Origin of the sequence: Streptomyces montanus (assembly GCF_005786655.1) — a bacterium.
Classification (GTDB): domain Bacteria; phylum Actinomycetota; class Actinomycetes; order Streptomycetales; family Streptomycetaceae; genus Streptomyces; species Streptomyces sporangiiformans.
Genome location: NZ_VBZC01000033.1, coordinates 54,919 through 109,477, shown reverse-complemented (window position 1 = coordinate 109,477; position 54,559 = coordinate 54,919). Strand labels below are relative to the sequence as shown.

The window sequence follows — 54,559 nt, the reverse complement described above, 5'->3', positions numbered from 1 at the left end:
GTTCGGCGCCAACGGCAACCGGTCCAACACCACAAACGCCGACGGCACCATGAACTCCGGCAACCGCCCCGCCACAAACTTCCGCAACTCCGGAACCGACACACCCGCCGTCAGATCGACGTGCAGATCGCCGATGCTCTCGGCGGCGCCGGGGTCCGTGCCGATGACGCCCACCGGGACGACGTAGCCGACGAGTTGTTTGGCGCCGGCCCGCTCGTGGACGGTCACCACCGCCTGGGCCACACCCGGGTGGGCGCTCAGGGCCGCCTCCACCTCGCCCGGCTCGATCCGCAGACCACGGATCTTCACCTGACCATCGCCACGACCGACGTACTCCAGACGCCCCTCACGATTCCAGCGCGCCAGGTCACCCGTGCGATACATCCGCGACCCCGCCGGACCGAACGGATCCGGCACGAACCGCTCCGCCGTCAGCCCGGGCCGACCGTAGTAGCCGCGTCCGACCGCACCGGCGACGTACAACTCGCCGACGACGCCCGGCGGCACGGGGACGAGACCCGGACCCAGCACATAGGCGCGCATGTTGCCCAGCGGCTCGCCGATCGGGACGCCGTGCGAGGCGTCCCAGTCCTCGCCCGCGTCCACCGTGAACGTACCGGCGTAGAAACTCTCGGTCTGGCCATAGCTGTTGACCACGCGCACGCCCGGGAAGGCCTTGCGGGCCCGTTCCACCAGTGACGGCGGCAGCGCCTCGCCCGCGAACACCAGCGTGTCCACACTCGTCTTGCCGACGATCTGGTCGAGCACCTCGGAGAAGACCGAGGGGACGGAGCTGATCACGCTGCCGAGCCAGCCCTCACGCTCCCCCAACTCCAGGACGTCGCGTACGACTTCGACGCTGCCGCCGGTGGTGAGTGCCGTCATGATCTCGAACACCGACACGTCGAAGTTGATGGACGTGCCCGCCAGCATCCGGGAGCCCGGGCCCACTCCGACGACCGTGGCGAGGCGCAGCACACCGTTGACCACGCCGTGGTGGGTGATCGCCACGCCCTTCGGGGTGCCCGTGGAGCCCGAGGTGTACATCACGTACGCCAGGTTGTCCGGACGCAGGTCCACCCCGAGGGCGTCCTCAGCGGGGCCCGCGTCGGCGCCGTCCAGGTCCAGATCGTCCAGGAAGACGGAGGGTATGTCGTGCTCCGGCAGCACCGGCGCAGTCTCGGCGTCGGTCAGCAGCAGCGCCGGACGGGCCTGCTCCAGCACCACGCTCAGCCGCCGGCTGGGGAACCGCGGGTCGATCGGCAGGTACGCGGCCCCGGACTTCATGATGCCGAGCATCGCCACGACCAGATCGGCCGACCGCGGCAGCGCGAGCCCGACCAGGAACTCCGTGTCCACGCCCCGTTCCAGCAGGGCCCGCGCCAGGCGGTCGGCCCGCTGGTCGAGCTGCCGGTACGTCAGCGACACCTCGCCGCACTGCACGGCGAGCGCGTCCGGTTCCACGGCGAGCTGCTGCTCGAACAGCTCGGGGACCGTCAGCTCCGGCGTCGGCGCCGCCGAGCCGGCGAACCGCGCGAGCCGCTCGCGCTCGCCCGGCAGCAGGACGTCCACCGACCCGACCGACCGGCCCGGATCGGTCCCGAAGGCCCGCAGTATCCGGAGGAAACGTGCCCCGATGTCCTCCACCGTGCCGCGGTCGAAGAGATCGGTCGCGTACTCCAGGACGCATCGCATGCTGTCGTCGGCGGGGTCGACGGCGAAGTTGAACTCCAGGTCGAACTTTGCCGTGCGGGTGGGCACGGCCTCCAGCGCCCCCGTCACGCCCGGCAGGTCCAGGTCGATGCGGTCGCTGCTCTGCCAGGTGAACATCACCTGGAACAGCGGGTGGTACGCGGTGGAGCGCTCGGGGTTGAGCAGTTCCACCAGCCGCTCGAACGGCGCCTCCTGGTTGTCGTACGCGGACAGGGCCTTGTCCCGCACCCGCCCGAGCACCTCCTCGAACGACGGGTTGCCGGACAGATCGGCGCGCAGCACCCAGGTGTTGACGAAGAAGCCCACCAGGTCGAGGAGCGCCTCGTCGGTGCGTCCGGCGACGGTGTTGCCGAGGGGAATGTCATCGCCCGCGCCGAGGTGGTGCAGCAGTACGACCAGCGCCGCCTGCATCACCATGGGCGTCGTCGCGCCGTGCGCCCGCGCCAGTTCTTCCGCCGCGGCCACCAGCTCCGGTTCGACGGCGAAGTCCACCATGTCGCCGCGGTGGCTGATCACCGAGGGGCGGGGCCGGTCGGTGGGCAGCTGCAACTGCTGGACCGCGCCGGCGAGTTCGTCCTGCCAGTAGCGCAGCTGGGCGGACAGGACGCTCTCGGGGTCGCTCTCGTCGCCGAGCACCTCGCGCTGCCACAGCGTGTACTCCCGGTACTGCACCGGCAGTTCGGGCCAGTCAGGCGCCTGTGACCCGAGGCGTGCCCGGTACGCGTCCGCAAGGTCCTGGGTGAGCGGCACCATCGACTCGCCGTCGGCCGCGATGTGGTGGATGTTGAGGACCAGCACGTACTCCTCCGGCCCGGAGCGCACCACCGTGGCGCGGACCGGGATCTCGGAGGAGAGATCGAAGGTGTGGGCGACCGCCTGCGACACCGCGGCGTCCACCTCGTCGGGTCCGGCCTCGACGAGGGGGACGTCGACGCGCAGCTCCTCGGCCGGGACGACCCGCTGCGCCGGCACTCCGTCGTCGTCGACGACGAACACCGTGCGCAGGCTCTCGTGCCGGACCACCACGTCGCGCAGCGCCGCCGCCAGCGCGTCCCGGTCGAGCTTTCCGTGCAGGCGCGCCAGGAACGGGATGTTGTACGTCGCCGACGGCCCCTCGAAGCGGTCGATGAACCACAGGCGCCGCTGTGCGAAGGACAAGGGGATCACTTGGTGTCTACTCCTCGATCAGTCGTCCTGCCCAGACGGCTGCTCGGCCGCAGGACACCACTGGTGACGGGCTGTCGGTCGGCCGGTCAGCCGGCCTTGTGCTGTTCGATCACCGCGGCCATGCCCTCCACGGTCGGTCGCTCGTAGAGCTCCTGCGTCGTGATGCGCACGCCGAGCTTCTGGTCCGTCAGGGCGAGCAGCCGGGTGGCCCTCAGCGAATTGCCGCCGAGCTCGAAGAAGGACTCGTCCCTGCCGATCTCGGGGCGGGCCAGGGCATCGGACCAGATGAGGGCGAGGGCGCTCTCCAGCTCGGTCTGCGGCGGCGTGAACCGCCTGGTCGGCCGGTCCGCTGCGGAGTCGAGCAGAAGCTGGGCTGCGTCCACGGCGCCGTAGGCGTCTCGCGGGATGCGGGGGACGTCGGCGACGCGCACCGGCACCGGGCAGTCGGCGGCGCTCGCGGCGACGGCCGCCCGCAACGCCTCCTGGTCGGCGCCGTCAGCGACATACGCGAGGAGGACCTCGCTCACCCGGAGTTGCTGCGGCACCAGCTCCTCGACCATCGCCGGATTCCTCAGGTCCAGGCCGATGACCGTGTAGGGGCCGGGCAGCGCGGTCGCGTCGAGGAAGAGCCGCAGGCCGGTGTCCGGGTCGATGGTCCGGAAGCCGCGGTGCTCGGCTGCGGTGGACGACTGGCCCCGGTTCATGCCGACGCCGGTCCACATGCTCCAGGCGAGCGTGTGCACCTGACGCCGGCGTTCGTGGTGCCAGTGATCGGCGAAGCCGGTGAGGAAGCTGTTGGCCGCGGAGTAGGCGCCGAAGGAGTGCCCGCCGAACTCGCCGTTGACGGAGCCGAAGAGCACCAGCGACGCCTTCGGCCGCGTTTCCAGGACCTGGGCGATGGCCAGCGTGCCGGAGACCTTGGCGTGGTACTGCTCGGCGTAGGTCTCCGCGGTCTCGTTCACGAGGGTGTGCTGTTCGAGGTCGGCCCACTGCCCCGTGGGGTCGGCGGCGGCCAGGTGCAGTACACCGTCGAGCGGGCGGCCCCAGCGGTCCTCCGCCGAGGAGACCGCGGTGTGCAGCGCGGCCGCGTCGGCGACGTCCAGCTGCTCGTAGACGACCTGTCCGAGGTGGGACAGCTCGGTGAGCCGGGCAGCTTTCTCGCCTTCGGCGGGCGAGCGGCCCACCAGCAGCAGGCGGATGCCGAAGCCGGCGACGAGATAGGCGGCGATGTCGTGGGCGATACCGCCGAGTCCGCCGGTGACCAGGTACAGACCGCCCGGGATCACGGGCTGCCCGGCCGGGCTCGCCGCGGCCTGCGCGGTGTCCTCGGTGAGCGGGGCCAGCTTCGGCTCCAGACGGCGTCCCTGGCGTGCGGCGACCAGCCCGGTGCGCTCGCGGTCGGCGAGTTCGGCGTGGACGGCCCGCGTCCAGGTGCCCGGATCGGCGGGCAGGTCGAGGTGCCGGACCGGCAGCGGGGCGGCCTCGCTGACCGCCGTGCGGACGAGACCGGGCAAGGCGCAGACGCCCAGGTCGACGCGATCGCCCGGGCGTGCGTACAGCGCGCCCGAGGTGAGGACGAGAACCTGCGGGTGCCCGAACTCCCCGTCGGCGAGCGCCGCGATCAGCGCGGTCAGCTCGGCGGTGGCGGCCGTCAGGCGTTCGGCGGGCTCCCCGTCGAGGGACAGCGGCAGCGCGTGGACGACGGAGGAGATCTCTCCGTGCTGTGCGGTGACGGCCGCCAGCAGCCGGCGCAGCGCCGCGCGGTCGGCGGCCGGCACGCGGTAGCGCACGGGTGACTGGGCCGCGAACACGTCGCCCCTGCGGACCGCGACGACCGCCCCGTCGAGGTCCAGACGCTCCAGGTCGTCGTCCTCGGCGAGAACCAGCCGGACACCGGAGGCGCCGTTCTTACCGACGGTCGTGCCGACGGTCATGCCGGCGGTCATGCCGGCGGTCGTGGGCGCGTCCGTTCCCGCACCCGGACCCGCGGTCGTGCCCGCAGTCGTGCCCGCATTCCCGGCGAGCTCCACCCACTGGCGCCCGAAGAACCAGGTGTCGTCCCCTTGTTCCTCGGCCGCGGACCCGGTCACCCGGTCGGCGAACCGGCCGGCCCGGAAGTCGGCCACCAGCGCCGCCCGCTGGATCTTCCCGCTCGCGGTTTTCGGGAACTCCGCCTCGGTGACCGGAACGATCAGGTCGGGGGCGATCCCGGACTCGCGGACCAGGACGGCCCGTACCTCCTCGGTGGTCCGCGTCAGGGCGCCGGTGTCCCAGTTCACGGGTACGAAGAAGACGACCAGCTGGTCGGTGGCGGCACCGGGCTCACGGACACCCGCGGCGGCGGAGAAGGTGACGCGCACCCCGTCCACCCGCTCGACGACGCTCTCCAGCTCGTGCGCCATGTAGTTGATGCCGCGGACGATGATCTGGTCCTTCCTGCGGCCCGCGATCACGACCTCGCCGTCGCGCACGAACGCCATGTCGCCGGTGCGGAACCAGCCGTTGTCGTCGTACGCCTCCCGGTTGGCCTCCTCGTTGCCGAAGTAACCGGCCATGACGGTGCGTCCGGTGATGCGCAGCTCGCCCATCCGGCCCTCGGGCAGCACCGTTCCGGAGTCGTCCACGACCCGGAGGCGCACCCCGGGGATCGGCCGGCCGACGCGGGACAGGACGACGGCGTCCGGGTCGCCCGGGTCGAGGTGGCGGATGGTGTCGGTGAGCGAGGCCGGGTCGATGGCGACGGTGCCGGCCGTACGGTCGTCGAGTGTCTGCCGGCTGTAGGTGACGCCGGAGCAGGTCTCGGACATGCCCCAGCACGGGGACATCGCGTCGGCGGGCAGCCCGTGCGGGCCCAGGAGTTCCAGGAACCGGTGGCTGGTCGAGGCGATCACCGGCTCACCGGCGTTGCTGATCTCGCGCAGACAGGACAGGTCCCAGGAGCGTTCCCGGATCTCGTCCGCCCGCTCGTTGACCAGTGCGAAGGCGAAGTTGGGGGCCCAGGTGTTCGTCGCGCGGTAGTGGTCGGCCCAGTCGAGCCAGAGCAGCGGATCGGCGAGGAAGTGGTCGATCTTGGCGTTGACGTGCAGACAGCGCAGGAACACGTCGCGGACGTTGTAGTAGGCGACCGTGACGTGGTCGAACGGCATCCAGATGAGGCTGATGTCCTCGCCGGTGAGCCCGCAGTGCTGCGCGACCGCCATCGACCGGGCCACCACGCTCGCGTTGGTGTGCTGCACGCATTTGGGCACACCGGTGCTTCCGGAGGTGAGCAGGTTGAGCACCGGGGAGTCCGCCGTCGCCGGGAACCAGTCCTGGTCCGCGGGGTGCCCGGCGAGCTCCTCGACCGTCAGGATGCGTACGTCCGGCTCGTCCCAGAGCTCCCGCACACCGGACAGGGCGCCGGCGGTGGCGGCGTCGGTGACCAGGACCGGGTGGCCGAGCAGATGCCAGGCGCCCCGCAGCTTGCGGTTCGTCTCGTTGGCGGAGGTGTACGTGGTCGCGACGGCGACCGGGGTCGGCACGAAACCGCCGAGGACACAGGCCCAGAACGCGGTGAGGTAGCCGCGGTTGTCGTCGAACACGAACAGCGCGGCGTCGCCGGGCCGCAGGCCCGCGGCGCGGAAGCCGCCGAGGACGTGCTGGGCCTCGTCGAGCAGCTCCGGGTAGGTCTGCAGGACGTCGTCGTGGCCCGCGGTGATGTAGACCGTGCCCTTGTCCGGAGCCAGCTCGGCCGCCAGCCGCAGGCCTTCCTGGAGCGTGGTGGGCGCGCCGTCCGGGATGTCGATGTCTCCGCCGTACAGATCGGCCGCGGGGAGGGCGGCTTCGTCCGCGTCGGCCGTATCGTCCGCGGCGGCCACCGGTGCCTCGGCCGACTCCGGCTCCGGCTCCGGCTGCCGCACGGCCCGCACCGGCTCGGTCGCCCGCACGCCCTTACGGGCGACGGCGGCCGCGTCGTCGACGCCGGGTACGGCCCTGGCGGCGTCGGCGAGAGCCTGCAGGACATCCTGTCCGAGCACATCGGGGGAGGTCATACGCTTCTCCGGTTCGTCGCGGGCGTCAGCACCTTGCGTCCGATGAGGGAGACCACCTCGGTGGACAAGTCGAGGAAGTAGAAGTGGCCACCCGGGTAGAACTCCGTGCCGAACTCCCCGGTGGTGTGGTCGCGCCACCGCTTGACCTCGTGCAGCGGGGCCCGTGGGTCCGACTCGCCGGAGAGCACGGTGATCGGGCAGTCGAGCGGGGCGCCCGGCTCCAGGCGGTGCCGCTCCCAGAGCGTGAAGTCCGCCCGCAGGGTGTAGAGCATGGACTCCATGACGTCGTCGTCCTCGGCGATCTCGGGCTCGATGCCGCCGAGTTTCAGGATCTCGGCGCGGAAATCGTCGTCGGACAGCTCGTGCAGCCGGCGGACCTCGGATGCCCCGGGGGCCGGCTGCGCGGAGAGGAACAGGTGCTCGGGGCCACGGCTGCCGCGCGCCCGCAGCGCCCTGGCCAGCTCATAGGCGAGGGTGGCGCCCGCGGAGTGCCCGAAGAAGGCGTACGAGCCCTCGAGCACCGGGCGCAGGGCGTGCGTGAGCACGCCGATCAGGGGGCCCACTTCGGTGAACGGGTCCTCACCGATGCGGTTCTGACGGCCCGGCAGCTGTACGGCGACCAACTCGATCTCCGGCGGCAGCAGTTCGGCCCAGTCGGCATAGGCGGGGGCGCCGGCACCGGCATGCGGGAAGCAGATCAGTCGGTGGGTGGCTCCCGGTCGTCTCGCTCGCCAGATGTAGGGGCTCTCGGGGGCCAGTTCCTGACTTTCCAACGGCATCATCTGCGGGCTACTCCTCGCTCGACTCACGCAGCCTGGGGCCGGCCACTCGCCATGGCGAGGCGGCCCAGCACGCCGCTCAGTACGGCGACGGTCTTGTGGCGGCGGTGATTCGGCAGCGTGATTCTGACAGCGTGATCTGACAGCGGTGATTTTGATCGAAAACCTGTGGAACGCGCGGCTCGTGAAAAGGGGCGGAAGAGGGTCACGCCACCGTCGGCGACATCATTTCCCAGGCAGAAAGATTCAGCAAAGACGCCATCGCCATCAACGTATACGCTCCCCCCGTCGCGAAAATCTGTCAGTGCCGGGCCGGAAATCAAGCCCGCATGACGTCCCATACCTTCAGCCCTGCGAGCGGCCGGAGTCAAGCATCTTCAGCGCACCCGGGGAACGCCCGCCACGGCGCCCGTGCGCGCATGGAACCAGCTCCACAACCAATTCGACACAAGCACCGATACGGACCGGAGAACGGTGTCCTGCCGACAGGACACCGGCCGAGTCCCCGGCATCCGAGGGATCATGAACTCGGCCTCATGGACACCGAAGCGACCCCCGGGCTAATTGATGGTGCGCAACACGGCGCTCTTCCCTGCGGATCTACGAGGTATTTCAATGGAGTTCGGCATTCTGGGACCTGTGTCCGTGCGGGCCCGCGGAGCGGAAATGCGACTGGACGGGGAGAAGCAGCGAACGGTCCTGGCGGCGCTGCTCATCGCCGAGGGCTCCTTCTTCCCCGACGCGGAGCTGAGCTGGCTCCTGTGGGGCGACCGTCCGCCCGCCACGCACACCGCGCAGATCTACAACTACGTCTCGCGGCTGCGCCGAACGCTCGGGCCCGACGTGGGCATCTTCCGCCGCCCGCACGGCTATCTGATGCGGATCGGCACCGCCTCCTTCGACCTCCTGCGGTTCCGTGACCTGGCCGGGCAGGGGCAGTCGGCGATTCTCGCCGGGAAGTACGAGGAGGCCGGGGACCTGCTGCGCGACGCCCTCACGCTGTGGCGCGGGCCGGTACTCGCCAACGTCTCGGAACACCTCGCGGGTTCGGAGGGACCGCCGCTCGAAGAGGCCCGGATCTCCGTACTGGCCGGCCGCGTCGAGGCGGACCTCGCGGTCGGCAGACATCCGCAGGTGCTGCCGGAACTGACCCGGCTCGTCGACCGGCACCCTCTGCATGAACGTTTCCGCGCCCAGCTGATGACGGCGCTGTACCGGTGCGACCGCCAGGCCGAGGCGCTGGCCCTCTACGACCACGGCAGGCGACTGCTGGGCGACGAACTCGGCGTCGAACCGGGGCCGTTGCTGCGCGAGGTCCACCGCGCCATCCTCGCCTCTGACCCCTGTCTGCACCGCCCCTTGGACCAGTGGCACTAAGTCGCTCAGCCACTCGGCCGCTCAGCGGCTCGGCCACTCAGCCACTCACCGGCTCAGCCACTCGGCCACTCGGCCACTCGGCCGCTCAGCGGCTCAGCGGCTCACCCACTCATCAAGCTCATCTGGGTGATGTACTCATACGGCGTGGGCAGCGTGCCGACCAGCCCCTGCGCCTCGTCCCGTACGGCCGCGAACTCCCTGCGTGCGGCCGTGTCGTCGACCAGTGTGATCGCCGTCGACGGGCGCAGCGGGATCGCCCCCGTGCCCAGCAGAAGGCAGGCGTAGGCGTGCGGCGGCAGCCCCTGGTGGTACGGCGGGACGAGCTCCGCGCCCGGCGGACGCACCCGCCAGCGGGCGATGCGCTCCGCGAGCGCGTCGGGCACCGGCCGGGTCTTGGCGTCCCGCCAGTACTGCGTGTGATCGCGCGCGGCACCGTGGTAGTGCAGCGTCAGGAACTCCCGCGCCCCGTCCATCACCCGGCTGACGGAGGCGTTGTAGCTGTCCCTCAGCTTCGGGTGCCAGTCGGCGGCCGGGAAGTGCCTGACCAGCTGTTCCAGCGCGTGATGGACGAAGGAGGCCCCGGTCGCCTCCAGCGGCTCGACGCGGCCGCCCGGCGCCCCGACCGCCACGCAGTTGTGCTGCCACGCGCGCAGGCTGCGCCCGACGAGCAGCGGGGCGTGGACGGCCTCGACGCCGGCCGCCTCCGGCCCCACGGACTCGCGCAGCGTGCGCTCGGCCTCCTCGGGCGTGCAGTACTCCCGCGCGTACACGTATCCCGTACCGATCCGGCTGAACAGCGGGATCGTCCAGATCCACCCCGACCCGCGCGCGGCCACCGTCGTGTACGGCGGGATGCCGCGCGCCTTCATACGGGTGGGCACCCGCAACGTGACCACGCTGTCGTTGGGCAGTGTGTCCTGGTAGGACAGGTAGGGCACCTTGAGCGCCTTGTGCAGAAGCAGTCCCCGGTCGCCCGTGCAGTCGACGAACAGGTCCCCGTGGATCTCCCCGTGCTCCTTCGTGACCACGTGCTCGATCCAGCCCCGCGCGTCCAGGCGCACCTCCAGGACTTCATCGGCGAGGTACCGCACGCCCCGCCCCACCGCGTACCCGGTGAGGTACCGGGCGAGCGCCCCGGCCTCGAAGTGATAGCCGTAGGGGCCCGCAGCACCACCCCAACCGGCCGGCGCACCGTCCGGCCCTGCCGACGCACCGCCCAGCCCGCCGGCCGCCGATCCGTCCAACTGCCGTGGGCTGCGTCCGGCGTCGCACAGCCACGCCGCGACGAAGCAGTCCCGGTCGAACCGCCCGCTGGGCCCGTTGTGCAGCCACCACTCGGTCAGGGGGAAGCCGGCCACCTCCCGCGTGTCCTCGAACGGAAGGTAGAAATGCTGCTCGGGGCGGTTCCAGTCCTGAAAGCGGACGGCGAGCTTGTACGTGGCGTCGCAGGCCGGCATCCAGTCCTCTTCCTCGAGGCCGAGGAAATCGAAGAAGCTCCGGATGTCACCGAGGGTCGTCTCGTCGTTCTCCGCGGCGGCGCTGCCGGGCTCGTCCTCGACCAGCGTGACCGAAATCCGCTCGCGGAATGCTGCCTTCAGATACGCGGCGGTCATCGAGCCCGCGATGCCTCCGCCCACGATCACGACGTTTTCCGGGTTCTGCGTACTCACGACAGCACCTCAGTTCCTGTGTTCACTTGTGACGCAGTCCAGTTTCCCGCTCAGGCCGTAACTGTGGCATTCACTTCTATGCGGCCTCTACATCAGCGGCGCCTCGCGTAATTCTTCGGCGAGGACAGGAGACTGACGCTTTCCTTGCGTCCGCCCGATGTCCTGTCGACAGGACATCGGGCGGACGCCGGGCAGCTGACTGGTCAAGGGCGGGGTGCGGTGGCGATGATGACGAAGCCGGTGATTCCCGGACCGCCCCGCCAAGGAAACACCGAGGAATTTCGCCGTTTCTCCCACGGCATCCCGGATTCAATATCCCCGAAGGAAGGGCATACCCATGCACAGGAATCCACTCGATGTGCAGGCCTATCGGACGGCGGAGCGGCTGCTGCGACACCACCGCAAGGAACTCGTCCTCGGTGACAAGGTGACGCCGCGGTGGATCGAGGACGGCGCCCGCTTCTGGTACACCGCGAACACGGCCGCCGGGAAGCGATACGTCCTCGTCGACCCGAAGGCGGGCACCCGGCAGGACGCGTTCGACCACGAACGTCTCGCGGTGGCGCTGGCGGCCGCGTCGGGACAGGACGTCGACGCGGCGGCACTGCCGCTCCCGGCGATCCAACCGACCGCCGACGCCGTCGAGTTCGATGCCTTCGGCGAGCACTGGCGGTGCCGTCTGACGGACTACGTGTGCGAGAAGGCCGAGGGCGACGCTCCCGGCAACCCGCTCGAGGCGGCCGCCCCGGACCGCAAGCACGCGGTCTACCGCGCCGGCCACGACCTGCGCGCCCGCTCCCTGGACGGGACCCGGGACTGGGCCCTGACGTCCGACGGCACCGAGGACCTGGACTACGGCGCCAACCCGGATTACCTCATGTACTCCACCCTGCTGACGAAGCTCGGGCTGCCGCACCTGCCGCCCGCCGTGGCCTGGTCCCCCGACTCGACACGGGTCCTGACCCACCGCACCGACCAGCGCGGCGTCCGGCGTACGCACCTGGTGCGGGCCGCGCCCGCCGACGGCGGCGACCCCACCCTGCTGTCCCCGCGCTTCCCCGTGCCCGGCGACGAGCGGATACCCCTCGCCGAGTTCGTCGTGCTCGACGTCACGACCGGCTCGGTCACCACCGCGCGGGCGGAGCCGGTGGCCATGTCGATGATGTCGCCGATCTTCCAGAAGTGGGCCTGGTGGGCCGAGGACGGCTCCGCCGTGTACTACCTGAGCCGGACCCGGGACGCGCACACCCTGAGCCTGCACCGGCTCGACCCGGCCTCCGGCGCCGTGCGGACCGTCCTGACCGAGACCGGCCCCACCCGGGTGGAGCCCGCCCAGCAGCAACTGCAGCCGCCCATGGTCAAGGTCCTGGCCGGCGGGAGCGAGGTGCTGTGGTACTCCCAGCGCGACGGCTGGGGCCACCTCTACCTGTTCGGTGCGGAGACCGGCGAACTGCTCGCCCAGGTGACCTCGGGCCCCTGGGGTGTGCAGGAGATCCTGCACGTCGACGAGCGGGAGCGCGTGGTCTACTTCCTCGCCTCCGGGCTCGTCGAGGAGGACCCCTACCGCCGGTCGGTGTGCCGGGCAGGCCTGGACGGCTCGGGATTCACCCGGCTCACCGACGACGACCTCGACCACGCCGTCACGGTCGCGCAGAACGGCGCGTACTTCATCGACTCGGCGTCCACGACCGGCACCGCACCGGTGATCACCGTGCGGGACTGGACCGGCCGCGTGCTCGTCGAGCTGGAGCGCGCCGACATCACACGCCTGGAGGAGGCCGGCTGGAGCCGGCCCGAACGGTTCCGGGTGACCTCCGCCGACGGCAAGACCGACATCTACGGACTTCTGTATCTCCCCCACGGTTTCGACCCCTCCCGGCGCTACCCCGTGCTCGACACTCCGTACGGCCTGCCGACAGCGAGCCGGGTGAGCCCGTCCTTCGACCCCGGCTACTACGGGTACGAGGCCGAGGCCCTGGCCGCGCTGGGCTTCGTCGTGATCGCCGTGGACGGCCAGGGCTCACCCGGTCGCGACAAGGCGTTCCACGACGCCTCGTACGGCAACCTGGGCGACGCCTGCGGCCTCACCGACCACGTCGCGGCGCTGCGCGAACTGGCCGCCACGCGGCCGTGGATGGACCTGGACCGCGTGGGCGTCACCGGCATGTCGTCGGGCGGGTACGCCGCCGCGCGGGCACTGCTGCGCCACCCGGACGTCTTCAGCGTCGGTGTCGCCGAGTCCGGCATGCACGACTTCCGGCATCTGGAGCCCGGCCTCGCCGAGGCGTACCACGGCCCGTTCGACGCGGAGGCGTACGCCGCCCTCTCCAACGCGGAGTCGGCGGACCGGCTCTCCGGGAAGCTCCTGCTGATCCACGGCGGCCTCGACGACCGGGTCCCTCCCCAGGTGACCCTGCGGCTCGCCGAGCGGCTGATCGCCCACGGCAAGGACTTCGAGCTGGTCGTGGTCCCGGACGCCGACCACATCTACTTCGGCTACGAGCACTACGTGACCCAGCGCAAGTGGGACTTCCTGGTCCGCCACCTGCTGAACGCCGAACCGCCCGCGGACTACCGGCTCCCGCCGGTTCCGATCGACATGGAGGCGCTGGCGGAACTCTTCGGGTAAGCCTCCCGCGGTAAGAAAAGTGCCCGTGCCCCGGATGCCCTCCAGGTCACGGGCACTCTGCGCGTCCACGCGCCAACGGTCAGCCCACCAGGGCGCCCAGCGCCTGCTCCGCCCGCTGCTCCAAAGCCGACGCCCCGACCACGGCGAACTTCTCCTGGGCGGCGCGCAGATGGCGGCGAGCCGCCTCCACCCGCCCCAGCCGGCTGCTCACATCGCCCAGCACCAGGCTGATCTGACCGGCCACCAGCGGGATCCTGCAGTCCTCCGCTATGTCCAGTGCGTCCGCCAGCGTCGTCTCGGCCGCCTCCGCGTCGCCCTTGCCGAGGCGGGTCTCACCGAGCCCGAGCAGCGCGTGCGCGAGGCCGATCATGTCGGACTTCTCCTTGACGATCCGCACCGCGCGCAGGAACGCCTCCTCGGCCGCCGGCAGCTGTCCCAGGGCGAGGTGGACCCGGCCGAGCCGGTGCACCGCCTGGGCCAGGACGCGTGTGCTGTCCGTGTCCCGCTCCGCGATCCGCACCGCGTCCACGGCGAACTGCATCGCCGACTCCGGCCGCCCCCGGTCGAGTTCGGTCTCCGCCATGTTGTGCAGGGTGTGCGCCTCGCAGTAGCGGTCGCCGACGTCGCGGAATATGGGCAGGGCCTCCGAGAAGCGCTCCATGGCGCTGTCCAGCTCGCCCCGCATGCGTTCGCTCGTACCGATGGACCGCATGGCCATCGCCTTGCCGTGGTCCTCCTGAGCCTCCTCGTAGAGGCGCAGCGCCTCCTCGAAGTGCTCGATGCCGGTTTCCAGCCTGCTGTGGCCCAGTTCGAGGGAGCCCAGGAGGTAGCGCATCGCCCCTTGGCCGCGCAGGTCGCCCGCCGCACGGGCCGCCTCCAGTGCGTCCTCGCAGCACCTGCGGCAGTCCTCGCTGTAGTTGCGGGTGCCGAAGAAGATCGACGCGCAGACCGTCAGATCCCAGGCGAGTTCGGCCTGCCCCATCCGGGCTGCCTGCCGCACCGAGGCCACCAGGGCGAGCCGCTCGGCCTCGTACCACTCCAGCGGCACGGCGAGCAGCTCGTCCAGAAGTCCCGAGTCGATCCTCCGCCGCTGGACACCGCTGTGCACCCCGGTGCCACTGCCGGCGTTCTCGCGCCGGTCGGCCTCCTCCGCGATGGTCAGGAAGGTACGCAGGAAACGGGTGGAGGCGGCCAGCCGGTCGGGCTCCGACTCCTCCTGCCGGGCCCGCTCGCGCGCGTACAGCCGCACCAGGCCGTGGAAGCGGTAGCGCAGCTGCCCGGTGGGGTCGATGCTGACCACCTCCAGGAACTGGGCGTCGACCAGGTCCTCGATGAGCCGCTCCGCGTCCAGCGCTTCCTTGTTGAGCAGCGCGGCACCGACCCAGGCCGTGAAGTCCGGTACGTCCAGCAGCCCGAGCCTGCGGAAGAGCCGGGCCGCCTCCTCGGGCAGATACCGGTAGCTCAGCGCGAGGCTGGCGCGGACCTGCGACTCGCCCTGGCTGAGCTCGTCCAGCCTGCGGCGTTCGTCGCTCAGTCGCGTCACCAGATAGCGCACCGTCCAGTGCGGCTTGGAGGCGAGCCGGGCGGCGGCGATCCGCAGGGCCAGCGGAAGCCGGTCGCACAGTTCGACCAGCCGGGCGGCATCGGCGCGGACGGTCGCGATCCGGCGCTCGCCCACGATCGCCGTGAGCAGCTCGACGGCCTCCGGCTCGGACAGCAGGCCCAGATGCACCCGGGCCTGCGACGGCCAGGTGACGAGCTCCTCCATCTGGTCCCGGCTGGTGACGAGCACACAGGACTGTCCGCCGCCGGGCAGCAGCGGGCGGACCTGCGCGTAGGTGCGCGCGTTGTCGAGGACGATCAGGACCCGGCGGTCGGTGAGCAGGCTCCGGTACAGCGAGACCCGCTCCTCCAGGTCGGTGGGCACCTGCTCACCGGGCACACCGAGGGAGCGCAGGAAACGGCTGAGGACGTCGTGGGCGGAGACGGGCTCGTGATGTTCGTCGTACCCGCGCAGGTCGGCGAAGAGCTGACCGTCCGGGAAGTGCTCCACCGCGCGGAAGGCCCAGCGCATGGCCAGACCGCTCTTGCCGATCCCGGCGGCGCCGGTGATCAGGCCGATCGTGGAGCCGCGGTCCTCGGCCTCCGAGGACACCAGGCTCTCCAGGGCGGCGAGTTCCTCCGTACGACCGGTGAAGGCCGGTACGTCGGGCGGCAGTTCGGACGGCACGGCGAGCGCCGGGGCCGGCGCCTGGGCCTGGGCCTGCTGGGCCGGACGGCGCTCCACGGTGGGCGCCACGGGAGCGAGCGAGGGGTCGTCGCGCAGGATCGCGTCGTGGAGTTCATTGAGGTCCGGGCCCGGCTCGATGCCGAGTTCGTCGATGAACTGGGTGCGGGCGTCCCGGTAGGTCTCCATCGCGTCGGCGCGTCGGCCCGAGCGGTACTGCGCGAGCATCAGATGGTGCCGGATGCGTTCGCGCAGCGGGTGCTCGCGCACCATGGCGGCCAGCTCCGGGATGAGTTCCTGGTGCTGGCCGAGTTCCAGGTGTACGAGGGTGGAGTCGTCGTAGGCGTTGAGCCGGTGTTCCTCCAGCCGGGCCGCCTCGTCCTCGATCAACTGCCCGCTCACTCCGGAGAAGGCGGGCCCCCGCCACAGGTCGAGCGCCTGGGCGTAGTTCTGCGCGGCCTCCGGAAGCCGGCCCTCCTTGGCGCACTGTTCGGCGGTTTGGACCAGGTCGGTGAAGTCCAGCGAATCGAAGCGGTGGCTCTCGGTGTTGAGCACATATCCCGGGTGGGAGGTGACGATGACGTCGTCGGTGGCGCCCGCGCTTTTGAAGATCTTCCGGAGTGCCGCGACGCATATCGCGACCTGAGTGCGTGAGGTGGGTGGCGGATTGCTGTTCCAGACCGTGTCCACCATCGTGTCGACCGGAACGACGCGACCGGGGGTGACCAACAGCAGGGCGAGGATGGCCCGTTGGCGCGCGCCGCCGAGCGGCACGCTCGCCTCGCCCGCGGTCACCGCGAGCGGTCCCAAGACCTTGAACCTGAGTTGTTCGCCCACCCCGGCTCCCCCCTGTCGAAGTCCCGACCTCCGGACGACAACCAATGTAGGTCACCAGGGGACCTGTTCCGGTCCGGAGCACTGGCCGTATGCGCAGGCAACAGCCGGTGAAAAGCGGGGAGTTGACGCGGAGGGTTATACGGGGAGTTGGCCGGGCCGTGTACCGCCGGGAAGAAGGGGCGGGTTTCTCGGACACTCCGGCGGAGAGCGGTCAGATCGGCGGGGGTTTGTGGATCACCCCTCGCGGCTCCGCTTCTCGGATGGAAATCGCCGGGTGGAGTCAGGACCGGTGCGCAGAAGAAGGTGCGCGGAAGAACGTACGAAGAAGAATCAGCGAGCTGGTGGGAGCGGTGCTCCCGGGGAGCGGCAGCGGACTGCGGCTCAGCCCCAGCCGCCCGGGTCCTGCATGGTGCTGAAGCCGGCGGTGGACGCGGACTTCGACGAACCCCAACCACCCGGGTCCTCCTGCACCGTGGCGGCCGACGAGCCCCAACCACCCGGGTCCTGCTGGGCGGTGGCGACCGCCGAACCCCAACCACCCGGGTCCTGCTGGGCGGCGGCGGTGACCTTGGACGAACCCCACCCGCCCGGGTCCTCGACGCCGGCGCCGAGCGTGCTCACGGCGGTACCGCCGACGGTGTAGAGGGCCGTTCCGGCGACGAGCGCGACGATGGCGGACTTGGCTGCGACAACCCACTTGGTGTTCATCTTGATTCAGTCCCTCTCGGCAGAAGCCCAGTTGCCTGAGCTGCGGTTTTTCCGTCTGCCAAGAAAGTTAGGGAGGCGCGCTTTCGGGCTGTTATCGCCTCAGCTTCGCCTGCCGGGCAGGCCTTTAACTGGCGGGCCGGGAAGCGATAACGGGCCCCTGGGGGAGGGTTTTCCACCCCCCGACAGCGGAGGATTTCCTGCTATCCCGGCACCTCGGCGGAGCGAAGACTCGGTAGGGCGGCAGAGGCTCTGCCGCGGTACGGAGGTGAAACCGCAATGACGCCATTCCCCGCAGCCGGCTCCGCGCCGGTTCTCGCCGGAGGCGCCGACGCACCGCAGATCGCCGCCGAGTGCCACATCTGGTCGCTGCCACCGCTGCCCCACCCGTCGTCCTGGTTCGGTCTGCTGGACAGCTCGGAGCTCCTGCGCTGCTCGTCCTTCGCCCATGAACTCGACCTGGCGCGCTTCGTCACGGGACGGATGCTCGCCAAGACCGCCCTGGCCTCGCTGGTGGGCACCAGCCCCGAGGCGATCCGCTTCCGCACACGGTGCACGGAGTGCGGCGGCCCCCACGGCAAGCCGCACGCGGTGGGCGCGGGTGCGGGATGGGAACTGTCCATCTCGCACTCGGGCGACATCGTGGCGGTGGCGATCGCCCTGGGCAGCCCGTTGGGCCTCGACGTCGAACAGGCCGAGCCCTGGAGCGGCCCCGAACTGCCGCCGGAGTACGAACTGGTCCTCACTCCCGTCGAGCGGGCGGCGGTCGAGGCGCTCCCCGAGGAGCGGCGCGCCCGTGCCTGCCTGACCTACTGGACGCGCAAGGAAGCGGTCCTGAAGGCCACGGGAGAGGGACTCAACACACCCATGACCGACTTCACGCTCTCCGGCCCGGAGGAACCACCCACCCTGCTGACCTGGCATCCACCGGACGCGACCCGCCCGGTCCCCGCGCTCGCCGACGTCAGGCTGGGCGAGGACTGCCACGGTGCGGTGGCCGCGCTGGGCGTCCGCTCCGTCCTGCCGACCGTCCACAGCAGCGCCGAACTGCTGCCCGCGGGACAGGCGGTGAAGAGGAGGCCGCACGCGCATCCCGTGCGGATCATCTCGACGGAGCGACCGCCACCAGGCAGCACCGGCCGGGCGAGGTCTCCAGCCGGCGCACCGCACTGACCGGACCGGCCCCGCGGAACGCCGTCCGGGCCCGGCGAACCCCGCCTGCCCCGGACACACCGCACCCCCGCGGGGCATCCCCCGACCCGCACCCACCCATCCACCGTCTTCGCCGCCCCATCAACCGTCTTCGCAGACCCTCCCCGAGGAGTCCCCCATGCCCAAGATCACCTACGTCGCCGCCGACCGGGCCGAGCAGACGCTCGACCTCCCTCTGGGCACCACCGTCATGCGCGGCGCCCTCACCAACGACGTCGACGGCATCGTCGGCCAGTGCGGCGGCTACGCCCAGTGCGGCACCTGCCATGTCTTCGTCGACCCCGACAGCCTCGACAAGCCAGGGGCGATGGAGCCGGACGAGGACGACATGCTGGACTTCACGGCCTGCCCGCGCGAACCCAACAGCCGGCTGAGCTGCCAGCTCGAAGTCACCGAAGCCCTCGACGGCCTGATCGTCCACCTCCCCGAACGGCAGACGTGATGAGTACGCGAGAAGAGGCCGGGCACGTCGTCGTCATCGGCGCCGGGCAGGCCGGCCAACAGACCGCGGTGTCCCTGCGCGAGGGCGGCCACTCGGGCCGTATCACCCTCATCGGCGACGAGGGCGTCCTCCCGTACGAACGCCCGCCGCTGTCCAAGGCGTACCTCAAGGGGGACGCGGACGAGAGCCGGCTGTGGCTGAGGCCCGAGACGTTCTACGAGCGCCATGCGATCGAGCGGGTCACGGGCACCGCGGTCGCCGTCGACCGGGCGGCGCGGACCGTGCGCCTCGACGACGGCACCGTCCACGACTACGGCCACCTGGTCCTGGCGACCGGGGCCCTGCCACGGGCCCTGCCGGTACCCGGCTCCGGCCTGCGCGGCGTACGGACCCTGCGCACGCTCGCGGACGCCGAGAGCCTCAAAAAGGACCTCGCCGGCGCCGCGCACGTGGTCGTCGTCGGCGCCGGGTTCATCGGCCTCGAATTCGCCGCCGCGGCCCACGACCTGGGACACGAGGCGACAGTCGTGGAGGCACTCGGGCGACCCCTGGCCCGAGTCGCCTCGGCACCGACGGCCGAGCACTTCACCCGCCTGCACGAGCAGCACGGCAACGAACTGCACTTCGGGCAGGGCATCGCCCGCTTCCACGGCGACAGCGACAGCGGCGGCGGCGAAGGGCGGGTGGCCGCGGTGGAACTGACCGACGGCCGCCGGCTGCCGGCGGACCTCGTGCTGGTCGGTGTCGGAGTGACCCCGTGCACGGAACTGGCCGAGGCTGCCGGGCTGCGAGTCGCCGGAGGGATCGTCACCGATTCCCGGCTGCTGACGAGCGATCCTCATATTTCAGCGGTCGGCGACTGCGCGGCGTTCCCCCATGCGCGCTCGGGCAGGCGCCTGCGGCTCGAGTCGGTACAGAACGCCGTCGACCACGGCCGTCTGGTCGCCGACCGGCTCACCGGCACCACCAGGACGTACGACGAACTGCCCTGGTTCTGGAGCACCCAGTTCACGACGACCCTGCAGATCGCGGGGCTCGGTCACGACCACGACACCCAGGTGGTCCTGAACGGGGATTCCGGAGGTTCCGGAAACTCCGGAGCCTTCTCCGTCCTGCTCTTCCGCGGGGACGATCTTCTCGCGGTCGAGTCCGTCAACCGCTCCGCCGACCACATGGCGGCGCGCAGGATCCTCGGCAGCGGCATCCCGCTGACCCGCCGGGAGGCGTCCGCCGCCGGCTTCACCCTCAAGGGACATCTCAAGGAGCACCTCGGGGCACGGTCGGGCAGGCCTGTGCCAGTGGCGGTGTGAGGGGCGGAACATGCCCCGCGCGTGAGGAGCGTCCGCGATCCATCCTCCGCGGACCCCCGAAAGCCCCCGAGCCGAGGGAACCGGCCCCGACCGGGCCGACCCGACCGGCACGCGGATGCGCGACGGCGCCCGACCGGCGCCGACGCATCCGCGGCACAACGTTCGTTCCTGCTGGTGGGACCCTTGAATACCCCTGTTCGCTGCTCCACTCCACGATCGTCCAGCGGTTCTTGCGCGGCAGGTCCGACAGCAGCCCCAGCACCAACCGCCCGGCCCGCAGTCTCGGTTCGACCCGGGCGAACCGGCCCGCGATACGGCCGTGCGGCAGCCGACGGTACGTGACTGCGGGTGACCCCCCGTTCAGCGGACAGCGTCGAGCGCCGCCGCGTGGGGCGTGTCACCGTGATTGCGTAAACCGCGCCCGCCCAGGTTTCCACGCCGGGGATATCTCGCGGAACGGAGCCGAGATGAGGAACACGACGCACGCCCGCGTAGATGCGCGAAACAGGCACCCGCGCCGGTCGGAGCGCGATTGGAGAAGAGCCCTTGCCGCGGCAGGGACCGCCTTGGCGCTCGGCGCGGCCGGGACCTTGACGACAGCATGCGGTCCGACGGCGACAGGGGCATCGAGGCAAGAAGACGCACCCGAAGAACTCCGCGATCGCCTCGCCGCCACGGAACAGCCACTGCGGGGCAACGAGGCACAGCGCGCCTTCCAGGACGTCGCCGATGCCATGGCCGACGCCCGGGACGCGGGAATGGAGCCGCAGGAAATGCTCGGGGAGGTGCTCGCCTCACACGCCCGCCAGTGGAAAAGGCGTGACGGCATGGAAGCATTCCTCGAGAACAATGCCGAGTTGAACGGTCACTCGGTGACGGTGCAGGCTCCCTCGAGGAAGGGAAACCAGGGTGCCGGCGGGCGACAGGCAGTCGGAGGAGATCCGGGGGCCGCCCCGAATGCCCCGGCCCAGGCCCAGGCCCAGCCCACGGTGACGACCTTCTTCACCAACGGCGTCCTTAACAACAGCGTCCTGGATCTGCCCCAGGCCGGGACCGCGCTGGGCGACGCCCTGGTGCAGCAGATCACCACCGTGTACAACCGCAGCGCCGTGGACCCCGTAGGAAGCGTGCGCGCCGGTATGGCCGCGGCCCAGACTCCGGACGTCAAGAAGGACAAGCCTCAAGAGGTGGTCGACCTGATCGACTCCCTGACCCATCCACTCGCAGTGCCTGACCTGATGGTCACGGTGACGGCCGCCGGAGATGCTCTGAAGAATTCCATGCCAGGGCTGGTGAACAGGTGGGCCTCGCCGGAAGCCGCCAGGAAGAGCCCCGCGTACGGCGAGCTGAAGAAGCAGGTGCGCACCGAACTGAACGCCGGCAACCGAGTCGTTCTGGTCGCCCACAGCGACGGTTGTTTCATCATTCGGCAGGTCAAGCGAGATCTGGATGCGGATGTATCGGCCAAACGCCCCGGCCCCTCTCCCATCGGAGCGATCTACATCGCACCGCCCTTCAAGGATGAGGATCCCACCACTCTGAACACCGACGACAGCCGCTACATCCTGCTCCCCAACGACATCATCAACAGCATCAACAACGACTCACTTGACCCCACCGCCAAAGCGACGCCACCGCAGCCCGAGCTGAACCCCCTGGCCATCCACTTCATCAACAATTACCTGCAGAAGGGCTCGAAAACCCGCCAGCAGATCATCGACGGCCACAACGGCGTCACCAGCTACATCTGCAAGTCGCCTGCCGTGGGCGGCCTGAAGCGCCGGCCCGGCCAGGAGCCGGAGTGCGAAGAGCCGCCGCGCGGTGAAACGACTCCCGGCACCCAGCGGCCTACCGAAACCGCACCCGAGGAGACACCCGGCGAGACATCGGAGCGGCCCGAACTGACTCCCGAGGAGACACCCGAGGAGACACCCGGGGAGCAAACGCCCGGCACGCAGACGCCCGAAGAGCCCCCGGCGGATACCCCCGGCGAGCAGACACCCCACGAACCCCCCGTCTCCCCGCCGGAACACACCCCCGCACCGCAGCACGTGCCGGGCCTTCCCGGAGCAGCCAGGCGAACCGTCCGGTAGTTCGTGCGAAAGCGGCACTGCCGTCAGGTTCTGCCGTCAGGTTCTGCCGTCAACGCCCTCACGATCCAAGATCGTGAGGGCGTTTTCCCAGGTAGAGCACAGAGCCCCCTGTCGGATTCGAACCGACGACCTTCGCTTTACAAGAGCGGCGCTCTGACCAGCTGAGCTAAGGAGGCGGGTGGGCATGCGTGCCAGCAGCCCGTGCACGCGTGCGTGCCCGTGCAGTGTACCCACGTCACCGGTGGGCCCCGTCGAAAATTTCCGCGAAGTTCACAGCCTCCCACCTACTGACAGAACGAGTGAACCCCGGGTACCGTCCTGACCCAGTTCACCTATGTGGACTACACCACCACGGAACCGCCCGTGGTGGCACACCACCTTTACAACGGATCGTCCGGCACGTTCCTGCCGGTGAAGGGGGCCCATTCACCATGGCCACTGTCTCGTTCGACAAGGCGACCCGGATCTACCCGGGCACCGAGAAGCCCGCCGTCGATGGTCTCGAAATCGAGATCGAGGACGGCGAATTCCTTGTTCTGGTCGGTCCGTCCGGCTGCGGCAAGTCCACCTCGCTCCGCATGCTGGCGGGGCTCGAGGACGTGAACTCCGGCTCCATCCGCATCGGTGACCGCGATGTCACGCACCTGCCGCCGAAGGACCGGGACATCGCCATGGTGTTCCAGAACTACGCGCTGTACCCGCACATGACGGTCGCCGACAACATGGGCTTCGCGCTCAAGATCGCGGGCGTCAACAAGGCGGAGATCCGGCAGAAGGTCGAGGACGCGGCGAAGATCCTCGACCTGACCGACTACCTGGCCCGCAAGCCCAAGGCTCTCTCCGGTGGCCAGCGGCAGCGTGTCGCGATGGGTCGCGCCATCGTGCGTGAGCCGCAGGTCTTCCTCATGGACGAGCCGCTGTCGAACCTCGACGCCAAGCTCCGTGTCTCCACGCGTACGCAGATCGCGTCGCTGCAGCGCCGCCTCGGCATCACCACCGTGTACGTGACCCACGACCAGGTCGAGGCCATGACCATGGGCGACCGGGTGGCCGTACTCAAGGACGGTCTGCTGCAGCAGGTCGACACGCCGCGCAACATGTACGACCGGCCGGCGAACCTGTTCGTCGCCGGGTTCATCGGCTCCCCGGCCATGAACCTCGTCGAGGTCCCGATCACGGACGGCGGCGTGAAGTTCGGCAACAGCGTGGTGCCGGTCAACCGGGACGCGCTCAAGGCCGCCTCCGACAAGGGTGACCGGACCGTCACCGTCGGTGTCCGCCCCGAGCACTTCGACATCGTCGAGCAGAACGGCGGCGCCGCGCAGGCCCTCTCCAAGGAGACCGAGGACGCCCCGGCGGGCCTCGCCGTGTCGGTCAACGTCGTCGAGGAGCTGGGCGCCGACGGCTACGTCTACGGCAGCGCCAAGGTCGGCGACGACCTCAAGGACCTGGTCGTCCGCGTCAGCGGCCGCGCGGTCCCGGAGAAGGGCGCCACGCTCCACGTGGTGCCGCGTCCGGGCGAGACCCACGTCTTCTCGACGTCCACCGGTGAGCGCCTCTCCGACTGAGATTTCGACTGAGACGATGACACCCCATAGCGGGTGAAATCATCCAGGTTGACGAAAAGGGCCCCGCAGTCCACTGCGGGGCCCTTTGCCTTGTCGACAAATACCCCGGCATACCGGCCATTTCGATCCACGTACGTCAACCTCGTGCCATGAATCGGGGGTCAGTCGTCCCCCGAATTGATTACCAAATGTAGCCAAATCACCACCCCGCGCTACCCTCACTCGCGTGAAGCACTCCACTAACCCATCGACACGACACAGTCGTGGCACCGCCGGCCGACCGGCGCGGCGCGGCCGCGGCCCGGCCCGCCGGATCGGCCGCACCCTCGCCCTTGTTCTGCCCGTCGTCCTGGTGCTCTCCGGGACTCTCGCGGTCGCCCGGGTCAACTGGTCGGGGAACGAGCCCTCGGCCTCGGTACTCGCCGCCTCCGCCCAGGACGCCTCCCTGCCCGCCACGTCCCGCGCCCCGCAGGAGGTGCTGCGCGACAAGCTCCTGATGGAGCTCCAGGAGGAGGACCCCGCGGTGGCGCTCACACACCTCCAGGAGGCGGTGAACGGCCGTCCGTCCCTCGCCAGGCACTGCGCCTCCATCGCCCGCACGCTGGGCCGCGCCGCCGTCCGCGTGTACGGCCCGTCCCGCGCGCAGTCGTACGCACGCCCCGTCTGCGACACATCCTTCGCCACGGGCGTCGCCGCCCAGACGCCCTGAACACCGGGCCGCACAGCCGGGCGGCCACACAGCCGAGCAGCCGCACCGCGGGGTCGTACGGACGCAGCGATGATCCCCGCGATGCGCGAGCGGGGCGCCGCGTACAGTTTCGTCATGACAGATCCGAACGTCGCGTCGCGCCCCGTTCAAGCCGTTGTCCTGGCCGGCGGCCAGGGCTCCCGGCTGCGCCCCTACACCGACGACCGGCCCAAGCCGATGGTCGAGATTCCCGGCACCGGGACCCCGATCATCGGCCATCAGCTGGCCTGGCTCGCCGGGGAGGGCGTGACGGACGTCGTCGTCTCGTGCGGCCATCTCGCCGAGGTCCTCCAACGGTGGCTGGAGTCGACCGAGTTCCCCATCCGCGTCACCACCGTGGTCGAGACGGAGCCTCTGGGCCGCGGCGGGGGCCTCAAGTTCGCCGCCAAGCATCTCCCGCACCCCGACCGCCCTTGGTACGCGACGAACGGCGACATCTGGACCCGTTTCCCGCTGCGCGACATGTCGGACTTCCACACCGAGCGTGACGCGGTGGCGACCCTGGCACTGGCTCGCCCGCGGATCCCCTGGGGTGCCGTCGAGACCGACGACTTCGGTCACATCACGGACTTCATCGAGGCACCGCCGACGTCGTACCAGGTCAACGCGGGCGTCTACGTCTTCACTCCCGAGTTCACCGAGCTGCTCCCCGAACGCGGCGACCACGAGCGCACCACGTTCCCACGGCTGGCCCGCGAACGCCGCCTGGCCGGCTATCCGCTCCCGCAGGGCTCGTACTGGCGCGCCATCGACACGGCGAAGGACCTCACGGAGGCGGCGAAGGAGCTGGCGGCGCTGGGTCGTTGACCCTCGGCCTCCTCACGGCACGTCGATGGGGCCCCGCACTTCACGAGTGCGGGGCCCCATCGACGTGCCGAACCAAGTACGGAACCAAGTACGGGACCAAGGGTGTTACCCGAGCAGGCCACCCACCAGCCGGTCCGAGTTGCCGCCGCCCGAGCCGCCGCTCGAACCGGTGCCACCGGAGCCGCTGCCGCCACCCGAGCCACCGGAGGAACCCGTGCCGCCCGTACTGGCTCCGCCCGAGGAGGACGGGCCCGCACTGGTGCTCGGCGCCTGCGGTGCGGCCGACTGCCGAGGCGGGACCTGCCCGGTGCCCTGGGTCTCGCTGGGCCGGCCCGCGTCGGTACCGGCGGTGGCGGACTCACGGGCCGCACCCGGGCTGCTCGCGGCACCGCCCGAGGGACTTGCCGAAGTCCCGCCTTGCGTGGGCGAGTCGGCCGCCGAAGGGCTCTGGCCGTCACGGCGCTTGCGGGGCTCGTCGGGGAGCGGGGAGCCGGGGAGTTCGTTGCGCGGGGCCTCGCCCGGTCCGGGGACGACCACGCGGTCGGCGTCGCGGACGGCGCCGCCGAGCAACGAGCCGGTGAGCAGCGTGAGTCCGACGACCACGGTCGCGACGAAGCCGCCCCGGCGCAGTACGCGACGGCGCAACTCCCAGATCCCGGCGCGTGGCCCGAGGGAGCGCCAGGCCTCCCCGCTGAGCCGGCTGTCGACGGAGTAGACGGGGGCACCCGCGATGATCAGCGGCGACCAGGCGGCGAGGTAGATGATGTCGGGCGCGTCGTAGACGGGGACGGTCTTCCAGCTGACGGTGAGGATGAGCGCGGCCGACAGCATCGCGCCGACGACGGCGGCGACCCGCTGCCACAGGCCCAGGACGGTGAGGACGCCGACGATCACCTGGAAGAAGGCGATGAGGAGTCCGGAGCCGACGGGGTGCTCCAGCGCGAACTGGCGCATTGGCTCGGCCAGTTCCCACGGGTGCAGCGAGTTCAGCCACTTGACCATGGAGCCGCGCTCCCCGCCGTCGAAGTAGACGGGGTCGCAGAGCTTGCCCATGCCGGCGTAGATGGAGATGCAGCCAAGGAAGACGCGCAGGGGGAGCAGGACGACGCCGAGGTTCAGACGGCGGTCGGGGTAGTACGCGTGCCGCACGGAACCGGCGCGGTGCGCCCTGAGCCGGGTGTCGCGGCCGGACCCGGCCTGGTCGCCGCTGTCCTCCCCGTCCTTGGCCCCATCCCCGTCCCCGTACCCGTACCCGTACTCCTGCCCGTCCCTCTCCCCGTCCTCGTACGAGTCACCCGCGAACTCGCCCTGCGCGTACGGAGTTTCCTCCATCTCCTCGTACGCGCTGCCCGCCCTGCGCATCTGGGGCAGCAGGGGGGTCATGGGGTCGCGAGGGCCGCCGACCCTGGGGGTCGGGAGGGTGGCGTCGGCGTCGTATCCGCCGTCGGCCCCGTATGTGTCGTCGGCCCCGTATGTTCCGCCTGAGCCGTATGCGCCGCCGCCGGCGTCGTACCTGTTGTCGTCGCCGTATCCGCGCGAACTGTAGCCGCCCGAGCCGTAACTGCCGTATCCGCCGGAGCCGTCGACGCCGATGCGCGGGATGACCTGGGTCGCGCCCGCGTCGCCCATCGGGTCCTCGGCGCCGTAGGGCACGCTGGTGCTCCGTACGGCCTGCAGCAGCCGGGTGGCGCCGGTGTCGTCGGGTGCGGATCTCCCGCTCCAGACGACGGGTGAGCGGCGGCGGGCGCCGACGGCCCTGCCGCCGACGGGGACGCGCGCGTTGTCCTGCGTGGAGTTCAAGTACCGTGCGGCGGGCGGGGACTGCGTGCGCGACGGAGTGTTGAGCTGCACACGGAAGCTCGCATGATTGACGATGACCTGCGCCGGATCGCTCGGCACCTTCACCATGCTCAGCGCGGGAGCGTCGTCGAAACCCAACGAGCGGTCCCCCGTGGGAGTGCGGGGTGTTCTGGTGTCCACACTCATCTAACCGAGTGACATGTCGTTAGGACACTGGTTTGGCCGGGCCGATCTGTCCGGACCGCGTCAAGATCACCCCGCCCGCCCACATTGCCCCAGGGGGAGGCCTTTTCGGACCACCCCCGAGCACGGGCAACGCGGACTCAGGCGCGGCGCCGCGCCGCCTCGTACAGCACAACTCCCGCCGCCACACCGGCATTCAGCGACTCCGCACCGCCCGGCATCGGAATCCGCACCCGGAAGTCGCAGGTCTCGCCCACGAGTCGGGACAGGCCCTTGCCCTCGCTGCCGACGACGATGGCGACGGGGCCCGCGAGGGCTTCGAGGTCGCCGAGTTCGATCTCGCCGTCGGCGGCCAGGCCGACGACGGCGATGCCCGCCTTCTTGTACGCCTCCAGGGCGCGCGTCAGGTTGGTGGCGCGCGCGACGGGCGTACGGGCGGCGGTGCCGGCCGAGGTCTTCCAGGCGCCCGCGGTCATGCCGGCGGCGCGACGCTCGGGTACGACGACGCCATGGCCGCCGAACGCGGTGACGGAGCGGACGACAGCGCCGAGGTTGCGCGGGTCCGTGACGCCGTCGAGCGCGACGATCAGCGGGTCCTGGCCCTCGTCGTACGCGGCGGCGGCGAGGTCCTCGGGGTGCGCGTACTCGTACGGCGGGACCTGGAGGACCAAGCCCTGGTGGTTGAGGCCGTTGGTCATACGGTCGAGTTCGGGGCGGGGGGCCTCCATGAGGTGGATGCCGCCGCGCTCACCGGCGAGCTGGAGCGCCTCGCGCACCCGCTCGTCGTTGTCGATGAACTGCTGGACGTAGAGCATGGTGGCGGGCACGCCCTCGCGCAGCGCCTCGACGACCGGGTTGCGGCCGACGACCATCTCGGACGCGGACCTGCCACCGCGGCCCTTGGGGCCGGGGCGCCCGGTCGCGCGGCGCACCTTGGCCTGCGCGGCGCGCTGCTTGGCGTGCCCCTTGCGCATCTCGGCGGGCGGCGTGGGGCCCTTGCCTTCCAGGCTCCGGCGCCGTTGGCCGCCACTGCCGACCTGCGCGCCCTTCTTGCCGGACATGCGACGGTTGTTCGCGGCCATGACCTACCTGTCTCTGTTCTCTGTGATGCGTAACTCTGTGGATGCGTTGACTCTGTGGATGCCTACGTCGTACTGGTGTCTACGAGTATGACGGTGCTCAGCGCGGGCCGAGCGACCAGCGCGGGCCCTGCGGGCTGTCCTCGATGACGAGGCCCGACTGGTTGAGCTGGTCGCGGATGGCGTCGGCGGTGGCCCAGTCCTTGCGGCCGCGGGCGGCCTCGCGCTGGTCGAGAACCATGCGTACGAGGGCGTCGACAACGCCGTGGAGGTCCTGGCCGCGCTCGCTCTCGCCCGCCCACTGCGGGTCGAGCGGGTCGAGACCGAGGACACCGAGCATGGCACGGACCTCGGCGAGCCGGGCCACGGCCGCTTCCTTGTCGTCCGCGGCCAGCGCGCTGTTGCCCTGCCGGACCGTGGTGTGCACGATGGCGAGGGCCTGGGGAACGCCCAGGTCGTCATCCATGGCCTCGGCGAAGGCGGGCGGCACCTCGTCGGCGGGGGCGACCTCGCCCCCGGCCAGCTCGATGACGCGCTGCACAAAGCCCTCGATGCGCGCGAACGCCGACTCGGCCTCGTGCAGGGCCTCTTCGCTGTACTCGATGGTCGAGCGGTAGTGCGGGGTGCCGAGGTAGTAGCGGAGCACGATCGGCCGCCAGTGCTTGACCATCTCGCTCACGAGGACGGAGTTGCCCAGCGACTTGGACATCTTCTCGCCGCTCATGGTGACCCACGAGTTGTGCACCCAGTACCGCGCGAAGTCGTCGCCGAAGCCCTTCGCCTGGGCGATCTCGTTCTCGTGGTGCGGGAAGATCAGGTCGATGCCGCCGCCGTGGATGTCGAACGCGGAGCCCAAGTACTTGTGGGCCATGGCGCTGCACTCCAGGTGCCAGCCCGGCCGGCCGCGACCCCAGGGCGTCTCCCAGCTCGGCTCCCCCGCCTTCGCGGCCTTCCACATGGCGAAGTCACGGGGGTCCCTCTTCCCCGTCTCGCCCTCCTCGGAGGGCTGGCGCAGATCGTCCAGGTCCTGGTTGGAGAGGGAGAGGTAGCCGGGGAGGGAGCGCACGTCGAAGTAGACGTTCCCGTCGGCCTCGTAGGCGTGCCCGCGCTCGATGAGCGTGCGCATCATCTCGACCATCTCGGTGATGTGGCCGGTGGCGCGGGGTTCGTACGTGGGCGGCAGGCAGCCGAGGGCCTGGTAGCCGTCGTTGAACGCGCGCTCGTTCTCGTAACCGATCGACCACCACGGCCTGTTCTGCTCCGCGGCCTTCTTGATGATCTTGTCGTCGATGTCGGTGACATTGCGGACGAACGTCACGTCGTAGCCGCGGTAGTCGAACCAGCGGCGCATGATGTCGAAGTTGAGCCCCGACCGGATGTGCCCGATATGGGGGGCGGCCTGCACGGTGGCACCGCACAGGTAGATCGAAACACAACCCGGCGTGAGCGGGGCGAAGTCACGGATCTGCCGAGCGCTGGTGTCGTACAGGCGAATAGTCACCCCTCCAGGGTAGTGGCCCCCAGCCAGTGCCCCTACCTCCGGTGGTATAGCGGCTCGCCGGGTGAGTGGGGCGCGCCCTTCAGGGGCGCGGGGAACTGCGCGACCAGCCACAACCGACCCGCACCCGAAATACGAACCCCACCCCCCCACCCCCTCCCGCCCAGGGCGACTGCGGTAGGGGCGGCGGGGGCGAAAACCCCCGGGGTCAGCCCGTGCGCACGACGAGCGCTGTCGCGATCGCCATCAGCCCCTCGTCCCGCCCCGGAAACCCAAGCCCGTCGGTCGTGGCACCGGAGACCGAGACAGGCGCCCCCACCACACCGGACAGAAGCGCCTGCGCCTCATCCCGACGCTTGCCGATCTTGGGCCGCGGCCCGACAACCTGAACGGCGACGTTGCCGATCGTGAAACCCGCGTCGCGCACGATGCGCACGGCCTCGGCAAGGAGCGTGACACCGGACGCACCGGCCCACTCGGGCCGCCCCGTACCGAAGTGCGCCCCGAGATCCCCCAGCCCAGCCGCCGAGAACAGCGCATTGCACGCGGCATGCGCGACGACGTCCGCGTCGGAGTGCCCGGCCAGCCCGGCGCCCTCGCCCTCCCATTTCAGCCCCGCGCACCACAACTCACGCCCCTCTTCGAAGGCGTGGATGTCGGTCCCGACGCCGACCTGCGGCAGCAGCACCTGCTGGGGAGACTCGGAGCGCTCGATGCTCTCGATCCTCTCGGGACGCTCAGAAGCCATCGTTCGCCCTCCTCCGAGCCAGGACCGCCTCGGCGAGGACCAGGTCGAGCGGCCGGGTCACCTTGAACGCCTCCTCGTGCCCCGGCACGACCACGACCGGCTTGCCCACCTGCTCGACCATCCCGGCGTCGTCGGTGACAGCGTTCGTGACGGCCTCGTGGGCGTGCAGCAAGGTGTCACGGTCGAAGCCCTGCGGAGTCTGCACGGCACGCAGCCGAGCCCGCTCGGGCGTCCCGACCACCGGCTCGGGCTCGAGCGAGCCGTCGCCGCGCGGCTCGACCTCCTTGACGGTGTCGGCGAGCGGCAGCGCCGGCACGACCGCCACGGCTCCGTCGCGTACCGCCTCGATGACCGCGTCGACCGTGTCGACGGGCACCAGCGGCCGGGCCGCGTCGTGCACGAGCACGATGTCGATGCCGGGCGGCAGTGCGTCGAGCCCGAGCTTCACGGACTCCTGGCGGGAGTCTCCACCGGGGACGACGAGGAAGTCGGTCCGCTCGGGCAGCGCGTGCGAGTCGAGGAGCGCCTTGACCTCGGCGGTGCCGTCGGGCGGAGCCGCGACGACGACCAACGAGACGGCGCGGGACGCGGCCATGGCGCGCACCGCGTGGATGAGCATGGGAGTGCCGTTCAGCGCGCGAAGCGCTTTGGGGGCGCCCGGGCCGAGGCGCACGCCTCGGCCGGCGGCCGGAATCACGGCCGCGGTACGGGCCCCCGAAGGCGAAGGGCGCGAATCGTCAGACATCGGTTCCTGTCAGGTTTGTGTGCTCGGCCGACATGGGTATGGCCACAGCGTGCCGGGCGCGACGCCTTGACCGGACCCTTCCGTGACATCTGGTCGAGCCAGCTGCCCGGGCCCGGCACGCCAAGTATCGGGGCCGGGAAACAAGTCGCAGCCTCCGACGTATGAGCGTACGGTGTCCGGGTACGAACATGCCGCAGCGCCCGGCGACAGAACTTACGTCATCGGGCACCGCGGCATTCAATTGCGCCGGACCGCTCTTTTCGCCCCTGGTCTGGAAGCGATCAGAGTGGGACGGGCGTCAGGACGCGAGGACCTCGTCGAGCAGAGCCTCGGCCTTGTCCTCATTGGTGTTCTCCGCGAGGGCGAGCTCGCTCACCAGGATCTGCCGAGCCTTGGCGAGCATGCGCTTCTCACCGGCGGACAGCCCACGCTCGCGCTCACGACGCCACAGGTCGCGGACCACTTCCGCTACCTTGATGACATCGCCGGAGGCGAGCTTCTCGAGATTTGCCTTGTAACGACGCGACCAGTTCGTGGGCTCCTCGGCATACGGCGCGCGCAGCACCTCGAAGACCCGGTCCAGCCCGTCCTGACCGACCACATCACGCACGCCGACGAACTCCGCATTGTCCGCTGGCACACGCACCGTCAGGTCGCCCTGGGCGACCTTCAGCACCAAGTAGGTCTTGTCCACGCCTTTGATCTGACGAGTTTCGATGGCCTCGATCAGCGCGGCCCCGTGATGGGGATAGACCACGGTGTCGCCAACCTTGAACGTCATGTGACAGGTACCCCTTCCGTGGCTATCCAGGGTAACACGAGAACCGCGTCTTCTGAATGGCGTTTTCGCAGGTCAGGGCATATCTCGGGGCTTGACAACAACAACAGGAACGTGCTGCGAGGGGGCTTCGGAGGACGGTATTCGCAGGTCGGAGCCGTTCCTCGGGGGAGGTGAAACGCGCACGTTACAACACCTCGGAGACCCACTCACGTGGCTGAACGTCCGGATTTGTCGGCTTCCACGGACGAGACTTCCGCTACTCCGTTCGGTCCTCGGAGTCGGGTGCGAGACGAATCGGAATTGATCACGGTGACCGAAGATCAATTCCCCGGACTCCCCATGCATTCCTTACGGGAAATCCGCAAGCTGGTGTGGGAGTTACTCGTGGGTTCAGTGATGATGCCCTTGGGGTTCTTGTGGTTGATGGGGTTCTTGCGTTCACGGGGTTCTCGGGGTTGTCGGGCGTTCTCGGGGTTGTCGAGGTTCTCGCTTCTTATGGAATGGGCCAACGGGCTCCCCCTTCCCCGAGGACAGTCACAACAGAGGGGCCCGGTCCCGGCGTGATGGAGCCGCGAGGCGCCGGACAGACCCTAGAGGCGGGTCGGGTGCGGTGGCCCGGGAGCGGGTCGGTAGCCTAAGGCCGCTGACAGATACCGAGGGTGGCTTTAATAGGGAAGCCGCTCTGCTTCGCCCACGTTCAAGGAGTTGCCGCCGCCGTGAGCAGCAGCCTTCGACGCGGCTCCCTCGCCGCCGCCGCCATCGCGTTCTCGATCGCCTCGCTCGCCGCGTGCGGCGCCGGCAGCAACGCCCAGACGCTGGAGATCAAGCCGGACAACGCCGCGACCAAGGTCGGCGACATCAAGATCCAGAACGCCGTGGTGATCACACAGCCCGAGGCCGAGACGCCGGGCCCGGCCGTGGTCTCCGCGACGCTGTTCAACGGCGGCCGCACCGCGCAGACCCTGGAATCGATCAAGGTGGACGGCGTCGCGCAGCCCGTCACGATCAAGCCCGCGAAGGGCTCCGGCTCGCTGACCGTCCCGGCCGGCGGCTCAGTGATCATCGGCGGCAAGGGCAACGCCTCCGCCGTGCTGGCCGAGGGCGAGGCGCTCGAGAACGGCAATGCGCAGCCGGTCACCTTCACCTTCAGCAAGACCGGTGACGTGAAGCTGGAAGCGTTCGTCGTCCCGTCCGACGGCTACTTCTCCCAGTGGGGCCCGAGCGAGACTCCGGCGGCGCCGGGCACCGGGGCGTCCAAGAGCCCGACCCCCTCCGGATCGCCGTCAGGGTCCCCCTCGGGCTCGACGTCCGAGCCGGGCTCGGGCCAGGCGGAACAGGGCGAGGGCGGCACCGGCACCGGCGACACGGCGTCGTCGGGCGCGACCCCCACGGCTCCCGACGAGGACGCGGCCGCCGGGCACTGAGCTCCGGCGCACGGCGACGGTTTTCCCGTACGCGGCGCCTCCCGTACGTACGAAGGGCGGGACCCCTCTCCAGGGGTCCCGCCCTTCGGCACGTACGAGGTGCGGCGGTGCGCCGGTGCGCCGGCGGTTCGGTCTACGGCTCGAACTTGTAGCCCAGCCCGCGCACCGTCACCAGATATCTGGGCGCACCCGGGTCCGGCTCGATCTTCGCGCGCAGTCGCTTCACGTGGACGTCGAGCGTCTTCGTGTCGCCCACGTAGTCGGCGCCCCAGACGCGGTCGATGAGCTGCATGCGGGTGAGGACGCGGCCCGCGTTGCGCAGCAGCATCTCGAGGAGGTCGAACTCCTTGAGAGGGAGGTCGACCTTGGAGCCGGAGACGGTGACCACGTGGCGGTCGACGTCCATGCGCACCGGGCCCGCCTCCAGGGCGGCCGGGGTGACCTCCTCGGGCTCGCCGCGGCGGCGCAGGACGGCGCGGATGCGGGCGACCAGCTCGCGCGAGGAGAAGGGCTTGGTCACATAGTCGTCGGCTCCTATTTCCAGGCCGACGACCTTGTCGATCTCGCTGTCCTTGGCGGTGACCATGATCACCGGGACGTTGGACCGTCCCCTCAGCTGGCGGCACACCTCGGTGCCGGGCAGGCCGGGCAGCATCAGATCGAGCAGGACGAGGTCGGCGCCGTTGCGCTCGAACTCGTCGAGACCATCGGGTCCGGTGGTCGCGATGGCGACCTCGAAGCCCTCCTTGCGGAGCATGTAGGACAGGGCGTCGCTGAAGGACTCCTCGTCCTCGACGACGAGCACTCGGGTCACGGAAGGACCTCCGGGGAATACGGTTCGTACGCGGATGAGACGGTGGTCGTCCCGTCGGGACGCCCGGCGTCGACGCCTTCGTCGAGGTCGGACACTTGATCTGGTGTGTGATCGGAGTCGTGGTCCGGCGTGCGGTCGGACTCGTTGTCCGGCGCGTGGCCGGACTCGATGTCCTGCGTGGTGCCGGACGGGCGGTCGGCCGAGCGGTTGCGGGCCGCGCCCGCCTCCGGCAGCCGCAGGGTGAAGGTGGAGCCCTGTCCCTCGGAGCTCCACACCGTAACCTCCCCGCCGTGCGAGGCGGCCACGTGCTTGACTATCGCGAGCCCCAGGCCGGTGCCTCCGGTGGCACGGGAGCGGGCCGGGTCGACGCGGTAGAAGCGCTCGAAGACGCGCTCCCGGTCCTTCTCGGAGATGCCGATGCCCTGGTCGGTGACGGCGACCTCGATGAGGTCTCCGCCGGGCGCGGTCACCCGGCGCGCGGCTATCCCCACCCGCGTACGGGCGGGCGAGTAGTTCACCGCGTTCTCGACGAGGTTGCCGAGGGCTGCCGCCAGCTGGCCGCGGTTGCCCCAGACGCGCAGGTCCGCAGTGCCTCCGGCGGCCATCGTGATCTGTTTCGTGCCTGCCTGGTGGCGGCAGCGGTCGATCGCCTCGGCGACCAGTTCGTCCACCCGGACCGGCTCGGCGTCCTCCAGTGGGTCGTCGTTCTGGACCCGGGAGAGGTCGATCAGCTCCTGGACGAGGCTGGTGAGGCGGGTGGCCTCGATCTGCATGCGTCCGGCGAAGCGCTCCACCGCCTCCGGGTCGTCGGAGGCGTCCATGACGGCCTCGGAGAGCAGGGAGAGCGCGCCGACGGGGGTCTTGAGCTCGTGGCTGACGTTCGCGACGAAGTCGCGTCGTACGGCCTCGATACGGCGGGCCTCGGTGAGGTCCTCGACGAGGAGGAGCACGAGCCGGGAGCCCAGCGGAGCGACGCGCGCGGACACGGCGAGGGCCTCGCCGCGGCCCGTGCCCCGCCGGGGCAGGTCCAGTTCGACCTGCCGTATCTCGCCGTCGCGCCGGGTGTCGCGGGCCATCTGCCGCATCGGTTCGACGGCCAGTTTCCCGCCACGGACGAGACCGAGGGCGTACGCCGCCGAGCTGGCCTTGACCACGGCGTCGGACTCGTCGAGCACGACGGCGGAGGAACGGAGGACGGACAGGACCGTGTCCACGCCTGGCGGAAGCACCGGGTCCGTGTGCAGGGAGGTGCGGGTGGGGCGCTTCTGTTCGCGCTCGCTCCAGCGGAACGCCAGCATGGCGATCACACCGGTGAGTACACCGGCGATCGCTGCCGCTGCGGCGACCGCCGCGTTCACGTCCATGGCACCCAGGTTAGGCGTGCCGTACGCCCCGCTCACAGCGGTCGGAGGGCCGACTCGAACACTCGTCGCCCAGAGTTCACTCGGGGGATGATGCCGGTTCACTTCGTCCGGGTGACTTCGAAGGAGATCACGCCGGAGAGAGGGCACGTCGTCGCCCAGAGTTCACCTTGGGGCCAAGGATGGTTCATTTGGGGTGGCGGAAACGGACGCGTTCGGCGCGGACCGTGGGAGCGTGGGGTTCACGAGCCCCCTGAACCCCCGAAGCAGACGTAGAGAGGGACATCCTGATGCGCGACGCGTACCACGAGGAACTTGACTCGATCGGCGAGGGCCTGGTCGAGATGGCCCGACTGGTCGGGTCGGCGATCGGTCGCGCCACGACGGCGATCCTCGACTCCGATCTGAAGCTGGCGGAGAGCGTGATCGCGGGCGACCAGAAGGTCGACGATCTCCAGCACGATCTCGAGGCGCGGGCGATAGCGCTCCTGGCCCGGCAGCAGCCGGTGGCGACGGATCTGCGGATCGTGGTCACGTCACTGCGTATGTCCGCCGACCTGGAGCGCTCCGGCGACCTGGCCCAGCATGTGGCGAAGCTCGCCCGCCTCCGTTTCCCGGAGCGTGCGGTTCCGCACGACCTGCACGCCACGATCCTGGAGATGGGCCAGCTCGCGCAGCGCCTGATGGCGAAGGCGGCGGAGGTCATCATCACAAAGGACGTCGACCTCGCGCTGCAGCTGGAGCAGGACGACGACGCGATGGACCTCCTGCACCGCACCCTCTTCCAGCACCTCATGGACGACCGCTGGAAGCACGGCATCGAGACGGCCGTGGACGTGACCCTGCTGGGCCGCTACTACGAGCGCTTCGCGGACCACGCGGTGTCGGTGGCGAACCGTGTGGTGTACCTGGTGACGGGTGAGCACGCTGATGGGGTCTCGGCCTCCTCGGGGGTGGAGGGGGCGTAGCGCTCCGCGGACGGGCGCGGGGCGCGGCCCGGGCGTGGCTCGGGCGCGGCCTCGGGTTTCGGCAGGGCCGGCAAGCCTCAATGCGCCGTTGATGCGCCTGACGGTGCGGGCATGCAATGGGCGACAGGCACCAGCCTTCGAGGAGGGACCCATGGCCGAATCCCCCGCCACACCCGACCCCACCCAGGAGCGCGAGACCCAGCAGCCCGCCGAGATCAAGAGCCTCCCGCTCGTCGGCGCCTGCGGCTGCGGCTCGGGCTGCGGCTGCGGCTGCCAGTCCGGCAACCCCTGCCAGTGCGGCTGAGCGATCCCTACGTACGGTCGTACGCGTGGGCCCCGTCCTGTCGACGGGGCCCACGCGTGTGAGGGGAATGCCGGTGTCAGCGTGTGCTGCCTCTGATGCGAAGGACCTTGTCGACGCCGACCGCGACGATGACGAGGGTCCCGGTCGCGACGTCCTGGTAGAGGCTGTCGATGCCCGCCTGGGTGAGGCCGGAGCGGAGCACGGTGACGATGAGCGTTCCGATGAGCGTTCCGGCGACGCTTCCCCGGCCGCCGAAGAGGCTGGTCCCGCCGATGACGACGGCGGTGATGCTCTCCAGGTTCGCCGTCTGGTAGGCGTTGGGGTCGGCGTTGGGGATGCGGCCGAGGGCCTGCCAGGCGGCGATGCCATACAGGAGTCCGGCGGTGATGTAGACCGACAGGACCGTGCGCGGCACGTTGATGCCGGTCAGGCGGGCTGACTCGGGTGCGTTGCCGACGGCGTAGATGTGCCGGCCCCAGGCCGTCTTGGTGAGCACGTACCAGAAGAACGCGTACAGCCCCACGAGCAGGAACGTCCCCCAGGTGACGAGGACGCCGCCGACGTCGACGCCGTTCCCCCAGAAGACCAGCTGATCGTTGGTCACCGGATAGCTGCGGGAGTCGGAGTAGAGCCTGCTCACGGCGTAGATGACGGTCAGGGCCCCCAGGGTCACGATGAAAGGGGGCAGGCCCAGCCGGGCCACGAGCAGGCCGTTGACGAGCCCGAGGAAGGTCGCCACGGCCAGGCCGAGCAGCAGCGCCGCCGCGGCGCTGTTCCCCTCGAAGACGAGCTTGGCCATGACGATCGTGCCGAGGACCGCGATGGCCCCGTTCGCCAGGTCGATGCCCGCGGTGAGGATGATCAGGGACTGCCCCAGTGCCAGCGTGCCGATCACGATGGACTGCTGCAGTACCAGTGAAAGGTTCTCCGGCACCAGGAACGTGTCCGTCGTGACCGAGAAGACCAGTACGGCGACGGCCAGGGCCGCGAGCGGGCCGATGGTCGGGGTGCGCAGGGCGTACCGCAGGGTGTCCCGCAGCGGGGTGCCCGGCTCCCTGTCGGCGGCGGGACGGGGGGTGACGGGAGATCTCATGATCCGTTACTGATCCCTTCGCCCGGGCGGCGCCCGGAGGTCACCCCCAGCAGCGCTGGAGTCCCCAGTCCGTGTTCTGGGACGCCAGTCCCCGCACTGGCTTGTCGGTGATGAGTTCCGTGCCCGTGTCCGTGAAGCCGGACGGTTTCTTCCCGTCCCTGACGAAGTCGGTGACCGCGGCCACGCCCAGGTCGGCCATCCTGACCGGGAACTGCATGACGGTGGCCGCGTACTTGCCTGCTCTGACGTCGCGCACACCGTCGCATCCGCCGTCGATGGAGCCGATGGTCACCTGCCGGCTGAGGCCGCGTGCGGCGAGGGCCGTGTAGGCGCCGTCGGCCACAGGTTCGTTGATGGTGTAGACCGAGTTCACGTCGCTCGTACGCTGCAGCAGGTTCTCCATCGCGGCCTGCGCCCGATTGCGGTCGCCGTTGGTGATCGCCCGTCCGAGGATCACCGGTGAGTCGTTCTTGATCCTGAAGCCGCTGAGGAAGCCGTCGTGGCGTTGCTGGCTGACCGTGGAGCCCTCCGTGCCGTCGAGCATGAACAGCTTGGGGTCCCGGTCGGCGAGCGCGGCCCTGACGTAGGCGCCCTGGAGGCGTCCGGCCTTGAAGTTGTCGGTCGCGTACGTGGCGTCCGCCGCGTCCTCCGGGTCCGTCGCGGTGTCCAACGCGATCACCAGGATGCCCTGCCGACGGGCCTCCGCGATGGCGCCCAGGATCCCCGTCGTGTTCGACGGTGTGATCAGGATTCCGTCCACGTGACGGGCGATGAGGCTCTCCACCGCGGCGACCTGGCCCTCGTTGTCGCCGTCGAACTTGCCGGACAGGGCGATGAGCTCGGCGTTGTCCTCCTTCGCCGCGGCCGCGGCGGCCTTGCGCAGGGACACGAAGAACGGATTGGTCTCGGTCTTGGTCACCAGGCCGACCGTGACCTTCTGCGTCCCGTCGCCCCCCGTGGAGTCCTGATTCCCGCCGCAGGCGGCTGCGCCGAGCAGCAATGCGCCCACGAGCAGGAGCGTCGCCCCCTGCCGGGGATGCCGTGGTCGGCTGCGCTTGCGGACGGTGTGGTGGTGTGCCATCGGTGACACCCTCCTCCGGCCGGGGCCAGCGTCGCGGGACCCCTACATCTACACCGCGTGTGTCTAGATTGTTCGTAAATATCGCACTGTGCCACTTTGATCCCCTCTTCGGCGGCTAGAGGGTTTCCTACGCTCTGCGTTGCGTACGTCCCGATTGAGACGAAAGATTGTGATCGGAATAGGGAGAGCCCTGGTCCTGTCGAGGGGTGGCCGGACTCACCCGTGGTCGGGGCTGCACCGAGGCCGCGCGGCGTCACCGCGGTCGCGCGGAGAAGGTGAGGTTCGCGTGACTGGGCCGCCCCTGCTCGCGCTGCGCGGAATCTCCAAGCGGTTCGGCGCCGTCCAGGCACTCAAGGACGTCGACCTGGAGATCCACGAGGGTGAGGTCGTCGCCCTTCTGGGTGACAACGGCGCCGGCAAGTCCACGCTGATCAAGGTCATCGCGGGTGTCGCCCCCGCCGACAAGGGCGTCATCGAGTGGCAGGGCCGTGCCGTGCAGATCAGGAGCCCCCGGATCGCGCGGCGCCTGGGCATCGCGACCGTGTACCAGAACCTGGCGTTGTGCGACGACCTCGATGTCGCCGAGAACCTCTTCCTGGGACGGGAGCGGCGGTGCCCCGGCGTCCGGGGCAGCCTGTTCCGGTTGATGGACACCGGCGGCATGCGCAGGGAGGCACGCGGGCAGCTCGACGCACTCGGCATCCGCGTCCCCGATCTGCGTACTCCGGTCGCGTCACTGTCCGCGGGCCAGCGGCAGACCGTCGCGATCTCCCGCGCGCTGCTCGGCCGCCCGAAGGCCGTCCTCCTGGACGAGCCCACGGCGGCGCTCGGCGTCCCACAGGCCAGCCATGTCCTCGACCTCGTCGACGAGCTCCGAGAGCAGGGCATGGGGGTGATCCTCATCAGCCACAACCTGGGAGACGTCAAGGCCGTCGCGGACGAGGCGGCGGTGCTGCGGCTGGGCCGCAACAACGGCTTCTTCAATGTGCCGACCACCTCGCAGGACCGCATCTTCTCCGCCATCGTCGGCGCCACGACGAACGTCTGACTCAGGCCGGAGTGGGTTTTCGCTGGTCAGAGCCCTAGTTACTGGCTGGCCTCGGGCTCTGGTGTCGGTCCCTCGTGCCATCATCCTCGCGTGCTGAAGATCCCCGGATACGAACACGGCCCGCTGGTCGAGGGCGGCGCCTACCTGGACGATCCGTTGTTCTGGCCCGTGCACCTCGGCACCTGTTTGCGTGGCGAGGACGCGCAACGAGCCGCGTTCGGTGCTGACTGGGACGCCGCCATGGAGCTGTACCGAGGGCTCTCCGCCGAGCGTGGGTGGCCGGTGTTCAGCGTGCCCCTGCGCTCCGGCCACACCATCCACGTCGCCTACCGCAACATCGAGGGCGACCGAGGGGTGGACTATCTGATGCATCACCCGGCTTGGTCCGCAGCGGAAACCTTCACTGTGGACGATGGTCACTTCATGGGCCCCGGCATGGCCTGGTCAGAACTGGTGTCTGTTGCTCGACAGCCGGAATCGGAGGGCGTTGCCGACACCGACGCCCGTCTCCTGTTGCTCTTCCCGACACTCGGCGACGCACGACTTCCCGATGACGCGGCCGCTGCCCTCGCCACGGCGCTCACCGCTCTCACTTTGATCGAAGAACCAGCCGACGTAGCGAGCATGCTCCTTGAGAACCAGGGCCAATGGGAGGCTCCACACTGGGAATTGGCAGATGACGTTTGGATCAACGACGGCGGATATTCCTACCGAAACCCGTGTAATGCCTTCGCGCTGCCCGAGGAGCGCCTGTGGGAGATCAGCAAGGCGTTGAACGACGAGAAGTAGCCGCCCCACCAGGTGATCGCATGCGCCTCCGGCGGCGGATGCAACCCCCGGCCCTCGTCACTGGCCCACCCTTCCGTCGACGCACTCGCGCAACAGGTCGGCGTGCCCGCAGTGACGGGCATACTCCTCGATCCTGTGCACCATCAGCTCCCGAACCGAGCACCCGTCCTTGCCCAGACGCTCGCTCAGATCCGGGTGCTCGGCCAGCGCGGCGTCGGTCGCGGCCTGCTCGCGCTCCAGAGCGGAGTACGCGGCGTCGACCTCGGCCTGTTCGGCGACAGCTCCGTCGAAGTCCGCGTCACCCTCGCCGTACAGCTTCGGCAGCGGATCACCGTCGCTGATCCAGTTGCGCCAGTCCCGTTCCACCTCGACGAGATGCCGCAGCAGGCCGAGCAGCGACATCGTCGACGGCGGAACCGACCGGCGGGCCAGTTGCTCCGCGTCCAGGCCCTCGCACTTCATCCGCAGGGTCATGCGGTAACCCGTCAGGAAGTCCTGCAGCGTCGCAAGCTCGCCGTCCGGACTGACACCTTCGCTGTGGCGGGGGTCGTCGTCCGGGTCAGCCCACATGTCGGGGTAGACAGTTGCCTGGCTCCATCGTGCGGGTTGGTCAGTCATGCGTTCCATGGTCGCCCGTGAGGTCCGAAGCTCGCCAGTACCCCGCGTCTGAAGCGTCTTTCACGGTCCCTCACCAGGTGCAGCTCGCCTTCGGGGTAGGCGCGGGTGCTTACCTGTCAGGTCATCGACCTCGGTGCGTCGACATGCCATTCTCTCGGCGTTACGGAGCCCGACCGACCGGAAGGACACCATGCCCGCCTACGCCATAGCTCACCTGCAAGAGGCCGCCCCGCACCCGGAGATCGCCGAGTACATCGAGCGCATCCCCGCCACCTTCGAGCCGTACGGCGGACGCTTCCTCGTGCACGTCACGCAGCACGAGGTGAAGGAGGGCAGCTGGTCCGGGAGCGTCGTGGTGATTGGCTTCCCCGGGATCGCCGAGGCGCGGGCCTGGTGGGACTCAGCCGCATACCAGGAGATCGCGCCGCTGCGCTCGCGGCACATCGAGGGCGACATCATCCTGGTCGAAGGCGTCCCCGAGGGCTACGACCCGACCGCCACCGCAAAGGCGATGCGGGAGGCCCTGGCTGCCGAGTAGCCCCTCTCGGCGTACGGCCCCAGGACATTGAGGAGCCCCCTACCCGCAGCAAAGCCGCAGGTAGGGGGCTTGATCGCGTCAGGTTACTTCTTCTTGCCCTGGTTCTTGACCGCCTCGATCGCCGCCGCGGCCGCCTCGGGGTCGAGGTAGGTGCCGCCCGGCTTGACCGGCTTGAAGTCGGCGTCGAGTTCGTACGACAGCGGGATGCCCGTCGGGATGTTCAGGCCCGCGATGTCCGCGTCGGAGATGCCGTCGAGGTGCTTGACGAGGGCGCGCAGCGAGTTGCCGTGGGCCGCGACCAGGACCGTGCGGCCGGTCAGCAGGTCCGGGACGATGCCGTCGAACCAGTACGGGAGCATGCGGACGACGACGTCCTTGAGGCACTCGGTCCGCGGGCGCAGCTCCGGCGGGAGCGTGGCGTAGCGCGGGTCGTCGAACTGGGAGTACTCCGCGTCCTGGTCCAGCGGCGGCGGAGGCGTGTCGTACGAGCGGCGCCACAGCATGAACTGCTCCTCGCCGAACTCGGCGAGGGTCTGGGCCTTGTCCTTGCCCTGAAGGGCGCCGTAGTGGCGCTCGTTCAGGCGCCACGAGCGGTGGACGGGGATCCAGAGGCGGTCGGCGGCCTCCAGCGCCAGCTGCGCGGTGCGGATCGCGCGCTTCTGGAGCGAGGTGTGCACGACGTCGGGCAGCAGGCCGGCGTCCTTGAGCAGCTCACCGCCGCGGACTGCCTCCTTCTCGCCCTTCTCGTTGAGGTTCACGTCCACCCAGCCGGTGAACAGGTTCTTCGCGTTCCATTCGCTCTCGCCGTGGCGGAGGAGGATCAGCTTGTACGGTGCGTCGGCCATGGGCCTGAGCGTAATCCAACCCACAGATCGCTTGTACGCCTGCCCGGAAGGCGGACAACCGGGCGGAGGGCAGGCGGGCAGGTCCTCGCCCGACGGCCGGACAGTTGACGGCATTTGTTAATTGAGTGGCTCCTCGGATCCCCTGCCCGTAAGTTGTGCTCGGCGCCTTGGCCACTTACTTCTGAGCTTCGGAGCGGCTTGCTGCTGAGCCGCTTCCTTCTGTCGTACGTCCGTGGGGGATTCCTGATGTCACGTGCCGCCCTGAAACGCGCAGTACGCGCATCCGTCTCCGGACTCCCCCGCGCGTTCTGGTGGCTGTGGATCAGCACGCTCGTCAACCGGCTCGGGGCCTTCGTCGCCACCTTCATGGCCCTCTACCTGACGCTCGACCGCGGCTACTCCGCCTCGTACGCCGGACTCGTCGCCGCGCTGCACGGGCTCGGCGGTGTCATCTCCTCGCTCGGCGCCGGCGTGATGACGGACCGCATCGGCCGGCGGCCGACCCTGCTCGTCTCACAGTTGTCGACGGCCGTCTCCGTCGCGTTACTCGGCTTCATGCACCACCCGCTCGCGATCGCGGGCGTGGCCTTCCTGGTGGGGATGGCGAGCAGCGCCTCCCGGCCCGCCGTGCAGGCGATGATGGCCGACATCGTCCGGCCCGAGGACCGCGTCCGCGCCTTCTCGCTCAACTACTGGGCGATCAACCTCGGATTCGCCCTCTCCTCGATGGCCGCCGGCTTCATCGCCGAGTTCAGCTATCTCGCCGGGTTCCTGATCGAGGCCGGGATGACGCTCGTCTGCGCGCTGGTCGTCTTCGCCAAGCTGCCGGAGTCCCGGCCCGTGCGTACGGAGACGGAGAAGACCGCGGAGCCGAAGGTGGGCCTCGGCACCGTCCTGCGCGACGGCCGCTTCATGAGCGTGGTCGGCCTGTCCTTCCTCGTCGCGCTGATCTTCCAGCAGGGCATGGTGGGGCTGCCGGTGGCGATGGGCGAGGCCGGCTTCACACCGGCCGACTACGGGATGGCGATCGCCGTGAACGGCGTACTGATCGTCGCCCTCCAGATCCCCGTCACCCGCTTCATCGAACACCGGGATCCGAGGCGGCTGCTCGTGGTCTCGTCCCTCCTGGCGGGGTACGGCTTCGGGCTGACCGCCTTCGCGGGCTCGGTGGGCGTCTTCGCGCTGACGGTGTGCGTGTGGACGCTGGGCGAGATGATCAACGCGCCCACGCAGACGGGCGTGGTCGTCCGCCTCTCCCCGCTCCACGGTCGGGGCCGCTACCAAGGCATGTACATGCTGTCCTGGGCGGTGGCCGGTCTGGTCGCCCCGCTGATGGCGGGCTTCGTCATCGACCGGTACGGGGCCGAGTGGCTGTGGGGGGTGTGTGCCGTCGTCGGCACGGGGGCCGCGGTGGGGTACGGGGCGCTGATGCGGAGGCTTCCGGCGCAGGAGCCGACCGCCGAGGCGACCGGCGAGGCGACCACCGCGCCGGAGTCGGCTTCGAAGCAGTCGGCCGCGAAGCAGTCGGCCGGCGCGGCGTGAGCATTGAGCCGCGTACGACGCCGGACCCGTGACGATCCATCACAACCGGCGTGCCGGCCCACCGCAGGATCCTGAACGGAGGGCCCGCACGCACTCGTCCTGGCAGACTCCGCGAGTTCTGCCAGGACGATCCGGACCACTACGGGAACGTGATGGCCGGACAGGAGCGGCGGGTCATCGGGTGAAGGTGACCCGGTGCTCCTTCAGGGAGCCGCAGTTGGAGCCGGACACCTGCACGTACACGTTGTCGATGTTGCCGCCCCAGTCGACGCAGTGACCCTTGCCGTAGACGTAGGTCGGCCCCGCGTACGACCTGTACTGCCCGTAGTCCTCGTCCCCCTGGTCGGTGTCGGGGACGTAGATCCATGCGGACATGTCCACGGCGGTGCCCGGGTTGTTGCGGATGGTCGCGACGCAGTTCTTGCCGGTCGAGGAGTTGTACGTCAGGTAGACGGTGCCCCGCGAGCCGACGGGCGCCGAGTTCACGGTCTTGTAGGCGCTTCCGCAGACCTTCTGCGGCGTGGTGTCGGCCGCGGCGGAGGCAGGCGCCGCCAGGGCGGTCGTTGCCCCCACCGACAGGGCCGCTAACGCGGTGGCGGCCAGGACAGAACGATTGAATCGCATATTTCCCCCTTGTGACCTTTGAAGCTTTTTGCTCCTGTCTGGTGTGACCCGCGGGGCGTCCAAATGGTTGTGCCCCGTTCGCAAGAGATGTGAGACCCGGGGAGGGCGTCGCGCCCACAGACCGGCCGGCGCGCTGGGACTGGAACTGGGACCGGACCTGCATACGAAGGTCACGTCGAGCGCATGAACACCGCTGGGGGGGCAGACCAGTCACCGGTGGCAGGGCCCGTCGACCTGAAGGCCGACTTCTGTCCGGCCGCACTCACCCCGGAACAGACCACCTGGACCACCCATGCTCACTGCCCTGCGCGAGCACTGCATCGACTTGGTGGTCACCGCCGGTTACATGAAGAAGATCGGCCCGGCCACGCTGGATACCTACGCTGGCTCCATCCTCAACATCCACCCGTCGCTGCTGCCCCGCCACGGCGGCCCCGGGATGCACGGTCACCACGTCCACGAAAGCGTCCTGGCCTCCGGCGACACCGTCTCCGGCGGCGACGTGACCGCAGCGACTATCACAAGCTCTGGGGGAACTGATGTCTGCGAAGAGCAAGATCCGAATCGTCGCCGTGAGCGTTGCCGCGGCCGCTGTCCTCGGCGCGGCGGCCTTCACCGTGTGGAACACCGGCAGCGACAGTGACATCTATGTGGCGGAGCCGACAGTCAAGGAGGATCTGCTGGTACCTGATCTGTCCAAAGACGAGTACGTCTCCTTCGCCTCCACCGATGTGTTCTACGGCCGCGTGGTGAAGAAGGTCGGCCAGAACGAGACCGACCAGGCAGGCGAGCTGGAACAGCAGTGGCAGGTCAAGGTGGCCAAGGCGTTCAAGGGCAGCCCCGCAGGCACCGTGATCGTCAACACCATGGCGTACGTGGACAACGAGGGGAATGTGACAGCCGGCGAAGGGGGCGTCGCGCTCGCGCCCGGTCGCGGCTATGTGTTCGCCGGGCACTTCGACCCCGACAACGAGCGGTACGAACCGTTCGGCGGCACCGCCGGTACACGGGTGTCCGAGTCCCTGGACAGCCCCGCCAGGTCCGCAGCGCGCAGCGCCGCCGACGGCGGCAGGGGAAGCAGCGAGACGGTCGAGGAGCACTGGGAGCGCGCCGTCGCGAACGAGCGCCCAGGCCCGCCCGCCGACGGCGCCACACCGGACAGCGACATGGTGGAGGAAACCGGCTCCGCTCAGTAGGACACTGCTGGGCGGCGAGCAGGACGAACGCAACTCCGCTGACGCGCCGACGACTTGGGGAGAATTCCCTCGACAGCAAATGGCGCCGTTCGTATGATCACGGCACGGCATCGCGTGTCGGTCACCGGCTGGGTGAGGCATGGAGGTGTCGGGAGATGCCTTCGGAGGCATTCCACCTTGTCTGTCGAGTTGAACCACACCATCATCCACGCCCGGGCCAACCGGGAGTCCGCCGAGTTCCTGGCTCATATTCTGGATCTCGAAGTAGGCGCCGAATGGGGTCCGTTCGTCCCGGTCGCCCTCAGCAACGGCGTCACGCTGGACTTCGCCACCATCCCGGCCGAGTCGATCGCCCCGCAGCATTACGCCTTCCTCATCAGCGACGACGAGTTCGACGCCGCGCTGGAGCGCATCCAGCGGGCGGGGATCACGTACTACGCCGATCCAGCCCTCAAGCAGGCTGGCGAGATCAACCGTCACCACGGCGGGCGCGGTCTGTACTTCATGGATCCCGTGGGGCACGGCATGGAGATCATTACGCGGCCGTACGGCAGCCTCACCCCCTGACCGTCACGATGCCGCGACGCCGGCCGCCGTGGACCCCGACCGGTCCACGGCGGCCGCAACCGCATCCATCGTCCTCGTCGTTCCGGTAGATGAAGAAGGAGCCGACTCTGTCCCGTCACGCCGTCTCGATCGACCACTTACCCGTCTCCGACGCCACAGCAGGCCCGTACGCCATCACCACGGGCCCCGACGGCGCCCTGTGGTTCACCCTGGTCCACGCCGGTGAAATCGCCCGCCTCGCGCCCGGCGGCGGGCCCGATGGCAGGCTCGACGTGCTCGACGGCCGGCTCGACCGCCACCGGCTCGACCCCGCGTCGTGCAGGCCATCGGTCATCACACCGGGTCCCGACGGTGCACTGTGGTTCACCCGCAGCCACGACCATCACATCGGTCGCATCACCGTGACCGGCCAGGTGTCGTCCTTCCCGGTTCCCACGCCCGGATGCGGCCCGTTCGGTATCACCGCCGCAGCCGACGACGCCCTGTGGTTCACACAGATGCACACCGACCGGATAGGCCGTATCGACACCGCCGGCCGGATCACCGAGTACCCCCTGCCGGTCAGCGGTTCGTTTCCGTCCGCCATCGCGGGCGGTCCCGACGACGCGCTGTGGTTCACGCTCAACCAGGCAAACGCGATCGGCCGCATCGACCACCAGGGCCGGATCACCATCCACCCTCTTCCCACCGAGCAGGCGGCGCCGGTCGGCATCACGGCCGGCCCGGACGGTGCGTTGTGGTTCGTGGAGATCGGCGCCGGGCAGATCGGCCGCATCGGCGTGGACGGCCGGGTGACCGAGTTCCCCCTCCCGAACCGGTCCTGCCGTCCCCACGCCATCACCGCCGATCCGGTTACCGGTCTCTGCTGGTTCACCGAATGGGGCGCGGGCAGGGTCGGGTCCATCACCCCCGACGGAGACATCGAGGAGTACGACCTGCCCACACCGGACTCAGAACCGCACGGCCTCACCGTGGGCCCCGACCGCGCCCTCTACATCGCCCTGGAAATAGGGGAGATCGCCCGACTGGAACTCCCCTAGAAGACTGAGAAAATGAGTCTGGCCCCACCGCTCACTTCAGCGGGACCAGACCCATTGCACTTGATGCTGTCCTTCCCCGACTTCGGCGGGGCCTGTGCTGCCAGTGCGGTCGAGGCGGACGCCGTGCGAGCGTCAAGCCCCGGGCCTGCCATGCGGCGCCGCATGCGCGGGAACTCCGCCTCGGCCGCGCACCAGTGGCAGGTACACCTCGTCGACGATCTCGACGAGGACGTCGTCGGGTGCGGTAGGGACCCCGCGCACGACGAACTCGTTGCGCAGCAGGACCATGGCCGCAGTGGCGACCCGTGGATGGAGCGCCTCGGGAGCAGCTTCACCGCGTGCGACCGCGCGCCCCAGGATGGTCAACCAGGGTGCCGCTGCGGCGTCGCCGGACTGTTCATGCAGCTGCGCCAGGAGTTCCGACGCGCCGCCGGCCGCAGCAAGCAGTTCGCGCAGAACTGCGCCGAGGGGGGAGCTCCAGTAGCGGTTCGCCTGACGTAGCCACTCAAGGACGTCGCCGCGCAGCGTGCCGGTGTCGGGTGGTTGGACCGTCGTGGCCAGATGCCGATAGGCGGCGATGCCGAGCGTGAGGCGGTTCGGCCAGCGGCGATAGAGGGCGTTCTTGTTGGTGCCGGCGCGGGTGGCGACCTTGTCCATGGTCAACCCGGCATATCCGGACTCGGTGAGTTCATCTACCGCGGCACGCAGGATCGCCTCCTCCAAGGCTGCTCCGCGTCGCCGCGTCTGCCCAGCACCTGACTGCCCCCTCGGGTTCTCCGCCATGGCCTTCTTCTCGCGATCGGCACTGCTCGTACCTTCCCAATTTTGGTTGCAGCCCTTAATTCATAGCAACTAGGGTACGGCGCGTACCGTAAATATTCTCGCCAGAAGACGCCAGAAGAGGACACGACGGCATGCGAGCCAGAGGCATCAGCTACGACACCGGCTTCGCCTACAACGGAGCCCTCGGCCATCAGCGCTTCGACGCGGAGGTGGTCAGGCGCGAGCTGCGCATCATGCGCGATGACCTGCACTGCAACGCGGTCCGCGTCATGGGTGGCGATCCGGAACGGATGGAGCTCGCGGCGGGCTACGCCGCCGATCTCGGCCTCGAGGTCTGGTTCTCCCCCTACCCGCTTGAACTGACCCCCGACGATATGCTGTCCCTGTTCGCCGACTGCGCCGAGCGCGCAGAGCGGCTCAGGCAGCGGGGAGCCGAAGTCGTGTTCGTCACCGGTGCCGAACTGAGCCTGATGAACAAGGGATTCCTGCCCGGCGACAGCACTGACGAACGGGTCGCTTTACTGAGACAGCCACAGCGCGTACGCGAGCACATCGGCGAGGTCAGCGCCCGCGTCAACGACTTTCTCGGCAAGGCCGCGGCACTCGTCCGCGAGCGCTTCGGTGGCAAGGTGACCTACGCCGCCGTGCCGCTTGAGCGCGTCGACTGGGCCCCCTTCGACATCGTGTCCATGGATCTCTACCGGTCGGCCGAGATCGCCGACCGGTTCGCCGAAGGCGTCCGTCACCTCGTGGCGCAGGGAAAGCCGGTCGCGATCACCGAGTTCGGCGCGGCCGGCTACCACGGTGCGGGTGACAGGGGCGCGCACGGTCTGGAGATCGTCGAGTACGACAAGGACACCCGTGCGCCTCTTCGGCTGAACGGGGAGTACGCCCGCGACGAAGCCGGTCAGGCCGCGTATCTGCGCGAGCTGCTGGAGGCATTCGACGCGGGAGGCATCGACAGCACCTTCGTGTTCACCTTCGCGCTCCACGACCACCCGCACCGCCCCGACGGCGACCCCCGCGAGGACCTGGACCTGGCCAGCTACGGCATCGTCAAAGTCCTCGAGGACCGCCTCGGAGCCACCTACCCCGACATGCCATGGGAACCCAAGGCCGCGTTCACCGCCGTCGCGGACCACTACGGTCGGTCAGCAGCCGCCAGCCGGCGAACTCGATGAGCACGGTGGGGCCGCCGATGCGGTGAAGCGGACTTCTTCTCGCACTCCGACGCGTCTTGAGCGGTGGTGCGCGGGGCCGGGAGGCTGCTGCCGCGCGGGCCACGGGGATGCGGCCGGCGCACCGGCCGCATCCTCAGGGATGCATCCGCGCTCCCTTCACCACCTTGTCCACGGCGTTGCGCGGCCCGTACACAGCGATCCCCACGAGGTCCAACTCCCCCGTGGGCACGGCCCGTACGGCCGCCCGGTTGTCGCGGTCGTTGCCCGTGGAGAACAGGTCGGAGGTGAAGACCGACCGCGGAAGCACACGCGACAGGGCGCGCGCGTGGGCCGTGGTCAGCTGCTCCTTGGAGCCCTCGAAGATCAGGACGGGCTGGCGGAACATCGGGAGGTACGGGGTGCCGTTCGCGTCCTCGTAAGGCTCTCCGATCACCTCGGGCAGCTCCGTTCCGAGCCCGCTGACCAGGAAGGCGGTCACATTCAGCCGCTGCCAGGGCTCCAGGTCGTCCCGCAGGAGTACGGCGATCTTGGTGTCGAAGCGGACGGGGCCGGTGACCGGGGTGGCCTGAGAGGTCTCGGTGCTCGCGCTCATGCTCGTGCTCGTGCTCATGCCCTGAGACTGCCGACCGCCCGCCCACGGCGTCTTGTACGTTTTTTGCATGGTGTCCCGGCAGCAGGCTCGGCGCGAGGTCTCGGCCTGGCGCCCGCGCGTCCCCGGTGTCGTGGAGGTGTTCCACGCCCACTTCACCGAGTACGCCTACCCCATGCACGTACACGACGCGTGGACCCTGCTGATCGTCGACGACGGCGCCGTACGCTACGACCTCGACCGGCACCAGCACGGCACCCCGCACGACACGGTCACGCTGCTCCCGCCGCACGTCCCGCACAACGGCGCCCCGGCGACCCCGTACGGCTTCCGCAAGCGCGTGGTCTACCTGGACGCGACCCAGCTCGACGACAGCTTCATCGGCTCCGCGGTGGACAGCCCGGAGCTGGCCGACCCCGTACTGCGCAGGCGCGTCGGGCAGTTGCACACGGCCCTGAAGCACCCCGGCGACGAACTGGAAGCAGCCGGCCGGCTCGCCCTCATCGGCGAACGGCTGCGCGGGCACCTGCGTCCCCGGCCGGACGACGACCGGCTGTCGCCGAGGCCCGGCCCCGGAGTCGCCCACGCCCTCCGCGAACTCCTCGACGCACGCCTCGTACCGGGTATCGCCCTGGACGAGGCCGCCCGTCTCGTGCACGCCCACCCGGCCCACCTGGTACGGGCGTTCAGCGCCGCCTTCGGCATCGCCCCGCACCAGTACCTGATGTCCCGCCGCGTCGACCAAGCCCGCCGTCTCCTCCTCGACGGCCACCCTCCGGTCGAGGTGGCGGCCGCGACCGGCTTCTACGACCAGTCCCATCTGACGCGCCACTTCAAGCGGTTGGTGGGCGTCGCCCCGGGCCGCTACCGCGCCGGATCGCGCGCGAGTTCCCGCTGAGCCTCGTACAGATTCCGCGGCCGTACGACGCCCCTCGTGCCGTACAGCTCCAGGCGCGTGTGCAGCTCTCCGGAGAAGTCGGGTACGTCGATCTGGTCGAACTCGGTGCAGTGGTTGAGGCCGACGGTGGCACTGCGGGGCGCGAGGCCGTCGATTTTCATCAGGCCCGCCCGGTGGTTCGAGACGCGGATGTTCCAGTGGGTGAAGCGTGCCCCGAACAACGGCCCGGCGCTCGCGTCCCCTCCGTGGCGGCCGTTGTTGTTGACCGTGATGTCGGTGCGGACGTTCGCGAAGGGCATGCCGCGGTGGGAGTCGAAGGTGCCCATCCGCATGTCGCCGCGCGACCAGACGTTGTGGGAGGAGAGGCCTTCCACGTTGATGCCGTGGAGTTGGGTGCCGGCGGGCGCGGGAGCGGTGCGCTCCTCGATCGTGAAGTCCTCGACCAGGTTGTCGTGCGAGCCTTCGCGGCAGAAGTACGGGTGGTGTGAACCCCGGCCCGCGACACGGGTGTTGCGCAGGGTGCAGGCGGAGGCTGCCACCAGGCCGAAACCGTTGTCCACATGGCGTACGACGATGTCGTCGGCCCAGCAGTCGTACGCGCACTGGAACGTGACGCCGTTGTGACCCCGGTCGAGGAGGTGCTGGGACTGCGGGGTCTCGACGCAGTCCACGGTGAGGCCTTCTACGCCCGCGCCGGTGAGCGCCTCGACATGGGTGGTGAGACGCGGGTCCCACTCGGGGCGTATGTCGAGCGGGAGGGGGCGCTCCAGGGTGACCTTGTCGCCCTGCACCCGCACGATGCGCACGGGCCACTCGTAGGGGACGTAACTGGTCAGCTTTGTCTTGTCGTCCCAGGAGTACGCCTCCGGGCCCGGGCCGCCGCCCGCCATGTGCTGGAGGAGGGTGTGGTCCGTGTCGTCGGCGAGGCGGAGAAGGACGAGCCGGCCCGCCTTCAGGCGTGTCGAGTCGGCGACGGTCACCGACCAGGAGCCGCGGGGCGCCGGGGCGACCGTCGTCAGCGTCGTCCACTCGTCCCGCTTGTTCCCCGTCCAGCCCTCGAAGGGCCAGTCCTTCGCCTTGACGGCGGTGATGAGCGAGTCCCAACGGGCCGTGGGACAGAGCCAGATGAGTCCGCCCGCCCACGACCACGACGACTTGTCACCGCCGTAACGCGATCCGTAGGGGCCGATCAGCTCGGTGAGGTTCCTGGTCGCGTACAGCGTGGTACGGGCGCTGCCGGCGCCTCGCAGGACGACGTTCGAGTGGCCGACGCGGATCAGGCCGTCGAGGCGATAGACGCCGGGCGGTATGAGAACCGTGCCGCCGCCCTTCCTCCCCGCGGCGACGATGGCCCGGTTGATCGCGGGCGCGGCGTCGGTCGAGCCGTCCGGCCTGGCACCGAACGCGCGGACGTCGGCCACGACGGGGCGACGGGGGAAGTGCGCCGCCCCGGCGCACTGACCGGCTCTGCCGATGTACGGGATCTGCGGGTGCGTGAAGGGGGACTTCACGAACTCCCGCCAGATGGCCGGGATTTCGGCCGCCTGCATGTCCTTTCCGGTTGTGGTGCCCGGTGCGGAGGCCCACGCTCTTCCGCCGGTCACGCCGACAGCCGTCACGGCTGTGGCGCCGGCGAGCAGGCCCCGTCTGCTGATTCCCACGTGCTCGTTACCCATGCCCCACCTCTCATGGATGTGAACTACGTTCAGGATTGCGTCGGCGGTGAGCATGCCAGCGCAGCACTGAGTAGGGAAGAGGTAACGCAGGGCTGAATTCGGGCGGAAATACTGGCCTGATTCAGGCTTCGGGACCGGCTAGTTGGCGGGACGCCGGGTCAGATGCGTGAACGCGTCCAGGTTGCGCGTGGACTCGCCGCGCGACACCCGCCAGGCGTACTCCTTCCGGATCGCGGACGCGAAACCGAGCTCGAGAAGGGTGTTGAAGCTGCCGTCGGCGGCCTCCAGGACCGAACCGAGGAGCCGGTCCAGCTCCTCCTCGGTGACGGCGGCCAGCGGCAGTTTGCCCGCCACGTAGACGTCCCCCAGGGAATCGATGGCGTAACTCACCCCGTACAGCTTGAGGTTGCGCTCAAGGAGCCAGCGGTGGACGCCCTCGGCGTTCTCGTCCGGGCGACGGATCACGAAGGCGTTCAGGGAGAGCGAGTGCTTGCCGACGATCAGCGAGAGCGTCGTGGACAGCTTGCGGGTGCCGGGCAGTTTCACGACGTACGAGCCGGGGGACGGGCTCTCCCACTCCAGCTCGGCGTCGTTGAGGACCTGCTCGATGATCGCCCCTGCGTCAGCCATGAAGGGAGCGTACGACAGGGGCGGGGGCGCAATCCGGAAGCCCGAGCCGGGACCCCGCCCCGTGAGCCCACGCCGTGAGCCCGAGCCGTGAGCCCGAGCCGGAAGCGCGAGCCGGAAGCCCGAGTGCGGGCACGCTCTCAGCCGTGGTGGGTGCGGAAGCGGCGGCGGTGGTCGTGCATCGCCGCCGTGTAGACGTCCGCCGTGGCCGAGGCCGCCGTGTCCCAGCCGAAGGACTTGGCGTGCCAGGCGGCGGCCGCGCCCATCCGGTCGGGCAGCGCCCGGTTGTCGGCGAAATCGCGCAGCACGCGCGCGTAGTCGACGGGATCGTGGCCGGATACCAGGAAGCCGGTCTCCTTGTCGCGTACGGCGACGGGGAGGCCGCCGACCGCGGCCGCGAGCACCGGAGTACCGGCCGCCTGCGCCTCTATGGCGACGAGTCCGAAGGACTCGCTGTAGGAGGGCATGACGAGGACGGACGCGGCCCGGAACCAGTCCGCGAGCTGCTCCTGGTCGACGGGCGGACGGAAACACACGACGTCGGCGATGCCCAGGCGCGCGGCGAGTTTCTGCAGGCCCTCGGGCTTGGCGAGACCGCTTCCGCTCGGGCCGCCCACTACGGGGACCACGATGTTCGAGCGGAGCTCGGGGCGCTCCTCCAGAAGGACGGCGACCGCGCGCAGCAGCACGTCGGGGGCCTTAAGGGGCTGGATGCGGCCCGCGAAGAGCGGGATCAGTGCGTCCTGCGGGAGGCCGAGGCGGGCGCGGGCGGCGGCGCGGCCGTCGGCCTGGCGGAAGCGGTCG

46 protein-coding genes, 1 tRNA gene and 1 pseudogene (1 of these 48 cut by a window edge) are annotated in these 54,559 nt (G+C 69.9%); 22 read left to right on the top strand and 26 right to left on the bottom strand.

The features are described from left to right. The 3 genes from FE633_RS27720 to FE633_RS27710 form a co-directional block, all read right to left on the bottom strand. The coding region (locus tag FE633_RS27720; protein ID WP_138047913.1) for a non-ribosomal peptide synthetase at window positions 1-2,880 on the bottom strand (2,880 nt) is incomplete at its 3' end. 86 nt (window positions 2,881-2,966) lie between these two features. Then, window positions 2,967-6,911, bottom strand: a complete 3,945-nt coding sequence (locus FE633_RS27715; RefSeq protein ID WP_138047912.1) for an SDR family NAD(P)-dependent oxidoreductase — start codon at window positions 6,909-6,911, stop codon at window positions 2,967-2,969. Further along, a complete protein-coding gene (locus tag FE633_RS27710) occupies window positions 6,908-7,693 on the bottom strand; it encodes a thioesterase II family protein (protein WP_246113857.1) in 786 nt (261 codons plus the stop codon). The genes FE633_RS27715 and FE633_RS27710 overlap by 4 nt, the downstream gene beginning before the upstream one ends. A gap of 663 nt (window positions 7,694-8,356) precedes the next feature. Here FE633_RS27710 and FE633_RS27705 point away from each other — a divergent pair. Next, entirely contained in the window at window positions 8,357-9,067 is a 711-nt protein-coding gene (locus FE633_RS27705; protein WP_246113856.1) for an AfsR/SARP family transcriptional regulator, read from the top strand. Window positions 9,068-9,168: 101 nt separating this feature from the next. On the opposite strand, the gene FE633_RS27700 is transcribed toward FE633_RS27705, so the two are convergent. After that, window positions 9,169-10,737 (bottom strand): tryptophan halogenase family protein, encoded by a 1,569-nt coding sequence (locus FE633_RS27700; RefSeq protein WP_138047910.1) that lies wholly within the window; start codon window positions 10,735-10,737, stop codon window positions 9,169-9,171. A 337-nt stretch (window positions 10,738-11,074) separates the two neighbouring features. Here FE633_RS27700 and FE633_RS27695 point away from each other — a divergent pair, with 337 nt between their 5' ends. Continuing rightward, window positions 11,075-13,366, top strand: coding sequence for a S9 family peptidase (locus FE633_RS27695; protein WP_138047909.1), 2,292 nt, complete (start codon window positions 11,075-11,077; stop codon window positions 13,364-13,366). A 79-nt stretch (window positions 13,367-13,445) separates the two neighbouring features. Here FE633_RS27695 and FE633_RS27690 read toward each other — a convergent pair whose 3' ends face one another. Together FE633_RS27690 and FE633_RS27685 are read right to left on the bottom strand one after the other, a co-directional pair. Then, on the bottom strand, window positions 13,446-16,430 hold the full coding sequence (locus tag FE633_RS27690) for an AfsR/SARP family transcriptional regulator (protein WP_138047908.1): 2,985 nt from the start codon (window positions 16,428-16,430) through the stop codon (window positions 13,446-13,448). A gap of 381 nt (window positions 16,431-16,811) precedes the next feature. Next, complete coding sequence (locus FE633_RS27685) at window positions 16,812-17,138, bottom strand: hypothetical protein (RefSeq protein ID WP_138047907.1); 327 nt, start codon at window positions 17,136-17,138, stop codon at window positions 16,812-16,814. Window positions 17,139-17,414: 276 nt separating this feature from the next. Here FE633_RS27685 and FE633_RS27680 point away from each other — a divergent pair, with 276 nt between their 5' ends. The 3 genes from FE633_RS27680 (at window position 17,415) to FE633_RS27670 (ending at window position 20,099) form a co-directional block, all read left to right on the top strand. After that, entirely contained in the window at window positions 17,415-18,308 is an 894-nt protein-coding gene (locus FE633_RS27680) for a 4'-phosphopantetheinyl transferase family protein (protein WP_138047906.1), read from the top strand. Window positions 18,309-18,465: 157 nt separating this feature from the next. Further along, the gene (locus tag FE633_RS27675; protein WP_138047905.1) at window positions 18,466-18,789 is read left to right on the top strand and encodes a 2Fe-2S iron-sulfur cluster-binding protein; all 324 of its coding nucleotides are present in this window, start codon (window positions 18,466-18,468) and stop codon (window positions 18,787-18,789) included. Then, complete coding sequence (locus FE633_RS27670) at window positions 18,789-20,099, top strand: NAD(P)/FAD-dependent oxidoreductase (RefSeq protein WP_138047904.1); 1,311 nt, start codon at window positions 18,789-18,791, stop codon at window positions 20,097-20,099. Before FE633_RS27675 ends, FE633_RS27670 begins: the two co-directional genes overlap by 1 nt. Before the next feature lie 196 nt (window positions 20,100-20,295). Here FE633_RS27670 and FE633_RS27665 read toward each other — a convergent pair. Beyond that, a pseudogene (locus FE633_RS27665) lies at window positions 20,296-20,427 on the bottom strand (IS701 family transposase); the annotation flags it as partial. Between the two features lie 238 nt (window positions 20,428-20,665). On the opposite strand from FE633_RS27665, the gene FE633_RS27660 reads away from it, so the two are divergent. After that, window positions 20,666-22,192: a hypothetical protein gene (locus FE633_RS27660; protein ID WP_138047903.1), complete on the top strand. Its 1,527-nt coding sequence runs from the start codon at window positions 20,666-20,668 to the stop codon at window positions 22,190-22,192. A 102-nt stretch (window positions 22,193-22,294) separates the two neighbouring features. On the opposite strand, the gene FE633_RS27655 is transcribed toward FE633_RS27660, so the two are convergent. Continuing rightward, window positions 22,295-22,368 (bottom strand) — tRNA-Thr (locus FE633_RS27655). 255 nt (window positions 22,369-22,623) lie between these two features. Here FE633_RS27655 and FE633_RS27650 point away from each other — a divergent pair. The 3 genes from FE633_RS27650 (at window position 22,624) to FE633_RS27640 (ending at window position 25,315) form a co-directional block, all read left to right on the top strand. Continuing rightward, window positions 22,624-23,760 carry an ABC transporter ATP-binding protein gene (locus FE633_RS27650; RefSeq protein WP_138047902.1) on the top strand — a complete coding sequence of 379 codons (1,137 nt, stop codon included), beginning with the start codon at window positions 22,624-22,626 and terminating at the stop codon, window positions 23,758-23,760. A 226-nt stretch (window positions 23,761-23,986) separates the two neighbouring features. Then, the gene (locus FE633_RS27645) at window positions 23,987-24,469 is read left to right on the top strand and encodes a hypothetical protein (RefSeq protein WP_138047901.1); all 483 of its coding nucleotides are present in this window, start codon (window positions 23,987-23,989) and stop codon (window positions 24,467-24,469) included. Between the two features lie 114 nt (window positions 24,470-24,583). Continuing rightward, window positions 24,584-25,315 carry a nucleotidyltransferase family protein gene (locus FE633_RS27640; protein WP_138047900.1) on the top strand — a complete coding sequence of 244 codons (732 nt, stop codon included), beginning with the start codon at window positions 24,584-24,586 and terminating at the stop codon, window positions 25,313-25,315. Window positions 25,316-25,420: 105 nt separating this feature from the next. Here the strand turns inward: FE633_RS27640 and FE633_RS27635 are convergent, their stop codons facing one another. The 6 genes from FE633_RS27635 to FE633_RS27605 form a co-directional block, all read right to left on the bottom strand. Continuing rightward, window positions 25,421-27,301, bottom strand: a complete 1,881-nt coding sequence (locus FE633_RS27635) for a DoxX family protein (RefSeq protein ID WP_246113855.1) — start codon at window positions 27,299-27,301, stop codon at window positions 25,421-25,423. 137 nt (window positions 27,302-27,438) lie between these two features. Continuing rightward, window positions 27,439-28,380 (bottom strand): 23S rRNA (guanosine(2251)-2'-O)-methyltransferase RlmB, encoded by a 942-nt coding sequence (gene rlmB / locus FE633_RS27630; RefSeq protein WP_138047899.1) that lies wholly within the window; start codon window positions 28,378-28,380, stop codon window positions 27,439-27,441. 97 nt (window positions 28,381-28,477) lie between these two features. Further along, window positions 28,478-29,878: a cysteine--tRNA ligase gene (gene cysS, locus FE633_RS27625; RefSeq protein WP_138047898.1), complete on the bottom strand. Its 1,401-nt coding sequence runs from the start codon at window positions 29,876-29,878 to the stop codon at window positions 28,478-28,480. 205 nt (window positions 29,879-30,083) lie between these two features. Further along, window positions 30,084-30,623, bottom strand: coding sequence for a 2-C-methyl-D-erythritol 2,4-cyclodiphosphate synthase (gene ispF / locus FE633_RS27620; protein WP_246113854.1), 540 nt, complete (start codon window positions 30,621-30,623; stop codon window positions 30,084-30,086). After that, window positions 30,613-31,368, bottom strand: coding sequence for a 2-C-methyl-D-erythritol 4-phosphate cytidylyltransferase (gene ispD / locus FE633_RS27615; RefSeq protein ID WP_138047897.1), 756 nt, complete (start codon window positions 31,366-31,368; stop codon window positions 30,613-30,615). Before ispD ends, ispF begins: the two co-directional genes overlap by 11 nt. 298 nt (window positions 31,369-31,666) lie before the next feature. Further along, window positions 31,667-32,149 (bottom strand): CarD family transcriptional regulator, encoded by a 483-nt coding sequence (locus tag FE633_RS27605; RefSeq protein WP_003953493.1) that lies wholly within the window; start codon window positions 32,147-32,149, stop codon window positions 31,667-31,669. A 716-nt stretch (window positions 32,150-32,865) separates the two neighbouring features. Here FE633_RS27605 and FE633_RS27595 point away from each other — a divergent pair. Then, window positions 32,866-33,573: a copper chaperone PCu(A)C domain-containing protein gene (locus tag FE633_RS27595; protein ID WP_138047896.1), complete on the top strand. Its 708-nt coding sequence runs from the start codon at window positions 32,866-32,868 to the stop codon at window positions 33,571-33,573. Between the two features lie 133 nt (window positions 33,574-33,706). Here the strand turns inward: FE633_RS27595 and phoP are convergent, their stop codons facing one another. Together phoP and FE633_RS27585 are read right to left on the bottom strand one after the other, a co-directional pair. Further along, a complete protein-coding gene (gene phoP, locus FE633_RS27590; protein ID WP_010985401.1) occupies window positions 33,707-34,378 on the bottom strand; it encodes a two-component system response regulator PhoP in 672 nt (223 codons plus the stop codon). A gap of 5 nt (window positions 34,379-34,383) precedes the next feature. Beyond that, window positions 34,384-35,751, bottom strand: a complete 1,368-nt coding sequence (locus tag FE633_RS27585; RefSeq protein ID WP_138047895.1) for a sensor histidine kinase — start codon at window positions 35,749-35,751, stop codon at window positions 34,384-34,386. Window positions 35,752-36,038: 287 nt separating this feature from the next. On the opposite strand from FE633_RS27585, the gene phoU reads away from it, so the two are divergent. Together phoU and FE633_RS47445 are read left to right on the top strand one after the other, a co-directional pair. Then, window positions 36,039-36,716, top strand: coding sequence for a phosphate signaling complex protein PhoU (gene phoU / locus FE633_RS27580; protein ID WP_138047894.1), 678 nt, complete (start codon window positions 36,039-36,041; stop codon window positions 36,714-36,716). A 151-nt stretch (window positions 36,717-36,867) separates the two neighbouring features. Continuing rightward, window positions 36,868-37,020, top strand: a complete 153-nt coding sequence (locus FE633_RS47445; protein WP_162931088.1) for a hypothetical protein — start codon at window positions 36,868-36,870, stop codon at window positions 37,018-37,020. A gap of 76 nt (window positions 37,021-37,096) precedes the next feature. Here FE633_RS47445 and FE633_RS27575 read toward each other — a convergent pair whose 3' ends face one another. Further along, window positions 37,097-38,113, bottom strand: a complete 1,017-nt coding sequence (locus FE633_RS27575) for an ABC transporter permease (RefSeq protein ID WP_138047893.1) — start codon at window positions 38,111-38,113, stop codon at window positions 37,097-37,099. A gap of 40 nt (window positions 38,114-38,153) precedes the next feature. Then, entirely contained in the window at window positions 38,154-39,194 is a 1,041-nt protein-coding gene (locus tag FE633_RS27570; protein ID WP_138047892.1) for a substrate-binding domain-containing protein, read from the bottom strand. 286 nt (window positions 39,195-39,480) lie between these two features. Between FE633_RS27570 and FE633_RS27565 the strand changes: the two genes are divergently transcribed. Together FE633_RS27565 and FE633_RS27560 are read left to right on the top strand one after the other, a co-directional pair. After that, window positions 39,481-40,242 (top strand): ATP-binding cassette domain-containing protein, encoded by a 762-nt coding sequence (locus tag FE633_RS27565; protein WP_138047891.1) that lies wholly within the window; start codon window positions 39,481-39,483, stop codon window positions 40,240-40,242. A gap of 90 nt (window positions 40,243-40,332) precedes the next feature. Further along, window positions 40,333-41,031 carry a hypothetical protein gene (locus tag FE633_RS27560; RefSeq protein ID WP_138047890.1) on the top strand — a complete coding sequence of 233 codons (699 nt, stop codon included), beginning with the start codon at window positions 40,333-40,335 and terminating at the stop codon, window positions 41,029-41,031. A gap of 57 nt (window positions 41,032-41,088) precedes the next feature. Here the strand turns inward: FE633_RS27560 and FE633_RS27555 are convergent, their stop codons facing one another. Beyond that, window positions 41,089-41,658 carry a DinB family protein gene (locus FE633_RS27555; protein WP_138047889.1) on the bottom strand — a complete coding sequence of 190 codons (570 nt, stop codon included), beginning with the start codon at window positions 41,656-41,658 and terminating at the stop codon, window positions 41,089-41,091. 181 nt (window positions 41,659-41,839) lie between these two features. Here FE633_RS27555 and FE633_RS27550 point away from each other — a divergent pair, with 181 nt between their 5' ends. Then, entirely contained in the window at window positions 41,840-42,187 is a 348-nt protein-coding gene (locus tag FE633_RS27550; RefSeq protein ID WP_138047888.1) for a DUF1330 domain-containing protein, read from the top strand. 83 nt (window positions 42,188-42,270) lie between these two features. On the opposite strand, the gene FE633_RS27545 is transcribed toward FE633_RS27550, so the two are convergent. After that, window positions 42,271-43,032 carry a phosphoglyceromutase gene (locus FE633_RS27545; protein WP_119100182.1) on the bottom strand — a complete coding sequence of 254 codons (762 nt, stop codon included), beginning with the start codon at window positions 43,030-43,032 and terminating at the stop codon, window positions 42,271-42,273. 246 nt (window positions 43,033-43,278) lie between these two features. On the opposite strand from FE633_RS27545, the gene FE633_RS27540 reads away from it, so the two are divergent. Continuing rightward, a complete protein-coding gene (locus FE633_RS27540) occupies window positions 43,279-44,574 on the top strand; it encodes an MDR family MFS transporter (RefSeq protein ID WP_138047887.1) in 1,296 nt (431 codons plus the stop codon). 174 nt (window positions 44,575-44,748) lie between these two features. Here FE633_RS27540 and FE633_RS27535 read toward each other — a convergent pair whose 3' ends face one another. Beyond that, on the bottom strand, window positions 44,749-45,198 hold the full coding sequence (locus FE633_RS27535; protein WP_138047886.1) for a spore-associated protein: 450 nt from the start codon (window positions 45,196-45,198) through the stop codon (window positions 44,749-44,751). A 292-nt stretch (window positions 45,199-45,490) separates the two neighbouring features. On the opposite strand from FE633_RS27535, the gene FE633_RS27530 reads away from it, so the two are divergent. From FE633_RS27530 to FE633_RS27515, 4 genes are all read left to right on the top strand, one after another. Further along, on the top strand, window positions 45,491-45,841 hold the full coding sequence (locus FE633_RS27530) for a formyltransferase family protein (RefSeq protein ID WP_138047885.1): 351 nt from the start codon (window positions 45,491-45,493) through the stop codon (window positions 45,839-45,841). Continuing rightward, window positions 45,771-46,394: a hypothetical protein gene (locus FE633_RS27525; protein WP_212747285.1), complete on the top strand. Its 624-nt coding sequence runs from the start codon at window positions 45,771-45,773 to the stop codon at window positions 46,392-46,394. Before FE633_RS27530 ends, FE633_RS27525 begins: the two co-directional genes overlap by 71 nt. 177 nt (window positions 46,395-46,571) lie before the next feature. Continuing rightward, entirely contained in the window at window positions 46,572-46,961 is a 390-nt protein-coding gene (locus tag FE633_RS27520) for a VOC family protein (RefSeq protein ID WP_138047883.1), read from the top strand. 89 nt (window positions 46,962-47,050) lie between these two features. Then, window positions 47,051-48,001 carry a Vgb family protein gene (locus tag FE633_RS27515; RefSeq protein ID WP_138047882.1) on the top strand — a complete coding sequence of 317 codons (951 nt, stop codon included), beginning with the start codon at window positions 47,051-47,053 and terminating at the stop codon, window positions 47,999-48,001. 132 nt (window positions 48,002-48,133) lie between these two features. Here the strand turns inward: FE633_RS27515 and FE633_RS27510 are convergent, their stop codons facing one another. Continuing rightward, window positions 48,134-48,784: a TetR/AcrR family transcriptional regulator gene (locus tag FE633_RS27510; RefSeq protein WP_138047881.1), complete on the bottom strand. Its 651-nt coding sequence runs from the start codon at window positions 48,782-48,784 to the stop codon at window positions 48,134-48,136. 131 nt (window positions 48,785-48,915) lie between these two features. Here FE633_RS27510 and FE633_RS27505 point away from each other — a divergent pair, with 131 nt between their 5' ends. Then, window positions 48,916-49,965, top strand: coding sequence for a glycoside hydrolase family 113 protein (locus FE633_RS27505; RefSeq protein WP_138047880.1), 1,050 nt, complete (start codon window positions 48,916-48,918; stop codon window positions 49,963-49,965). 133 nt (window positions 49,966-50,098) lie between these two features. Here the strand turns inward: FE633_RS27505 and FE633_RS27500 are convergent, their stop codons facing one another. After that, window positions 50,099-50,575, bottom strand: coding sequence for a DUF2000 family protein (locus tag FE633_RS27500; RefSeq protein WP_425473234.1), 477 nt, complete (start codon window positions 50,573-50,575; stop codon window positions 50,099-50,101). Between the two features lie 49 nt (window positions 50,576-50,624). On the opposite strand from FE633_RS27500, the gene FE633_RS27495 reads away from it, so the two are divergent. Continuing rightward, window positions 50,625-51,452, top strand: a complete 828-nt coding sequence (locus tag FE633_RS27495) for a helix-turn-helix transcriptional regulator (RefSeq protein WP_138047878.1) — start codon at window positions 50,625-50,627, stop codon at window positions 51,450-51,452. Here FE633_RS27495 and FE633_RS27490 read toward each other — a convergent pair. From FE633_RS27490 to mshA, 3 genes are all read right to left on the bottom strand, one after another. Further along, window positions 51,419-53,128 carry a glycosyl hydrolase family 28-related protein gene (locus FE633_RS27490; RefSeq protein ID WP_138047877.1) on the bottom strand — a complete coding sequence of 570 codons (1,710 nt, stop codon included), beginning with the start codon at window positions 53,126-53,128 and terminating at the stop codon, window positions 51,419-51,421. The genes FE633_RS27495 and FE633_RS27490 overlap by 34 nt on opposite strands. A 138-nt stretch (window positions 53,129-53,266) precedes the next feature. Then, window positions 53,267-53,758, bottom strand: coding sequence for a type III secretion system chaperone family protein (locus FE633_RS27485; protein WP_138047876.1), 492 nt, complete (start codon window positions 53,756-53,758; stop codon window positions 53,267-53,269). A gap of 137 nt (window positions 53,759-53,895) precedes the next feature. After that, window positions 53,896-54,559, bottom strand: the final stretch of a protein-coding gene (gene mshA, locus FE633_RS27480) for a D-inositol-3-phosphate glycosyltransferase (RefSeq protein WP_138047875.1). 674 nt of this gene lie beyond the right edge of the window; only the last 664 of its 1,338 coding nucleotides appear in the window; its start codon lies beyond the right edge, outside the window — the gene reads right to left on this strand; it ends in the stop codon at window positions 53,896-53,898.

Bases quoted from the DNA above. Each gene is read 5' to 3' on its own strand.
- FE633_RS27715 (WP_138047912.1), bottom strand. From the start codon at position 6,911: ATGACCTCCCCCGATGTGCTCGGACAGGATGTCCTGCAGGCTCTCGCC.
- FE633_RS27710 (WP_246113857.1), bottom strand. From the start codon at position 7,693: ATGATGCCGTTGGAAAGTCAGGAACTGGCCCCCGAGAGCCCCTACATC.
- FE633_RS27705 (WP_246113856.1), top strand. From the start codon at position 8,357: ATGCGACTGGACGGGGAGAAGCAGCGAACGGTCCTGGCGGCGCTGCTC.
- FE633_RS27695 (WP_138047909.1), top strand. From the start codon at position 11,075: ATGCACAGGAATCCACTCGATGTGCAGGCCTATCGGACGGCGGAGCGG.
- FE633_RS27685 (WP_138047907.1), bottom strand. From the start codon at position 17,138: ATGAACACCAAGTGGGTTGTCGCAGCCAAGTCCGCCATCGTCGCGCTC.
- FE633_RS27680 (WP_138047906.1), top strand. From the start codon at position 17,415: ATGACGCCATTCCCCGCAGCCGGCTCCGCGCCGGTTCTCGCCGGAGGC.
- FE633_RS27675 (WP_138047905.1), top strand. From the start codon at position 18,466: ATGCCCAAGATCACCTACGTCGCCGCCGACCGGGCCGAGCAGACGCTC.
- FE633_RS27670 (WP_138047904.1), top strand. From the start codon at position 18,789: ATGAGTACGCGAGAAGAGGCCGGGCACGTCGTCGTCATCGGCGCCGGG.
- FE633_RS27650 (WP_138047902.1), top strand. From the start codon at position 22,624: ATGGCCACTGTCTCGTTCGACAAGGCGACCCGGATCTACCCGGGCACC.
- FE633_RS27640 (WP_138047900.1), top strand. From the start codon at position 24,584: ATGACAGATCCGAACGTCGCGTCGCGCCCCGTTCAAGCCGTTGTCCTG.
- FE633_RS27635 (WP_246113855.1), bottom strand. From the start codon at position 27,301: ATGAGTGTGGACACCAGAACACCCCGCACTCCCACGGGGGACCGCTCG.
- rlmB (WP_138047899.1), bottom strand. From the start codon at position 28,380: ATGGCCGCGAACAACCGTCGCATGTCCGGCAAGAAGGGCGCGCAGGTC.
- ispF (WP_246113854.1), bottom strand. From the start codon at position 30,623: ATGGCTTCTGAGCGTCCCGAGAGGATCGAGAGCATCGAGCGCTCCGAG.
- ispD (WP_138047897.1), bottom strand. From the start codon at position 31,368: ATGTCTGACGATTCGCGCCCTTCGCCTTCGGGGGCCCGTACCGCGGCC.
- FE633_RS27605 (WP_003953493.1), bottom strand. From the start codon at position 32,149: ATGACGTTCAAGGTTGGCGACACCGTGGTCTATCCCCATCACGGGGCC.
- FE633_RS27585 (WP_138047895.1), bottom strand. From the start codon at position 35,751: ATGGACGTGAACGCGGCGGTCGCCGCAGCGGCAGCGATCGCCGGTGTA.
- phoU (WP_138047894.1), top strand. From the start codon at position 36,039: ATGCGCGACGCGTACCACGAGGAACTTGACTCGATCGGCGAGGGCCTG.
- FE633_RS47445 (WP_162931088.1), top strand. From the start codon at position 36,868: ATGGCCGAATCCCCCGCCACACCCGACCCCACCCAGGAGCGCGAGACC.
- FE633_RS27575 (WP_138047893.1), bottom strand. From the start codon at position 38,113: ATGAGATCTCCCGTCACCCCCCGTCCCGCCGCCGACAGGGAGCCGGGC.
- FE633_RS27570 (WP_138047892.1), bottom strand. From the start codon at position 39,194: ATGGCACACCACCACACCGTCCGCAAGCGCAGCCGACCACGGCATCCC.
- FE633_RS27555 (WP_138047889.1), bottom strand. From the start codon at position 41,658: ATGGAACGCATGACTGACCAACCCGCACGATGGAGCCAGGCAACTGTC.
- FE633_RS27550 (WP_138047888.1), top strand. From the start codon at position 41,840: ATGCCCGCCTACGCCATAGCTCACCTGCAAGAGGCCGCCCCGCACCCG.
- FE633_RS27545 (WP_119100182.1), bottom strand. From the start codon at position 43,032: ATGGCCGACGCACCGTACAAGCTGATCCTCCTCCGCCACGGCGAGAGC.
- FE633_RS27540 (WP_138047887.1), top strand. From the start codon at position 43,279: ATGTCACGTGCCGCCCTGAAACGCGCAGTACGCGCATCCGTCTCCGGA.
- FE633_RS27535 (WP_138047886.1), bottom strand. From the start codon at position 45,198: ATGCGATTCAATCGTTCTGTCCTGGCCGCCACCGCGTTAGCGGCCCTG.
- FE633_RS27530 (WP_138047885.1), top strand. From the start codon at position 45,491: ATGCTCACTGCCCTGCGCGAGCACTGCATCGACTTGGTGGTCACCGCC.
- FE633_RS27515 (WP_138047882.1), top strand. From the start codon at position 47,051: ATGAAGAAGGAGCCGACTCTGTCCCGTCACGCCGTCTCGATCGACCAC.
- FE633_RS27510 (WP_138047881.1), bottom strand. From the start codon at position 48,784: ATGGCGGAGAACCCGAGGGGGCAGTCAGGTGCTGGGCAGACGCGGCGA.
- FE633_RS27505 (WP_138047880.1), top strand. From the start codon at position 48,916: ATGCGAGCCAGAGGCATCAGCTACGACACCGGCTTCGCCTACAACGGA.
- FE633_RS27500 (WP_425473234.1), bottom strand. From the start codon at position 50,575: ATGAGCACGAGCACGAGCATGAGCGCGAGCACCGAGACCTCTCAGGCC.
- FE633_RS27495 (WP_138047878.1), top strand. From the start codon at position 50,625: ATGGTGTCCCGGCAGCAGGCTCGGCGCGAGGTCTCGGCCTGGCGCCCG.
- FE633_RS27490 (WP_138047877.1), bottom strand. From the start codon at position 53,128: ATGGGTAACGAGCACGTGGGAATCAGCAGACGGGGCCTGCTCGCCGGC.
- FE633_RS27485 (WP_138047876.1), bottom strand. From the start codon at position 53,758: ATGGCTGACGCAGGGGCGATCATCGAGCAGGTCCTCAACGACGCCGAG.